The sequence below is a fragment of the Serratia sp. OS31 genome (genome assembly GCF_014164835.1).
In the GTDB taxonomy this organism is placed as follows: domain Bacteria; phylum Pseudomonadota; class Gammaproteobacteria; order Enterobacterales; family Enterobacteriaceae; genus Serratia; species Serratia liquefaciens_A.
This window is the reverse complement of sequence record NZ_JACJFQ010000034.1, coordinates 1-53241: the sequence shown is the minus strand read 5'-3', so window position 1 is coordinate 53241 and position 53241 is coordinate 1. Positions and strand designations below refer to the sequence as shown.

Genomic DNA, 53241 nt, shown 5'->3' with positions numbered 1-53241 from the left:
TGAAACGCCGTAGCGCCGATGGTAGTGTGGGGTCTCCCCATGCGAGAGTAGGACACTGCCAGGCATCAATTAAGCCAAGAGGCCATCCGCAAGGATGGCCTTTTTGCTATGTCCGCTATAAATATTTGCTGTTATTTCGCCCGATTTTTACGCCAGTCTTCAATGCGCATCACAAAAATCACGCTATATTCTTCGCCCGCTATTTGTTTTAATTGTTAACTCAATATTAACAATTTAATTACATTTAAGCGGCAGGACGCCGACTTCACGGTTTATCTGGCTTGGAGAATACAAAATGACAGAAACAACCTCGGCCATTGAGGGTGGAAATGCCGTCGATCCGGCAGTGCAGGACAAAAAGAAACGTATTTTCGCTATTGTTGGCGCTTCATCGGGGAACCTGGTGGAGTGGTTTGATTTTTACGTCTATTCCTTCTGTTCTATCTACTTTGCCGCTTCATTTTTCCCCGCTGGCAACAGCACCACCCAATTGCTGCAAACTGCCGGCGTGTTCGCCGCCGGTTTCTTCATGCGCCCGATCGGCGGCTGGTTGTTCGGTTATATTGCCGATAAGCATGGTCGCAAAAACTCGATGCTGATCTCTGTTTGCATGATGTGTGCAGGATCGCTGGTGATCGCCTGTTTACCGACCTATGAATCGATCGGCAGTTGGGCTCCGGTGCTGCTGCTGGTTGCGCGTCTGTTCCAGGGCCTGTCGGTCGGAGGCGAGTACGGCACCAGCGCCACCTATATGAGCGAGGTGGCAATAAAAGGGCGGCGTGGTTTCTATGCTTCTTTCCAGTATGTCACGCTGATTGGCGGCCAACTTTTGGCATTGCTGGTTCTGGTGGCTCTGCAACAAATCCTCTCCGCAGAGGAACTAAAGGCCTGGGGCTGGCGTATTCCCTTTGCGATTGGCGCGGTATTGGCGGTAGTGGCGTTATATCTGCGTCGGTCGCTGAATGAAACCTCCGATGCCAAAACCCGTAATCATAAAGATGCGGGTTCACTGAAGGGGTTGTGGAAGAATCGTAAAGCCTTCCTGATGGTGCTGGGCTTTACCGCCGGAGGGTCGTTGAGCTTTTATACTTTTACCACCTATATGCAAAAGTATCTGGTCAATACCTCCGGGATGGACGCCAAGCTGGCCAGCGGTATTATGACTGCCGCGCTCTTTATCTACATGCTGCTGCAGCCCTTGGTCGGGGCATTGTCAGACAAGATCGGTCGCCGCAGTTCAATGCTGATCTTTGCCTCACTGGCGACCTTGCTGACCGTGCCTATCTTGCTGACGCTGAAAAATGTCAGCAACCCTTATGCGGCCTTCGGTTTGATTGTGCTGGCGTTATTTATCGTCAGTTTCTATACCTCGATCAGCGGGCTGCTGAAGGCTGAAATGTTCCCGCCGGAAGTGCGCGCGTTAGGCGTTGGTCTGTCTTATGCGGTGGCTAATGCGATGTTTGGCGGGTCGGCGGAATATGTTGCACTGTCGCTGAAGTCGTTTGGCTTCGAGAATGCCTTCTTCTGGTATGTTTCCGGCATGTGTCTGCTGGCGCTGATAGTTTCTCTCCGCTTGCATCGCAAAGGGAAAGAGATCCAACTGTGAATCAGCGGGTTGCGTGGTAAAGGCTATAACCGGTCGCCGCCCCCGCAACATCCCAGGCAAAATCTTTCCAACTCCAGCCGGTGCCGCCTTCGCGACTGTCATACAGTTCTTTGGCGGCGCCGAGCCCGATTGAAAACATCAGGCCAAAGCTGCGGCTGCGTGCCTCATTCCAGTTTTGATGATCGCCATAAGCCGCACCGGCGGCAGCGAAGGCCGCAGACGCGACAAAGTGCTGTGCCTTGTCTTTCCCGGTCCAGCTGTCATTTGCCAGGTGGGTACAACCGCTGGTGATCAATAAAAAGGGGAGCGCGGCCAGGCAGCGGAGTGGGCGCATAATGAAAACATCCTGTTGTCATGACACATAAAAACCCCGGCATTGGCCGGGGTCGGGTTATTGACAAAGGGGGATAAAAGCGTGGTTTTTCCCCCTTTGTGTTATCAGCCGAAATCAATAAATTGATTTTCCTGGTTTATTTTCAAAACCTTTAGCGCCTGCCACCAAACATTATATGTTTGTCAGCAGTCTCACCCCGGCATTGGCCGGGGTCTGCGATAGCTAAATTATAGCGGGATTACAGTATACGGCTAATCAACCGGTCAATACGGATACGGCGCAGACGGCGGATCAGCTTGCGCACTTTGATCGGGTACTGCTGGATGCTTTGCAGTTCCAGGTAGTTCCCCACCACGGTGGTATGAGTGCGGATGCACTCCAGCTCTTTATGCCGTTGCTCACGCATCTCCTGCTTGGGATCGTGGATCAGAATGGCATTCTCCAGATCCAGTCGCCAGGCGCGCGGATTGAGGTTATTGCCGGTAATCAATTGCCATTCGTCATCCACCCACATGCCTTTCAGGTGGTAGCTGTTGTCGCCGTCTTTCCACAGGCGAACAATCAACTGGCCGGTATCGACGTAGCGCTGCAAGCGGCTGAGAAAGCGCCGCAGGTTGATTTCGTACAGGTAAGGCAGGGCGCCGATAATTTTGAACGGCTGATCTTCCGGAATATAGAAATCATTGGCGGTTTTGTCGCCGACAATAATTTCCACCTGTTTGCCCTGGCGCAGCAGATAGATGATATTGCGCACCAGCAGGGCCGGCAGGTTGAAGTAAGGGGTGCACAGCGTCAGTTTCTGATCGGCGCAGGACATCAGATGGTGAATGGTTTTATTCAGCACGCTTTGCTTGCCCAGCCCAACCAGCGGCGTTACCGCCAGCTCATCGTTGCCCGCCTGGTTGCGAAACTGATAACCGGCCCGGCGCAGACCGAAACGGAATAAGCGAGTTTCGTTTTTGATCTCTGGGCTCTTGGGACGATCGTCACGATCCAAACGTTGCACAGCACCGGCGGTCAACAGGTGCTGCTTGATGTAGTCGATCATGGTATTGGCCAATTCGCCGTTGGTGATCAACTGGTAACGATCGTAGCGGTATTTCTCATGCTGGTGCAGGTAAACGTCATTGATGCTGGCACCGCTGTAAACCACGGTATCGTCGATCACAAAACCTTTCAGGTGCAACACACCCAGGGCTTCGCGGGTATTCACCGGCACGCCGTAGATTGGCACGGAAAGCTCTGGGTGCCGCTCTGCCATTGAGCAATACCAATCGGCGTTGGTATTGGCGGCCGCGGCGCCGATGCGCCCACGCTGGGCGCGATGCCAGTCGACCAGAATGCAAATCTCCAGCGCCGGACACCGCTGCTTGGCTTGATAAAGCGCGTTGAGAATATCGCGTCCGGCGTCGTCATGCTCCAGATACAGAGCGACCAGATAAATGCGTTGGGTGGCGTTAGCGATCAATTCCAGCAGCGTGGCACGGTAATCAGACGGTGTGTACAAAGTACGTACATCAGCTACCGTCTGGGGGAGTTTGGGCAGTTGTGCAAGGTGTTGTTGATGTTTGCTACGTTTAAATTTTGACAACATCACAGTGCGCTTCTTCTCTCATGATTAGATGGCCGGAACGCCAAATACGGGAAAACAGTAAATCGAATAATCGGGCGATAATACCACTAGTTGTCCCGATTGTGCGTATGTTTTGGCGTTAAGTGGTGGATTCGTAGCGCATTGCGACACAGGTCACTGCACTTCTTCCGCCTGCAGCGGCAGGGTCAAATTGACGATGCCGTCCTCAAGCTGCACATCGATGCCAAAACCCAGACGTTGCGCCAGCGCTATCATTCCGCGGTTATTTGGCATGGTGATGCCGGTCAGGCGGGTCAAGCCGTGGGCACGGGCATAGGTAATCATTTTTTCCAACAGTTGGCGGCCCAGGCCGAGCCCTTTCAGATCTGAACGTACCAGCACGGCAAATTCCGCGTCGGTGTTGTCCGGATCGGAGAGGGCACGCGTTACGCCAATGATTTGGTCATCCCGCACCGCGACAAAAGCCATCTCCCGATCGTAGTCGATCTGCGTCATGTTAGCCAAATCGTCATGGGTAAACTCGTTGATCTCACTGAAGTAGCGATAGTAGAGATCTTCCTTGGTCACGCGATCGATAAAGTGTTTCAGCGCGGGTTCATCTTCCGGCAGGATCGGTCGGAACAGGCATTGCGAGCCGTCTTTCAATCCGATGGTTTCTTCCAGCTCATGAGGGTAAGGGCGGATCGCCAGCCGTGCCTGTGGATCGCCTTCGAAGGGGGCGATCTGCATGGAAACGTCGAGCAGGGTGAATTCGCTGCCTGAGGCCAGTACCGGGTGGATATCCAGACGGGTAATTTCCGGACAGTCGAGGATCAGATTGGACACCTGCACCAGCAAGCGGCTCAGCCCAGGGATATCCAGCGGCCGTAACGCGCTGCGGCCGCGAATTTTTCCGCCTTTCACCGCCTGCAATACCAGATAACGCGCCAGCGCCATATTCAGCGGCGGCAGCGCTACGGCGACCTGATTTTCCTGGCGCCATTCGATACCGCCTTCACCCAGCATGATCAGCGGGCCGAAAATGGCATCTTGCTCCACCGCGATACGCAACTCCTGCGCTCCGGCGCGGTTGGCCATGCTTTGTACCAGCAGGCCGTGAATGCGTGCCTGAGGATAGGTGCGCTTAACCCGATCAAGAATCGCCTCCGCGGCTCGTTGTACCTCGGTAGCGGTGCGCAAATAGAGCATTACGCCCTGAACTTCTGACTTGTGCGGGATATCGGGAGAACGCAGCTTCAGGGCCACCGGGTAGCCGATCTGCTCTGCAATATGTACCGCTTCGGCGCTGTCTTCGGCAATCCAGGTGGGCAGCGTCGTCAGGTCATAGGCCTTCAGAATGGACTGCACTTCATGGGTATCGAGCTGCGCTGCGCCCTCAGCCAGCGCCTGCTGAATCAATCGGTGAGCGTCGGCGGTGTTGGCGGTCAGACCGACCGGAAGCGCCGGAGTTTCTTTGAGCTGTTTCTGATTACGGCGATATTCCACCATATGCATAAACGCGGTCACTGCGCCTTCCGGCGTTCGATAGGTCGGAATGCCGGCTTCGGTAAATAACCGGCGGGCTTCTTGCGAGGAGTACTCGCCACACCAGTTGGTCAGCAAAGTCACGCGTTTACCACGCGGGTGCTGACGCACGGCCTCGATAATACGTTCGGCGGTCAGGGTGCCCGGGGCTGCTGCGCTTGGGGCGTGGATCAGCAATAAAGCGTCGTAGTCGTGGCTGTCGAGCAAGGTCTTAACCGCCGCCAGATAGCGCTGCGGAGTTGCATCGTCTCGCAGGTCAATCGGGTTGCCGGCGCGTATAAAGTCGGGCAAGGCGTCACCCAACTGCGCCAGGATCTCGTCCCCCAGCGGCGCCAGCTTGCCGTTGCGCCCCAGTAGTTCGTCCAGCGCCATTGCCGCCGGCGCCGCACCGTTGCTGACGATCATCAGCCGCTCTCCGCGCAACGGATGCATATGGCTCAGGGTTTCCACCGCCGAGAACAGCTCGTGAGTATCCTGTACGCGCAGCAAACCGGCACGTTGGATCGCGGCATCGTAAGCGGCATCCAGCCCTTGCTGACTGTTGAGCAACAGTTGGGCCTGCTGACTGCGTCCGCTTTTGACCACCAGAATGGGCTTGTTGCGCGAAGCACTGCGCGAGGCGGATAAAAAGCGGCGCGCGTCGCTGATGTTTTCCAGATATAGCAGGATGGCGCTGGTCTTGCTGTCGCGCGCCAGAAAATCCAGCAGGTCGTCGACGTCAATATCCAGGCTGTCGCCCAGCGCGATAAAATAGGAAAAACCGACTTCTCGTTGCTGCGCCCAGTCGAGGATGGTATTGGCCACCGCGGCAGACTGCGAAATGAACGCCAGCTTGCCCTTGAGGATCGGTACCGGCGAGAAACTGGCGTTTATGCCTTGCCAGGGGGCCAGCAGACCCAGGCTGTTCGGCCCCAGCAGGCGCATCGAATAACGCTGCGCGCAGGCTTTCAGCTCGGCGAACTGCTCTGGCGGCGAAGAGAGCACAATGGCCGTTTTGCAGCCGCGTTTGCCCAAATCCTCAATCAAGGCCAGGTTGCGTTGTGCATGGGTACAAAGTATGGCCAGATCGGGGCTGAGCGGCAGGCTGGCAACGTCCGGATAGGCCATGACTCCGCAGACCGCCTTATAACGCGGCGTGACCGGCATCACCGGCCCGTTGAAGCCGCCGGCCAGCAGGTTGCTCATCATCAGGTTGCCGGCGCGGCCAGGCTGCTGTGAAGCGCCGAGAACGGCAATAGATTTGGGACGTAAAAGCGCTTCTAACCCTCGCTGGCTCATGCTCGGCTCCTTTAGGCAACGTTACCGCCTTGATTCTAGGCGTTTTACAACGGCTTTGCTGTGACCGGTGCCTCCGGGCGAGTAGGTTTCCCTGCCAGATACTGCTGACGGAAGTAGCGAAAATGCTCCGCCAGGCCGTCGGCCGCAGCGGCATCACCGGCCTGTTGCAACAGCGCTGTCGCCACTTCCGCGGTGCAGTGCTGTTCGGTGCGGCTGGCCTCACGCAGTTGGTAATTTGAGGCGGCGGTGACATTGAGCGAAAACACCGGAAACTGATTGAGGTACGGGCTTTTGCGGAACATCTTGCTCGCTTCGGTCCAGGTGCCGTCGAGCATAATAAACAGCGGCGGTTTGCCTCCGGCGGGCAGTTCGCTGAATACCGGTCGTTCAGGGGCGGCATAGGACGCGGGAAAAACCACGTAAGGCTGGCGTGCAGGATCGTTAATCGCCGCCAGCAGGTCAGGGTCAACTTCGGTACGCGACCATAGAAACGCCTGGGTGTCCGGCAGAATATCGGCGATCAATCTGCCGGTATTGCTTGGTTTGAGCGGTTCTGCGCCAAACATGATCAGGCAAAAACGGCTGGCGGCCGGCTGCGGCTGGATGGTGTCACACAGGCAGTTTTTTTGTGGCAGCAGACACCCCTGACAACGCGTAATGCGGTTGCCACGCGCCAGAAAAGGGCGGGTTGATCGTTCCAGGCGAAACTGGCGCAGGCGAAGTACGGCGTTGTCGGTCATAAAGATCCCGGGGAAAACCGGTATTGTAACGCAGAAAAAAGCCCGACGGGAGCGTTCGGGCCGGTTTGAAGTGCGGCGATGTCATCCACAATGGTCAACACCGCTTATAGGCTAAGACTTTCGGTGCCCAGTTGGCTCATCCCCCAGCTACCTGCTTTAGTCAGTTACTGGGGTGAGTGCAGGTAACAACGCCGCAGCTTGAAAGGCGACGGGTATCTGCTTTCTGCGTTAAACTAGTTCATTGAGCCAGTTATCGAACGGCGTTTTCGGCATGGCGCCATTGAGCATGTCGACCATTTTCCCGTCGCGGAAGAGCATAATGGTCGGGATGCTGCGGATGCGGAAACGGGCGCTCAGTTCCGGTTCAGCCTCGGTATTCACTTTTACGAAGCGGACTTTACCGGCGCGCTCTTCGGCAACGTCTTCGAAGATCGGCGCAAAGCTGACGCAAGGGCCACACCAGGGTGCCCAAAAGTCGACCACGACCGGCAGGCCATCCTGCAGCAGCGCGTCCAGTGTCGCGGCGGTGGCATTGATCACTTCACCGTCAAAAAGCGCGTGGCCGCAACGGCCGCATTTTGCGCCGTCAGCCACACGATCTTCAGGTACGCGGTTGGTGGCATTACAAGCGGGACAAACTGTATTCATGATGACCTCGGATACTGGGAAAGCACGACATACCGCATTCGGGTTGCGGAGATGTATCTTTAATGCTGCTTATTATCGTTAAAAGCGTGCCAATGAACAAAGAGGTTTGTTCAATGAATACGATAGTTGTTAGCTTTTAGCGCAAGTAGGTGGCTTAGCACCCCAACATCAGGTAATCTTCGCGCCCTGCGCGTTGGTGGAGAAGAAAATGAACGATTCATTTAGTGGCAAGAACGGTAAAGTTAAAGTGATGTACGTCCGCAGTGACGACGACAGCAACGGCGACGACCGTAACAAGAATAAGCGTCCGGCCGGCAAAGGCCGTCCGGCAGACGGTGCTCGCTCTTCGGGCCGTACCGGTCAGGACAAGCCGCGCGGTAATAACGATCGCCGTGGCTCTGGCTCTGATTCCCGCCGCAGTGAAAGCGATCGTCCTCGCCGTCCAGCGCGTACTGAAGACCGTGGCGGTTATGATTCGCCATGGAAAACCGTGTCTCGTGGTCCGGAAGAAGAGCCGGCGTTCGATCACGGTGGTATCAGTGGTAAAAGCTTTATCGATCCTGAGCAGCTGCGTCGCCAGCGTGCGGAAGAAACCCGCGTGTACGGTGAAAACGCCTGTCAGGCGCTGTTTGCCAGCCGTCCGGACGCGATCGTCCGCGCCTGGTTCGTGCAGTCGGTCACGCCGCGTTTTCGTGAAGCGCTGCGCTGGATGGCGGCCAACCGCAAAGCCTACCACGTGGTAGATGAAGAAGAGCTGGCCAAAGCGTCCGGCACCGAGCACCACGGTGGCGTATGCTTCCTGATCAAAAAACGTCAGGGCCTGGATGCGCAAACCTATCTGAAAGAAGCACCGGCGAAAGACTGCGTGCTGGCATTGGAAGAGGTGGGCAACCCGCACAACCTGGGCGCTATCGTCCGTTCTTGCGCACACTTTGGCGTGAATGGCGTTCTGTTGCAGGATCCGGCATTGCTGGAGTCCGGTGCGGCGGTACGTACCGCCGAAGGCGGCGCGGAACACATCAAGGCGATCAGCGCAGATGACTTCCTGTCGGTGCTGGATACTTTCCGCAAGGCCGGTTACGCCATCGTGACCACCTCGAGCCATAAAGGCACCCCGTTGGCGCAGGCTAAGCTGCCGGCCAAAATGGTGTTGGTGTTGGGGCAGGAGCGTGATGGACTGAGCGACAGCGCCTGGCAGCAGGGTGATATGAACGTATCTATCGGCGGTACAGGCAAGGTAGAAAGCCTGAACGTATCAGTCGCGACCGGCATTTTGCTGGCCGATTGGTGGCGTCAAAACCAGGCTTAATATCCGTCGCCTGGCTGCAACGGTACAAATAAAAAACGGGCGCCTCTGGGCGCCCGTTTTGCTTTCTCTGCTTTAGTGAGCGCCGCCGCCCCCACCGCCGGAGCTGAACGGCGGTTTTGCCACCCAGACCAGCGCCAGCAGGACCAGAAACACCCCGGCCGACAGCCAGAAGATCTCGTTGGCGGAGATAATCAGCCCCTGCGCGGTGATCTCGTTGGCGATGTAAGCCGAAGCCTGCTGCTTGCTCATGCCAATTTGTTCCAACTGCCGGTACATTTCTTGTGACTGCGGGCTGTAAGGGTTCACAAACTCCGCCAGCTGCGAGTGGTGCTGCGATTCGCGCTGGGTCCACAAGGTCGTGGTGATCGACGTCCCGATCGACCCCGCCAGCGTACGGGTAAAGTTCGACAGGCTTGATGCCGCCGCCATGCGATCCGGCGGCAGGCCGGACAGCGTAATGGTGGTCAATGGCATAAAGAAGCAGGCGATGGCGAAGCCCTGGACAAACTGCGGCCAGGCCGAGGCGCCAAAGTCCATTCCCGGTTCAAAGGTATAGGCGCGCCAGTAGAAGCACACGGCATACATTATGAAACTGAAGGTCACCAGCCGCCGCATGTCGAGCCGGTTGCCGAACTTGCCGATGATCGGCGACAGCAATACCGGTATCAAGCCGATGGGCGCCGAAGCCAATCCGGCCCAAGTGGCGGTATAGCCATAAACCTCCTGCAGCAACTGCGGCAATAGCACAATAGCGCCGAAGTACAGCATATAGGCCAGGCTGATACACAGACAGCCGACGGTAAAGTTGCGCGATTTGAACAACGACAAATCCACCACCGGGTGGTCGTCCGTCAGTTCCCAGACTATCAGGAACAGCAGCGCCACCACCGCCACCACCGTCAGAACGATGATCTCGGTCGAGTTGAACCAGTCCAGTTCCTTACCCTGATCGAGCATCACCTGCAGTGACCCTATACCGACGATCAGCAGCACCAGACCGACGGTGTCGATCGGTTTGATTTCGGTTTTGGTTTCCCTGCCTTTCAGCGTCGACATCGCCACCAGGATCACCACGGCACCGATCGGGATGTTGATGAAGAAGATCCAGCCCCAGTGATAGTTGTCACTGATATAACCGCCGAGGATAGGCCCGAAAATCGGCGCGACGATCACCGTCATCGACCATAGCGCCAGGGCCATCGCTCGCTTGGCGGGCGGATAGTTGTTCAGCAACAGACTCTGCGACAGCGGGATCAACGGCCCCGCTACCACACCCTGGATCACGCGGAAGAAGATCAGCATGCCCAGGCTGTTGGAAATGCCGCACAGCCAGGAAGCGAGCACGAACAGTGCGGTGGACCAAAGGAACAACCGCACTTCACCGACGCGCTTCGCCAGCCAACCGGTGATCGGGATGGAAATGGCGTTCGCCACGCCAAACGAGGTGATCACCCAGGTCCCCTGCGAGTTGGAGGACCCGAGGTTACCCGCAATCGTTGGGATCGCCACGTTGGCAATGGTGGAGTCCAGCACCTGCATAAAGGTCGCCATGGCGAGCGCGACCGTCATCCAGGCGAGCTGAGCGCCTTCAAGCGGTTTCTGTGCCAAGGTAGCCTCCCGCGCGCTTAACCGGCATTCGCATGGATCACGTCGGCGATCATTTGGTTAACCGGCGCCAGGTTCAACGCCAGGGCGTCGCTCTGGTACAGCGGTTTGTCGCGCACCACGTCAGACAGCACGCGGCCGTCCAGATTCGTGGTGTCAACTTTAACCAGGGTCGACAGACCGATACGCAGCGGATGATCGGCGATTTGCTTGGCGTCCAGTTCTATACGTACCGGCAGACGCTGAACCACTTTGATCCAGTTACCGGTGGCGTTCTGCGCAGGCAGCAGTGAGAAGGCGCTGCCGGTACCCATATCGATACCGACCACTTTACCGTTGTACACCACGTCATCACCGTAAATGTCACTGACTACGGTAGCCGACTGGCCGATACGCATATTGGCGATTTGGGTTTCTTTGAAGTTGGCATCAACCCAGATGTGATCGGCTGGCACCACTGCCATCAGCGGGGAACCGGCGGCGATTTGCGCGCCAACCTGTACGCTGCGGCGTGAGACATAACCGGTGATCGGGCTGATGATTTTGGTCCGTTGCAATGCCAGCCAGGCGTCACGCATTTGCGCTGCGGCCTGTTGAATGGCCGGCTGCTGCTCCAGCGGGGTATTCAATACCATCGCCTGGTTTGCGTTGTATTGCTGCACCGCCACTTCCAACGCCGCCTTGGCGCTGTCGACTGCATCGCGAGCATGTTGCAGTTCTTCACGGCCGATAGCGTCAACGCTGCCGAGCACTACGCGGCGTTTCAGATCGTTCTCGGCCTTGCTCAGGTCAGACTTGCGCAGGGCAATGTTGGCCTGATACTGCTTGCTGTTGATGATCAACTGGTGGGTCTGACGCACGCTATTGGCCAGGCCGGTTTTGGCGCGTTCAAGCGCCTGTTCGGCATCGGTCGGATCCAGGGTTACCAACACGTCACCCTGTTTCACATAGTCGGTATTGTCGAAGTTGACGCGGTTAACGCTGCCGTTCACCTGGGCCATGATCTGGACCTGGTTACCGGAAACATAGGCGTCGTCGGTTTCCTGATGATGACGTAACACCAGGAACCAATAGACTAAATATGCCACCCCAATAACGATGAAAATAACCGTCAGCAGCAGCAGCCAAAATTTACGCTGCTTCTTTTTGCCTGACGGTTGCTGCGGGTTTTGAGTCTCCGCGCTTGCGCTCATGGTGTTCTCCAAGCTCTCTATTTTATTATGCTTTTGAACCCGCAGCGGCCGGGGCCTGATAGCCACCGCCCAGCGCACGGATCAGTCCTATCTTCGCCTGCAGCAAGTTGCTGCTGGCATTCAGTTCCGCCTGCTGCTGCTGCAAAAGCTGCGTTTGGCTGGTCAACAACTGGTCGCGCCCGATAATCCCTGCCTGGTATCGAGCGTTAGCGACGCGGTACACCTGTTGCATCGATTCGGACGCAGATGCCGCCTGCAGCTGCTGTTGCGCAGTGCTTTGTTGGACGGTGATGGCATCGGCGGTTTCCTGCACGGCATTCAGGATGGTTTGGTTATAGGACTCCACGGCCTGATCATACAGCGCAGACTCCTCACCCAGCTTGCTGCGCAGCGCACCGGCGTGGAAGATCGGCAATGAAATTGCCGGCATCACGTTCCAGGCCTGGCTGGCCGCTTCAAACAGATTCGGGCTGGTCCCACTGGTGTTGGTGGTGGTCAGGCCGGCAAAGGCTGAAATGGTCAGGCTGGGATAAAATTCTTTACGGGCGGCGCTGACGCGCTGGTTATAGGACTCCACCAACTGGCGCTGTGCGGCGATATCCGGACGTTTGCCCAGCAGATCGGCGGTCAGTTCACCTTTTGGCGCCATCAAACTGCTGGCGGGAAGGGCCACCGGGCGCAGGTGCTGCATGGCGCTCGGGCCCTGGCCTGCCAGCGCAGCCAGTTGGTGTCTGAGTTGTTCAATCTGCGATTGCAGCTGAAGGATCTGCTGCTTGGCGCCGTCGGCTTGCGCCTGGGTTTGTTGCGGGACGTCAACGCCGGTAATGCCGGCCTTATATTGCTGTTGGCGCAAGTCCGCCAGGCGTTGGTTGTTGTCCACTTCCTGCTGCAACAGCTTTTCCAGCGCGAAATTGCTCTGTAGCTGGTAATAGGCAGAGGCTACCGAACTGGTCAGCGTCAATGCGGCCTGTTCCTGCTCGGCGCGGGCTGCATCGACCTGTGCCTTGGCAGCGTTGACCTGGTTGCGGTATTTGCCCCACCAGTCGAATTCATAGGCCAGGTTCAGCCCCAGCGAGTTGGAGGTTTCGTAGATCGGTTGATGAGGATACCCCAGCCCCAGGTTCACGTTTTGCGGCACTTTCTGGCGGTTGCTGCTGGCGTTGAGATCCAGATTCGGCCCGTTGGCGGCGCTGGCTTCCCCCATTACGCTTTGTGCTTCGCGTACGCGTGCCGCTGCCTGTCGCAGCGAAGGGGAGCTTTGCAGCGTCTGGGTCATCAGCGCGTCAAGTTGCTGGTCGTTAAGTGCGCGCCACCACTGCGGGCTGACGTTCAACGAGCTGACCTTCGGCTGCGCAAGCTGCAGAGCCTGCGGATCCATCAGGGTGGATTGCGGGGCAATATTATCGGTAGACGCACACCCGGCCAGCAGCAATACGGCGAACAGCGGGGTGAATCTCCAGTTAAATGGGGATCGCATAGTATGTAGGTACCTGAACAGAAATTATTGGGATAACTTTTCTGTAACTTCCATCTGGTCCAGGCGCGTCAACAGCTTACGCGTCAGCTTTTCAAGCTGTTGCTGTTCATCATCGTTCAGCGTGGACCACAGGAAATGCAGACACTTGTGCTGCGGTGGCAGCAATTGATTGAGAAACTCTTCTCCCTGCGGTGTCATGTGCAGATGCAGGCAACGACGATCGTTGTCGCTTTCACGGCGTTCAATCCAACCGCGTTTCTCAAGTTCGTCGGCAATGCGCGTGGCATTGGTCCGTGACGAGCCCAGGGCAGAGCTTAGCTCAGAAGGTTGAATGCTGTGGCTTTCCTGCGCATCCAGAGTAATCAGCGCCATAAACAATGTTTCGTTAATCCCTTGTGCTTTCAGCATTTTATTGCGGTTTTCCAGCAGCTTGCTTTGCATGTGCATGCACAGGCGGGTCAGCAGGATTTCCTGATAAGGGAAGTCTTTCTGACGCTTGGCGCGGAAATTAAGCATCTGTTCAATGGGAGCAAACGAGCTTTCCATAATTTTGGGCCTCATTAGTTTCGTCCGAGATAGTAACGATAGTGATTAATAATGTAAATGTTCAGCAGGGTGATTAATTTAGCAATTCGTGTCATTTGTCAGCGGATTGTCAATAAACCCACTTTAAGCAAAAGGGTTAATGCGACGTGCTGCCTAAGATTAAAGGTTACCCTGACTGAAAATCATAAATAACTTTAATGTAATGCCAAAGGATGCCGCGCCAATCAGCGTGGACAAAATGATGCTTTTACTTCGGTAAAAACACAGGCCCAGCGCGGCGAAACCGACCAGGGTGGGCCACAGCTTGTCCGGCTCGCGCATCACTACCGGGGTGCTGGAAACCACCAGCAACGCGCAGATAGAGGCGATGCCGATGCTGTCGAGCAACAGCGCGGTTTTGCCGCGTTTGATTCCCGGTTGTGCCCGCGCAGGGGCCAAACGCAAGGGTAAGTAGCGGAAAAGGTAGTTAGCACAGCCGACCACCAGGCCGATCACCAGCACATCAGTGTTCATCAATGGCCTCCGTTGCCGTGGGTTGGAACAGGGCTGCGATACAACCGGCGCTGATGCCGGCCAAAATGGCCACCGGGATGGAAAACAGCACTACGCCAAGCAGCGCACCGGCCAGCGCGGCGGCGATGGTCAGGCTTTGCGGGCGTTTGAATGCCGCCAGCAGGAAGCTGAGGAACAGCGCCGGCAACATAAAGGATAATGAGGCTTCAATCACCGGGAACTGCTCTAGTGGCCCATTGCCGAACACGGCGCCAAGCGCGGTGCCTGCGACCCAAGACAGCCAGGAGCAAAGCGAGATGCCAATCATCCAGTTCTCGCTCCAACTGCGGTTATTGCGCATCAATTTAGCGGTGGCCGCGGCGAACACTTCATCAGTCAGGCCAAAGGCCCAAAGTGCAGTTTTGCCGCCCGACATGCGCGAGACGATGCGGTGGCGCAGAGCAGGACCATACAACAGGTGCCGTATATCCATCGCCATCACGGTCAGCGCGGAAACCCACAGTGACATCCCGGCGCTCAGCAAGGCGGTGATCACGAACTGGCTGGCGCCCGCATAGATGATGCAGGAGAAGAAAATGCTCTCTAGCGGTGAGAACCCCAGCTTAACGGCGCTAAGGCCAAACGCAAAAGCCACCGGCACATAGCCGATGACGATCGGTAAACTGTCGACGATGCCGTGGGTGAAGGTGGAACTGACGGCAGGGGGATTGATACTTTCTGCAGCTTGGCTTTGCATAATGTATTTGAATCGCAGGGTATATAGGGAACCAATAGTTTATCCCCAGAACATTACCAGAGAGTAAGTAATGTTTATACCCTGCGCCGCTAATAAATTTCCGCTATGACTATTCGCTTGCTAATCAGATGGCCGCCGGTCCCTGGGGATCATGGCGCTTGCCCAACCACCAGGTGAGCAGGTTAAACAGGCACAAAATGCCCCCTGCGGCAGCAACCCCTGTCCACCCTGCGTGCTGGTAGGCTGAGGCAGACAGCAGCGAACCCAGAGCGCCGCCGATAAAATAGCTGGTCATGTAGCCGGCCGTCAGGCGATTGCGTGCTTCCGGCATAATGCGGTAAATCACGCTCTGGTTGGTAACGTGTACGGCTTGTACGGCCAGATCGAGGATCAGAATGCCGACGATCAGTGCCCACAGCGATTGTTTAGCGAAAGCGATGGGGATCCACGACAACAGCAGCAGCACCAGGCCTACCGTGGTGGTTAACCCCGCCTTGCCCTGATCCGCCAAATGCCCAGCCCGGGAAGCGGCCAACGCCCCGGCGGCCCCCACCAGCCCGAACAGGCCGATGACCCCCTCGGAATAACCAAAAGGCGGTGCCGCCAACAGGAAGGCCATCGAGGTCCATAGCACGCTGAAGTTGGCAAAAGACAGCGCACCGAGCACTGCACGGGTTCGCAGCAGCGGTGAACCGCAAAACAGGGTGAAAATAGACTTCAGCAACTGAGGGTAATTCAGTCCGGAGTGCTGTTTGTAACGTGGCAGCGCGCGCCACAAGATCAACGCCATCAGGATCATCAGTACGCTGGCCACCCAGTAAATGGTGCGCCAACCGCCGATCGATGCCAGTGCGCCCGCAACGGTACGCGCCAGCAGAATGCCGAGCAGCAGGCCGCTCATTATGATGCCAACGGTTTTTCCGCGTTTTTCCGGGTGTGCCAGCGTAGCGGCCAATGGCACCAAAATTTGCGCCACGACCGAGAACAATCCGGTGAGGGCAGTCCCCAGGATCATCATCGGCAGCGTGGTGGAACTGGCGGTGATCAGCATGCCTCCAGCGGCCAGCAGCGTCATAAAGACGATCAGCCCACGACGTTCAAACATATCGCCGAGCGGCACCAGCAGCAGCAGGCCCACGGCGTAGCCCATTTGGGCGGCGGTAACGATAAAACCGGCCTGATTGACCGATAGCCCAAAGTTTTGGGCGATGGTTTCCAGCAGCGGCTGCGCGTAGTAGTTACTGGCGACGGCCAAACCGGTGGCGATGGCGATCAGCACAATCAGTGCCGGGCTGAGGCCAGGAGATGAATTTTGTTGGCTCATAAGTTTCAATCACAAGAAAAAGTGGTGCAAGTATCGGGCAGGACAGCGGGTTAAACCAATGTATAATTTTCATCTGATTAATCTCATTTAGAGATAAATGAATGAACCTGAAACAGATCCGTTTCGCGCTGGCGGTTGCCGAAGAGCAGAATTTTACCCGGGCGGCGCAGCGCTGTCATACGGTGCAATCGGCGCTCAGCCACCAGATCGCCAAATTGGAAGAGGAACTCGGCTGCGCATTGTTTGAGCGCACGTCCCGCCGGGTCAGGCTGACCGCTGCCGGGCAGGCATTTATTCAACCGGCGCAGCGACTGCTGGCAGCAAAACAGATGCTGGTGGAAGAGGTCGTCGCCGCCAGCGGCACGGTTTCCGGTACCCTGACCATCGGCACCATTTCAACCATAAACGCGATTGATCTGACCGAAAAACTGGGTAACTTTCACCGCCATTATCCCGCGGTGAATATCCGGCTGTACGTGGGCATGAGTGAAGAGTTGTTGGAAGACGTTCGTCAGCAAAAAACCGATGTGGCCTTTGTCGGCCTTTGGCCGGGGGATATCGACATGTTGCCGGTGTCCCATCGGCAACTGACCGACGAGCCGCTGGTGGCGTTGGTGTCGCCACAACACCCGTTAGCCAGTCGGGAGCGCGTGAATTTGCAAACCTTGTCGGAAGTACCGCTGGTGGACTTCTACAGTGGAACCGGCGCTAGACGCCAGACCGATCGAGCGTTTCAGGCGGCGGGCATCAAACGTCACGTCAGTTTTGAGATCGATCACATCGAATGGCTGGAGAACCTGGTGCGGCGTGGGTTGGCGACGGGCATTGTGCCGATTTCGACGGCGCAACGCCTGAGTGCGCTGGTGTCGATTCCGATAGAAGATGGCCCACGACGCCAGGTGTATTGCGTTTGGCCGCAGCCACTGCCACGGACCGCCGAGCGGTTTTTACAATTTAGCGGCATTGAAATCGGCAAATAGGGCGCGACAGACTCAACTGCCGCGCCCAGGGAGATTACTTCTTCGCGGCTTCCGCGGCGGTTTTCACCCAGCCGTCGAAGGTAGCCTGATGCGCCTTGATCCAGCCATTCACGTGGTTTTGGATATCGGCTTCGGAGGCCTGGCCTTCATGCATCCGCAGGTTCTGCGCATTCACGTCTGCAATCGGCAGCTTCATGATGGCAAACAGCTTGGCGGCCGCCGGGTTGGCTTCGGCCCACTGCTTGTTGGCGGCGATGCGCATGGTGTTGACCGGGAAGCCATAGTTGGCGCCGTTAGGCAGCTTGGTATCGAGATTTTTCTGCTCGCCCGGCATGGCGGAGAACGGCACCTGCAACCACACAACGTCGCGGCCCGGCACCAGCACGTCACTCACCCAGTACGGCGTCCAGGTGTAGTACAGCACCGGCTTGCCTTCTTTGTAGCGAGTAATGGTATCGGCAATCATCGCCGCGTAGTTGCCCTGATTGTGCTCGACGGTTTTCTCCAGGCCGTAGGCTTTGATGTGATGGTTAATGGCCGCCTCGCAGCCCCAGCCTGGCGTACAGCCGGTCAGGTCGGCCTTGCCGTCGCCATTGGTATCAAACAGCTTGGCGATATTGGGATCTTTCAACTGTTCAACGTTGGTGATGTGGTATTTATCGGCGGTTTTCTTGTCGATCAGATACCCCTGGGCCGCCCCGTTGACGTAAACCCCTTCACGGTAAAACTTGGCGTCACCGCCTGCGGCCTTGTATTGATCGGCGTGCAACGGATCCCAGTTTACCGCCAGAAAGGTCGCGTCGCCGGAGGCGATGGAGGTGTAGGCGACGTTATAGTCCACTTCACGGGTGTCTTTAACGTCATAGCCCAGCTTTTCCAGCGCTTTGCTGACCAGCAGCGTCTGGAAGGTCTCTTCTGAAATGGTGCTTTGCACCGGCTGAACGGTGACGCCTTTGCCGGGCAAGTCGGCGGCGGAAACCGCCTGTGAGCTAATCAGTGTGGTAAGGGCAACCGCCCAGATTCCTGTAGTGCGCATAGTGAAATACCTTTTTATGTTATGAAGCCGGGATTTCCGGCACCCTGGGATTATTTCGCTGCTGCCGCAGCCGTAGTGATCCAACCGTCAAAAGTGGCCTGATGGGCTTTGATCCAGCCGTCTACGTGACGTTGTATGTCGGCGGCGCTGTTCTCGCCTTTGTGCATACGCAGGTTCTGCGCGTTCACGTCCGCCAGCGGCAGTTTCATGATGGCGAACAGTTTGGCCGCGGCTGGGTTGGCTTGCGCCCATTGCTTGTTGGCGACGATATGTTCGTTGTTGACGGAAAAACCGTAATTCTTGCCGTTCGGCAAGGCGGTATCGTTGTCTTTCAACGAGCCAGGGCTGGCGGAGAAGGGCACGGTCAACCAAACCACATCGCGGCCCGGTGCCAATTCATCGCTGACCCAGTACGGCGTCCAGGTGAAATACAGCACCGGTTTACCCTGTTTGAAACGGGTCAGGGTGTCGGCGATGATGGCGGAGTAATTGCCCTGGTTTTGAGTCACGGTGTCGCTCAGACCATAGGCTTTGATATGGGTGTTAATGACGTTGCCGCACACCCAGCCCGGTTCACAGCCGGCCAGATCGGCCTTGCCGTCGCCGTCGGCATCGAACAACTTCGCCAGCTTGGGATCTTTTAACTGGGAGATATCGCTGATGTGGTATTGATCGGCGGTTTTCTTGTCGATCAAATAACCCTGGGCCGCATTGGTGATATAGGCACCCTGACGATAGAACTTCTTGTCGCCGCCGGCGCTTTGGTACATGTCGGTTTGCAGCGGATCCCAGTTCACCGCCATGTAGGTGGCATCGCCGGAAGCGATAGAGGTATAGGCAATATTGTATTCCACCTCGTCGGTAGGCTGGACGTCATAGCCCAGCTTGGCCAGGGCGCGGTTGACCAATTCGGTCTGGAAACTTTCTTCGGCGAGGGTGCTCTGCAACGGTTTCACCGTGACGCCTTTGCCGGGTAATTCGACGGCGAACGCCTGTGTGCTTAGCAATGAAGTCAGGGCCAGAGCCCAAATTCCTGTCGAGCGCATAGTGGTTCCTTCGATTTTAGAGGTGCTGTCGGTGCCCCCGACGTTTGGCCGGGGGCAGGGCAATTAAGGCTTTTTGATGAAGGGCCGGGTGACTAATCCGATCGGGCCGTGCGCATACCAACGGCCCATGCCTTTGCTGCGGCGATCGCGCCCCAGCGACTGGGTGAGGCGGTCGAGAATTATCGCCAGGATCACGATACCGACCCCGCCAACGGCGGCCAGTCCCATATCCAGACGACCGATACCGCGCAATACCATCTGGCCCAGGCCGCCAACGGCGATCATCGAAGCGATAACTACCATCGACAGCGCCAGCATCAGCGTTTGGTTTACGCCGGCCATAATGGTCGGCATTGCCAGTGGCAATTGCACTTTAAACAGCAGTTGGCGCGGGCTGGCACCAAAGGATTCGGCGGCTTCGATCAGATCTTCCGGCACTTGCTTAATGCCCAGAATGGTCAGTCGCACGATCGGCGGCAGCGCAAAGATAATGGTCACCACCACCCCCGGCACGTTACCGATACCGAACAGCATGACGATCGGCACCAGATAGACGAAGGCCGGCGTGGTCTGCATGGCGTCGAGCAGTGGCCGGATCACCTTGCCGGCGTGCTTGCTGCGCGCCAGCCAAATACCGAGCGGCAGGCCGATGACAATGCAGAAGAACAGGGCGGTCAGGACCAGCGCCAGGGTCACCATGGCTTGCGACCAGGCGCCAATCGCACCAATGGCAATCAGCGACACCAGCGTCGCAGCACCCATACCAAGGCTGGAGAGCTGCCAGGCAATCAACGAGAACAGCAAAATGGCGATCGGGGCAGGCATGCCGAGCAGCAGTTGCTGAAAGCCGCTGAGAATAAAATCGACCGGCACGCGAATGCCCTGAAACAGCGGGCGAAAGTGCAGTACCAGCCAGTCGATGCCGTGGGTGACCCAGGAGTCAAACGGCACCCAGGTTTTGTGGAACGGATCCAGCAGGCTGAAATGTTCCTGTTGGACCGGTGCGCTGTTAAGCCAGTCGGCACCCTGCGCAGCCTGATTGGCGGCGTCATGGGTTTCCGGTGGCGGTGCGCTGGACCAGGCATCACCGGCGGGCGCTGTCGATGTTGCGGCGTCAGTCGCCGGTGCGGCGCTGGGGTCGGCAGGCGCAGTCGCCCATGGATCCTGTGTAGTATCACTCATTCGCTGGGCCCTCTTTATCTAAGGCCTGCAGCAGCATGGCCTTGGAAATAATTCCGATATAGTTATTTTCTTCGCAGACCACGGGGACCGCACAAGGCGCCAGGGCAACCAATGAAATCAGTTCGCTCAGCGGCATGTCGGCCGGGACCGGGGCAGGGGCTTCCAGCAGGGCGTCATCCAACGTCTGGTTGGCCGCCAGCGCCTGCTTGAGTGAATCTACCGACACCACGCCGATAAATTTCTTCCCACGTTCAATAACATAACCATAATCGCGGTCTTCATCGCGCAGCAGCTGTAGCGCTGAACGCGGACCAAAGCCGGGGGTTTTACGAATAAGGGCGACAGGACGACGCTGGGCGATATCCTTGGCGCTGAAAACGTGGCTGATATCGACGCCACGGAAGAAGGTGCGGACATAATCGTTGGCCGGATTATTTAATATTTCCTCCGGCGTACCGACCTGAATAACCTCTCCGCCTTGCATAATGGCAATACGATCGCCAATACGCATCGCCTCATCCAAATCATGGGAAATAAAGACGATGGTGCGCTGATGCTGGGCCTGTAATTTGACCAGCTCATCTTGCATCTCGGTACGGATTAATGGATCCAGCGCCGAGAAGGCTTCATCCATCAATAATATGTCCGGATTATTCGCCATGGCACGGGCTAATCCCACGCGCTGACGCATCCCGCCGGAAAGTTCATCGGGATAAGAATAGGCATAATTCTCCAGCCCGACCTGACGCAATGCTTCCAGGGCTTTTTCCTGGCGTTCCTGCGGTGGAATTCCGGCCAATTCCATACCGAATGCGGTGTTATTCAATACATTCATATGTGGCATTAAAGCGAATGATTGAAACACCATGCTGATCTTATTACGGCGTACGGCGCGCAGTGCGCTGTCGGATATTTTAGATATATCCTCGCCATCAATCAGCACCTGACCGCGGGTGGGTTCTATCAGACGATTGAGAAGGCGTACCAGGGTGGATTTTCCAGATCCGGAAAGCCCCATGATGACAAATATCTCGCCTTCTTCAATGGCCAGAGAGGCGTCTTTTACGCCCAATGATAATCCGGTTTTTTCAAGCAATTGGTCTTTTGTCAGGCCTTTTTCAATCAGTTTGAAAGCGCGATCCGGATGTTCGCCAAATATCTTATACAGGTTCTTTACTTCGAGTTTAATTGCCATGCAATTTGCTGTTTCCTCTGATGAATTATCAAACGATAAAAATTTCCCAATAGAAAATAATAGTCCCCTATACCCTAACACAGTGAATATCTGAGACAACCCTCAATGTCCGATGAATGGGATATTAACGATTTACATCAAGTTTTCGATTAGTTATGGTAATGAGGTGAGTGCTCAATTATCAGTGGCTGATATTTCCGATAAACGGTTGGTTTTTAGTAAGAATAATCCGTTCTGATTATTGCTATTATTTGCCTGTCAAAGCCTGTTTTCAGACAATAAAAAACCCGACCAGAGGCCGGGTAAAAGTCATCAGTATTTCATCAATTTTTAACGACAGGTGCCGATATCGAGGGGATATCGCCGAAGTTATATTACCCCTTCAATATGACAGCCAGATGGCAGCCTATGCCTTGCGATACAGGCGCCGCGGGTGACCGATATTGCCGTACATCATTTCAACGCGCACAAACTGGGTAGCGACGCAATATTCCAGATAACGTCGGGCGGTGGTTTTGCTGATCCCAACCTGTTCTACCACGTCTTCTACCGCATGCGCGGCCTCTGGTTGCTTGATAAACAGCGCCTGTACCAGTTCCAGCGTGTTGGCCTCTATGCCTTTGGCACTGGGTTCGCTGGAGAACTGTTTGGATTGCAGGTTATACAGCGCGTCGACGTTGCTCTGGTCGATCACCTTGAAGGTGCGCTGAGTTTGCACAAACTGCATAAAGCGCTCCAGTGAGTTGCGCAGCCGCTTGTAGGAGACCGGTTTAATGATGTAATCGAAGGCACCGTTGCGGATCGCCTGGCTGCAGGTATTCATATCGCTGGCGGCGGTAATGAAGATCACCGAACAACCGGGGTTTTTCACCGCCGCTTCTTCCATCAGCTCAATCCCCTGGCCGTCGGGCAAAAAGTTGTCCAGCAGGATCAGCCGTGGCTGGTGGGCGTTGACTTTGGCTCTGGCCTCGGCCAGCGTGGCGGCATAGGCCACCACCCGCAGAGCAAAATTCTGCTCGATAAATTCCGCGTGCAGCGTCGCCAGCTGTGGCTCATCTTCCACGATCAAAACGTCCAGTGCTTCTGGTTGCATCATTCGGGTGCTCAAGATTGTTTAGGGATAAACAAAGAAAAAATAGCGCCGTGCGGATCGTTGTCCGACACTTCTATGCTGCCGTGCGCCTGCGCCACGTGGCTGGCAACCAGATGCAGGCCGATGCCGTGGTCACCCTTGTCATCTTTGGTGGTGACGCCCTGTTCGAACAGCGTATCGCGCACCTCAGGGGCAATGCCGGTTCCGCGATCGGCCACTTCAATCACCAGTTCATTGCTGCTGTCGCTGATATAAAGTTCTACCGCCTCATAGGGAGCACCGTAATGCAGCGTAGCGTCTACCGCATTATCCAGCAAATTGCCGATGATCGACATCAATTCGGTTTCATTCAATGCCGCCGGGATCTGCCGCAGCTGGCAGGCCGGATCGAAACGCAATTCCACCCCTTTTTCCTTCGCGCTGGAGTATTTACCCAGCAGCAGGCCGCACAACGCCGCCGAACTGAAACGCTGTGAGATAAAGTCGAGGATCTCCTGCGCACCTTCCGATTGTGCCTCCACATAGCGGATGGCCTCGTCGTAGCGTTGCATATGCAGCAGGCCGGCGAGGGTGGCGGTCCAGTTCAGCTGTTCGTGGCGCATGATGCGCAGGTTGTCGGCATAGCGCTTCACCTGGCTAAGCTGGCTGCTCAGGGTATTGATATCGTTCTTGTCGCGGAAGCTGATCACCCAGCCCTGCAGCTCTTCTTCCTGCATGATGCGTACCCGGCTGGCGATAACCCGCACATGGTTGAAGCGGCAGACCTCGTCATGGGTATCATGCCCTAACTGTGAGGCGCCGAAGAAATCCGGCTGGGATTGGATCACCTCACCGATTTCGCGGCCCATCAGGGCGCCGGCGGGCTGACGCAGATCCAGCAGTTCGCGGGCCGCGTGGTTGATGGTGATGATCCGTAACTGAGGATCGACGGCAATCACCCCTTCATAGATTGCTTCCAGCAAGGCTTTCTGTTGACGCACCAGCAGGGCAATTTCTTTCGGTTCCAGCCAGAACATTTGGCGTTTTAAATTCTTCGATAACAGCCACGAAAATACGAACAGCGCGATCAATAAAAGCACTATCGACCCAAGAATTTGCGTCAGAGTTCTGGAATTTAAATTGTCGATATGTGATTTTAGATACCCCACCGAAACAATGCCGATGACGTTATTATTTTCGTCCAAAATGGGCGCTTTACTGCGCAATGAAATGCCGATGCCGCCTTTGCGAATGGAAATAATGCTTTTGCCTTCGAGAACCTCTTTATTATCGCCGCCGACCATTGGCGTGCCGATACGGTTGGCATATTCAGAGTGATAAAGATGCCGGGTTTGCTTATCGCCGATAACGATATAGCTGGCATCGCTGCTGGCGCGTATTTTTTTCATTAGCGCTGCAATTTTAACCGGGTCTTTTTTTTCCACAGCGGTGATCAAGGAGGGGATCAGGGCAATCTCGCGCGCCTGCACCTGCGCTCGCGCACCAAGGTCGCGGTGCAGTTGAGCATCGAGCTGGTAGTAGGTGTAAGCACCAATAAACGTCAACAGCAGGCAGGAGAAGGCAACCAGGCACAGGAATAGCTTGATTTGAAATGAGAGTTTTATGCGCATGACCGGGGTTCGCCCTGATAAATCCTGAGTGCTTACCCTATCATGAGTGGCCGTTAATGTAATATTGCGCCGGATCAACTTGTGATCGCAGCCACGGGATTATTCTTGTCGGGGTGGCTAATGCAGCGGCTGCAATAAAACTGATAACTCTTAAAGTAAAAATAACGTTAACACCATTAAAACCACGCCAAATTTTACATAATCCCAATTAACACCATAGAAACCATAACCACCATTAAAAACCCTTTTTAACTTTGAACAAAATCACAGCAGATAATCCGTGCGTTTCTCTATGATGGCTGAACAAACTAATAAGAGGCCAGATTATGAGCACAACAGATGATTCTTTCCTCGCCGCCAAAGACAAAACCGCTGAAATACCGCTGCGGGAGAAATGGTGGCATATACTGGACAATTACAAAGTAGGAATTATTCCGTTGCCGTTCTTTGTTCTGGCCGGCGTACTTATTTTATTGGATTGCCTGGAAGGGAAATTACCGAGCGATATCGTGGTCATGGTGGCCACATTGGCGTTCTTTGGTTTTGCCTGCGGCGAGTTTGGCAAACGCCTGCCGCTGATCGGCAAAATGGGGGCCGCGGCGATCTGCGCCACCTTTATTCCTTCTGCGTTGGTGCATTACGGCTTGCTGCCGGACGTGGTGGTGGAATCGACCACCAAATTCTATAAATCGACCAATATTCTGTATCTCTACATCTGCTGCATTATCGTTGGCAGCATTATGAGCATGAACCGTCAGGTGCTGATCCAGGGCTTTCTGCGCATTTTCGCGCCGATGCTGTGCGGTGAGATTGTCGGCATGCTGGTAGGAATGGCGGTGGGCATGGCGTTGGGGCTGGAGCCGTTCCAAATCTTCTTCTTCCTGATTTTACCGATCATGGCCGGTGGCGTCGGTGAAGGCGCGATCCCGCTGTCGATGGGGTATGCGGCGATTCTGCATATGGAGCAGGGGGTAGCCTTGGGGCGTATTTTGCCTATCGTGATGCTCGGCAGCCTGACTGCCATCGTTCTGGCCGGCTTGCTCAACCAACTGGGTAAACGTTACCCGCACCTGACCGGCGAAGGCAGCCTGATGCCGAGCAAGCAGGGCGAAAGCGAGATGAGCGCGGTGGAAAAAATCAGCGGTAAGGTGGATGTCAGCACCATTGCCTGCGGTGCGCTGCTGGCTATCCTGCTATACATGGTAGGGATGTTGCTGCACCGCATGATTGGCCTGCCGGCACCGGTTGGCATGCTGTTCGCCGCAGTGGCGGTGAAGCTGGCACATGGCGTGTCCCCACGAATTCAGGAAGGTTCGCAGGTGGTCTATAAATTCTTCCGTACTGCGGTCACCTACCCGATTCTGTTCGCCGTCGGCGTAGCGATTACTCCGTGGCAGGAACTGGTTAACGCCTTCACCTTCCAAAATCTGGTGGTGATCGTCAGCACCGTGTCTGCACTGGTGGCGACCGGCTTCTTCGTCGGCAAGAAAATTGGCATGCACCCGATCGATGTGGCGATTGTCTCCTGCTGCCAGAGTGGGCAGGGTGGCACTGGCGATGTTGCCATCCTCACCGCCGGCAACCGTATGTCGCTGATGCCCTTTGCCCAGATTGCTACCCGTATCGGCGGCGCGATTAACGTCTCGCTTTCTCTGCTGGTACTGGCCAAATTTTTCGTATAACTCTAAAAAATCCTTAGTGTTTCTTTGCCTTTCCCCGCCCCCGCGGGGATTTTTTTATTCATTTTCTCCTCCGGCAGGCGTCATTTGCGCTTTGGGTTAATACTTAGCGTTCAAATGACAACAAGGAGTCACCATGTTCTGGAAACGTTACCTGCTGGGGGCGGCGCTGGCCGTTATGTCGCTGCAAACCCTGGCCGCCGCGCCGCAGGTAAAAAACCCCGCGCCGGGTTTTTATCGCATCATGCTGGGCAGCTATGAAGTCACCGCTTTGTCCGATGGCGTGCTTCGTTTGCCGGTGGATAAACTGCTGCTGAACAGTTCGCCAAAGCAGATCGAAACGGCGTTGGCCGAACATCATCAAGATCTGCCGGTCGTCACCTCTGTTAATGCCTATCTGATCAATACCGGCAGCAAGCTGATCCTGGTTGATACCGGTGCGGGTTCGCTGCTGGGAGAGGGGTTGGGCAAACTGGTCGTAAACCTCAAGGCTGCCGGCTATCAGCCACAGCAGGTGGATGAAATTTACCTGACACATATGCACCCGGATCATCTCGGCGGTTTGACGCAAAACGGTAAAGCTGCTTTTCCAAATGCAGTGGTGCGTGCCGGGCAGCAGGATGCGGATTTTTGGCTTAGCGAGAGTCGGTTGAAACAGGCATCGCCGAAGGAGAAAGCCTCGTTCGAGAATGTTATCGCCGCGCTCAAGCCTTATCAGGCCGCCGGACATTTTAAAACGTTCAATAATGATGGTGAGCTGTCGCCGGGGATCAGCGCGTTCGCCGCCCATGGGCATACGCCAGGCCACAGCATCTATCTGGTGGAAAGCCAGGGTAAAAAATTGTTGCTGCTGGGGGATTTGATCCACGTGGCGGCGGTGCAGTTCGCCCATCCGCGTGTCGCGATAAGTTTTGATAAAGATGCCAAAGCGGCAGTAGCCCAGCGGCTGCGGGTGTTTAGCGATAGCGCCCAACGCAGCGTGCTGGTGGGCGGACCGCATCTGTCATTCCCCGGCTTGGGTTACCTGAATAAACAGGGGGAAGGTTACGACTGGGTGCCGCTGGAATATGGCGCCATGTAAGGCATTTATCGGTTACGGGCGGCGAACACTTTGCTGAACCAGTCGATGAAGACCCGAACCCGCGGTGAAAGTTGGCGGTTGCGCGGGTAGAGCAATGAGACCGGCATCGGAGTGGAGGGGAATTGCGGCAGCAGGGGCAGCAAGCTGCCGTTGTCCAGGCTGTCGCGCAGGTGATAACGCGGCACCTGAATGATCCCCAACCCCATGCGCGCCGCAGCAACCAGGCTTTCCGCCGCGCTGACCGACACCGTGCAAGGCAATGTCACCTGCTGCGTCTGGCCTGCGACAGTAAATTCCAGCGGCATCAGGGTGCCGCTGGCCGAGGAACGGAAGCCCACCATTCGGTGGCCTGCAAGTTCGCTGATGGAGTGCGGCGTGCCAAAACGTTGCAGGTAGTCCGGGGCGGCGCAGGTAACCTCTTCAAGCTCGCCTAACCGACGCGCCACCATATCGCTGTCTTTCAGTTTGCCGACGCGCACCACGCAGTCGATACCTTCCCGCACCGGATCTACCAGCCGATCGCCCTCGCTCATAAAAAGTTCGATATCCGGATATTGCGTCAAAAAGTCGGGCAGTTCCGGCAGCAAAAAGTGCCGTGCCAACGTGCCGTGTACGTCGATGCGCAGCAGCCCACGCGGTTTGGCACCGGCAAACGCCATCTCGGCATCTTCGATATCCGCCAGAATGGTCAGGCAGCGTTGATAGTAAGCTTCGCCATCCAGCGTTGGGCTGACGTGGCGGGTGGTGCGTTGCAACAACCGCACCTGCAGCCGGGTCTCCAGTTGCTTGATGGCATCGGTCACCGTCGATCGCGGCAGGTTCAGATCCTGTGCGGCCTGGGTAAAGCTGCGTTGTTCCACCACGCGGGTGAACAAGCGCATGGCATCGATTCTGTCCATGGTTATTGTTCGCTAAATTCGGATAGTGATAACGAAGAGTAGGGGATTATTCGCCTGGGCGAAAGGTGCATGATGTTGTCACGCCGGCAAGTCGCCGGCGCATAGCCGACGAGGATAGAGAGCATGAACACCAAGACTCAGCAAGTTGCCATTGTCACCGGCGCATCGCGCGGTATAGGCGCGGCCATTGCCGAACGGCTGGCCGCCGACGGTTTTACCGTGATCGTCAACTATTCAGGCAATCAGGCATTGGCCGATGAGCTGGTGCGCAAAATTGAACAAAACGGGGGGCGGGCGCTGAGCGCCAGGGCGGACGTCAGCGACGCCGCTGCCGTTACCCAGTTGTTTGACCGTGCCGAGCAGGCTTTCGGCGGCGTGGATATTTTGGTGAATAACGCTGGGGTGATTGCGCTGGCTCCGGTCGCAGAAATGAGCGACGCCGATGTCGATCGGCTGATCGACATTAACCTGAAAGGCACCTTCAACACTCTGCGAGAAGCGGCGAAACGCCTGCGCGACAACGGCCGCATCATCAACTTTTCGTCCAGCGTGGTCGGGCTGCTGCAACCGAGCTACGGCATGTATGCCGCCAGCAAGGCCGCCGTAGAAGCGCTGACCAGCGTGCTGGCGAAAGAACTGCGGGGTCGCAATATTACCGTCAACGCCATCGCGCCGGGCCCGACCGCCACCGGACTGTTTCTCGACGGCAAAACGCCGGAACTGATCGACCGGCTGGCGAAAATGGCCCCGCTGGAGCGTCTGGGGCAGCCGCAGGATATCGCCGCGGCGGTGTCATTCCTGGCCGGTGCAGACGGTGCCTGGATCAACGGCCAAATCCTGCGCGCCAACGGCGGCATTATCTGATCCTGCCGCAACGGTTTCTCTCGCGGCAGGATCGGGTATCCTGTCGCGAGAAATCCACCGGAGGAAGCGCCTTATGGTAGGCCGCAGCAGAAGAAGAAAAACCGGCAGTCAGATTGACGATGGCGTGCGTTCACCCTGCAATAATGTTTGCCAGATCGACAATGAAAAGGCGTGGTGCCTGGGTTGTTGGCGCACGCTGGAGGAAATCGCGGCCTGGTCGAGTGCCGATGACGAGGAAAAACGGGCCATCTGGCAGCGCATCCGACAGCGGTCCTTGCTGAATAAATGAGCAAGACTATTGAGTAACTGATGTTGATGTAGCACAATTGAGCTACACCTGTTTTGTTTGCGTCGAGGTTTATTGACTATGCCGACCACAACCATCCGTATACCCGAAGAACTCAAAGCCCGAGTCGCGGCTGTGGCAGAACAGGCCGGCGTGACTTCGCACAGCTTTATTCTGCAGGCGATTGCTGAAAAGACTCAACAAGAAGAGCTACGTCGCGATTTCGAAGAGGAAGCGGAAAAGCGTTACGCCAACATTATTGCTACGGGGGAAACCATTCCCTGGAACGATATGCGTGGCTATCTGGAGAGTTATCTGGCGGGGGATACCGCGGCAAGCAAACCTTCCGCTAAAAAGCTGGGGGGCTAATGGCAAAAATCGAGTTGGCGCCAGAGGTCAGGGATGATATCGAGCGTATTCTCGTCCACTTGGCGGACTACCGGGTTGCGGATGCCGGACGGCGAATTGAGGAGATTATTCAGGCGATTGCAGTGCTGGAACATAATCCGCTCATTGGCAGGTCGCAGAGTCTGGGCCAGCGTGAGTTAGTTATTGGTCAGCAAACGCGTGGGTATTTGGCCCTCTATAAATATATTCCCGATATAGATACGGTCTTTGTTTTGGCTATTCGAAGTCAGAAAGAGCTGGATTATTAGGAATGCGATATCGTCCTTGCCAGGCCGATATCGCGAGAGCTTCAATCAGAAATCCCAGTCGTCGTCTTCGGTGTTGACCGCTTTACCAATCACGTAAGACGAGCCTGAGCCGGAGAAGAAGTCGTGGTTCTCGTCGGCGTTTGGCGACAGTGCCGACAGAATGGCCGGATTGACCTGCGCCATCGACGGTGGGAACAACGCTTCGTACCCCAGATTCATCAACGCCTTGTTGGCGTTATAGTGCAGGAAAGTTTTCACGTCCTCGGTCCAGCCAACACCGTCGTACAGCTCTTCGGTGTAACGCACCTCGTTATCGTACAAATCCTGCATCAGATCGAAGGCGAAGTTTTTCACCTGTTGGCGGCGCGCCGCCTCGACCTTCTCCAATCCTTTTTGGAATTTATAACCGATGTAATACCCGTGCACCGCCTCGTCGCGGATGATCAGGCGGATCAAATCGGCGGTGTTGGTCAACTTGGCGCGGCTCGACCAGTACATCGGCAGATAAAAGCCCGAATAGAACAGGAACGACTCCAGGAATACGCTGGCGACTTTCTTCATCAGCGGATCATCGCTGCGGTAGTGGGCCAGAATGATGCTGGCTTTTTTCTGCAGCGCGCGGTTTTCCTCGCTCCAGCGGTAGGCATCGTCGACGTCCGGCGTCTGGCACAGCGTAGAGAAAATGGAGCTGTACGAACGGGCATGCACCGCTTCCATAAAGCTGATGTTGGAGTACACCGCCTCCTCATGCGGCGTAATCGCATCTTCGATCAGCGCCGGCGCACCCACGGTATTTTGAATGGTGTCCAGCAGCGTCAGGCCGGTGAACACCCGAATGGTCAACTGCTGTTCCTTTGGCGTCAACGTTGCCCACGACGGAATGTCATTCGACAGCGGCACCTTCTCCGGCAGCCAGAAGTTGGAGGTCAGGCGGTTCCAGACTTCCAGATCCTTGTCGTCTTCGATGATGTTCCAGTTGATCGCGCGCACCAACTGCGCCGGTTTAGTGGTATTCATAGATTGCCTCACAGTGCACAGGACACGCAGCCCTGCACCTCGGTGCCTTCCAACGCCATCTGGCGCAGGCGGATGTAATAGATGGTTTTGATGCCTTTACGCCAGGCATAAATCTGCGCGCGGTTGATGTCGCGGGTGCTGGCGGTATCGCGGAAAAACAGCGTCAGCGACAGCCCCTGATCGACGTGCTGAGTGGCAGCGGCATAGGTATCGATAATTTTTTCCGGCCCGATGTCGTAGGCATCCTGGTAGTACTCCAGATTGTCGTTGGTCATATAGGGCGCCGGGTAATAGACGCGACCAATTTTTCCCTCTTTGCGGATCTCGATGCGTGACACGATCGGATGGATACTGGAGGTCGAGTTATTGATGTAGGAGATGGAACCGGTGGGCGGTACCGCCTGCAGATTCTGGTTGTACAAGCCGTGCATCATCACCGACTGGCGCAGCGCCAGCCACTCTTCGCGGCCTGGGATGGCGATATTGGCGTCGGCGAACAGCGCGCGAACCCGTTCGGTTTGTGGTTGCCATTCCCGTTCGGTGTATTTGCTGAAGTATTCACCGGAAGCATAGGTCGACTCTTCGAAGCCCCCGAACGCACTGCCGCGCTCGATGGCCAACCGGTTAGAGGCGCGAATGGCGTGGTAAGCGACGGTATAGAAATAAATGTTGGTGAAATCAATCCCTTCTTCTGAACCATAGAAGATGCGTTCGCGAGCCAGGTAGCCGTGCAGGTTCATCTGGCCGAGGCCAATGGCATGCGAACTGCGGTTGCCTTCGGCGATCGACGGGACCGAGCGAATGTCGCTCATGTCAGCCACCGCCGTCAGCGCACGGATTGCGGTGTCGACCGCTTTGCCGAAGTCGGGGGCATCCATGGTTTTGGCGATGTTCAGCGAGCCGAGGTTGCAGGAAATATCCTTGCCTACCTGGTCGTAGCTCAGGTCATCGTGATAAGTGCTGGCGCGATTAACCTGCAAAATTTCCGAGCACAGGTTGCTCATGTTGATGCGCCCGGCGATCGGGTTTTCACGATTGACGGTATCTTCAAACATCATGTACGGATAACCAGATTCAAACTGGATCTCCGCCAGTACCTGAAAGAATTCACGCGCATTGATACGTGATTTGCGGATGCGCTTGTCATCCACCATTTCGCGGTACTTCTCGCTGACGCTGATTTCCGAGAACGGCACGCCGTACACCTGCTCGACGTCATAGGGCGAGAACAGATACATCTCTTCGTTATTCTTCGCCAGTTCGAAAGTGATATCCGGGATCACCACCCCCAGCGACAGCGTCTTGATGCGGATTTTCTCATCGGCGTTTTCACGCTTGGTGTCGAGGAAACGCAGGATATCCGGGTGATGAGCGTTGAGATAGACCGCTCCGGCGCCCTGACGCGCGCCCAGTTGGTTGGCGTAAGAGAAGGCATCCTCAAGCATTTTCATGATGGGAATAACGCCCGAAGACTGATTCTCTATGCGTTTGATCGGGGCACCGACCTCGCGAATATTGGTCAGTAAAAACGCCACGCCGCCGCCGCGTTTTGACAGCTGCAGCGCGGAATTCACCGCCCGGCCGATCGACTCCATATTGTCTTCGATACGCAGCAGAAAGCAGGACACCAGTTCGCCGCGCTGCTGCTTGCCGCAGTTGAGAAAGGTCGGCGTCGCCGGCTGGAAGCGGCCGGAAATCATCTCCTCCACCAGATCCTGCGCCAGGGCGTTATCGCCCGCCGCCAGCGTCAGGGCTACCATGCACACCCGGTCTTCGTAGCGTTCCAGGTAGCGCTTACCGTCGAAGGTTTTCAGCGTGTAGCTGGTGTAATACTTAAAGGCGCCGAGGAAGGTCTCAAAGCGGAATTTTTTCGCATAGGCCTGTTGGAACAGCTGTTTGATAAAGGCGAACTCGTACTGCGCCAACACGCTCTGTTCGTAATAGCCTTCCTCCACCAGATAGCGCAGCTTCTCTTCCAGATTATGGAAGAACACGGTGTTTTGATTCACGTGCTGCAGGAAGTAGTGCCGCGCCGCTAACCGATCCTTGTCGAACTGGATACGGCCTTCGGCATCATAAAGATTGAGCATCGCGTTGAGCGAATGGTAATCCAGCGCGCTTGCGGCGGGCCGGGTCAGTTCTGTCGTTGCCAAAATGCGGTTACTCCCTGTCGAACGTTTGCAACGTCTTGTGTGGTGCCGAGTAGCTCAAAGCGGTAAAGAAAAGGCACCTGACATTTTTTGGCGATGATGTCGCCGGCAATGCCGTACGCTGCGCCGAAATTGGTATTCCCGGCGGCGATAACGCCGCGCAGGAAAGCGCGATTCTGTGGATCGTTGAGAAAGCGGATCACCTGGATCGGCACGGCTCCTACGGCGCTGCCGCCGCCATAGCTGGGCACGATCAAAATATAGGGTTTATCCATCAGCAGTTTGCTGCGGGCGCCGGCGATAGGGATACGTATCGCCGGCAATCCCAGTTTTTCAACGAACCTGTGGGTGTTCTCCGAACTGCTGGAGAAATAGACCAGCGGGTTCATGGGCAACCTCAGGACGCCAGGGCGTGAGCCAGCGCGCCGATTTTGTCCGGCCGGAAGCCAGACCAGTGATCTTCACCGGCGATAATCACCGGAACCTGCTGGTAACCAAGGGATTTTACATGGCTCAGCGCCTGCTGATCCTGGGTGAGGTCGATCACCTGATAACCAATCCCTTGTTTATCGAATGCGCGATAGGTGGCGTTGCACTGGACACAGTCCGGTTTACTGTAAATAATAATGCTCATGATTCGCATTTACCTTTTAGGCTGAAGGAAAGGCGGACAGGTCAGATAACGGAGCATTGAACGGCGTTTCTGACGGCGTTACCAACCGCTACATGTTCCCTGCGGTTGATGGGTTAAATACTATATGTGGATATTTAATTTATCAACCACGCTATATATGGTGTTTTGGCGGAATTCACGTTGAGGCCGCATCAGGGCTGGAAAAGCAGCGGGAAAAATTTTTTTGGCGGTTGTTGGCGGGAAACCCCTCTCGGGCGAGAGGGGGAAAAGTGCGGTTTCGTCATTGACGCATGCTGATGGCCAGACGGTTAAAGGCGTTCATGATGCTGATGGCGAAGGTCAAATCGGCAATTTCCGCATCGCTAAAGTGCGCCTGCAGCGCTTCAAACGCGCTGTCCGGTGCGCCGGTTGCGGCGATCAGGGTTACGGAGTCCGCCCACTCCAGCGCAGCGCGCTCGCGGTCGCTGAACGCATGGCTCACGCGCCAGCCCGCAAGCTGGTCCAGCTTGGCGTTGTCGACGCCGCTTTCGCGCAGGGCTTTTCCGTGCATATCCAGGCAGTAGGCACAGCCGTTAATCTGCGATACGCGCATAAACATCAGCTCAATCGTCGCCTTGTCCAGCGCGCCTTTCTCCAGTGCCATCAGGGCGGTCACCATCCCTTTGTAAGGGGCGGGAGAGAGTTCGGAATATTTCAAACGTTGCTTAATCATGGTCAACCTCAGTGAGCGGGTAGCAGAATCATGACGCTACTTTAACGGCGATATGGACTATGCTATAGAGCCATAAAATGATTATTTAACCGGGCCATAATGCGTCAGTTTCTCTCCTCTTTGCGGCTGGATACTCAGCTAGCGGATCCTTTGTACCGGCAGATTTATCTGCGGATTAAAGACGCCATTGCACAAGGAAGCCTGCAGGCGGGCAGTCGGCTGCCTTCTGTGCGTGGGCTGGCGAGCGATCTGGGGGTGGCGCGGGCCACGGTGGAAAGCGCTTACGGCCAACTTATCGCTGAAGGTTTTCTGCAAAGCCGGGGACAGGCTGGCACTTACGTATCACCGCAGCTGCAGAATCTGCCGGTACGCGCGGCATTGACGACGGAGGCGTTGCCGGCGGTGGCGGCCAACCCATTGCACCCGAGTGGGGCAACGCAGCCTTTTCAATTGGGGCTGCCGGCGCTGGATGCGTTCCCGCGTGCGCTATGGCAGCGGATTGTCGGTCGCCAATTGCGTACGGCTCCGTTGGCGGCGCTGGCCCAACCGTCAACCCAAGGGTTACCCGAACTGCGCACGGCGATCGTGAATTATTTGCAGCTTTCGCGTGGTATCAATTGTCGACCGGAACAGGTTTTTATTTGTGCCGGCTATCAGGCGCTGCTGGATTTGGCGATCGGCACTTTACTCAAGACCGGTGACGAGGTGTGGCTGGAAGACCCCGGCTACCCGGTGACCCTGCCGCTGTTTCGCGCCGCCGGCATGCAGCCGGTAGCCGTGCCGGTGGATGAACAGGGGATGAATATCGCCGTCGGTGTTGCCTCTGCGCTTAAGGCTCGCATGGCGGTGCTGACGCCGACCCACCAGAGCCCTCTGGGCGTCTCGCTTAGCCTGGCGCGGCGCATGGCCTTGCTGGAGTGGGCTCAGCAGCAGGGGGCATGGATCCTTGAAGACGATTACGACAGCGAGGTTCGCTATCATGGCCGGCCGCTGCCGCCGTTGAAAAGCCTCGATCGTCAGGGGCGAGTGCTGTATGCCGGGACTTTCAGTAAAACCTTGTTTCCGGCACTGCGTATGGCTTATTTGGTGGTGCCGCTTGAACAGGTGGACGCTTTTGGTCGCAGCAGCCGGTTACGCGGTTGCGGCTGCCCGCCGCTGATGCAAGCCAGCGTGGCGGACTTTATCCATCAGGGGCATTTCTATCGCCATCTTAAACGTATGCGGCCTCTCTATCGCCAGCGCCGTGAATGGCTGGCGCAGGCGCTTGCACGACAGCTGGCAGGGTATTTGACGGTATCGTCGCAGGCTGGCGGCATCCAATTGCTGGCGCGGTTGACGGCTACAGGCCAGGATCGGCACCTGGCTCAAGAGGCCTGGCAACGCGGGTTGTCGATACAGGCACTTTCGGATTGGCACATAGCCAGCCCTGCGGGGGATGGGCTGTTGATGGGGTTTGCCAACTTTACCCAGCAGAGCGAGGCCGAGCGGGCAGTGGCCAGGTTAGCCCAGTTGTTCGAAGCCACAAATTAAACGGCCCGCGGTTTCCCACGGGCCAGACGCACATCTGTTTTATCTTTATGACTGCAAGGGGTGTTAACGCCGGGCCAGCAGAACGCCGAGGACGATGCCAACCGCGGCCCCGATCCCTACGCCCTGCCAAGGTTTGTCGCGCACGTAGCTGTCGGCTTGTTCGACGGCATCACGGGCGTGCTGTGTCAGATTGTTAGAACCATTGAAGCGTGCACGGGCGTCACGTAACACGCCTTTGGCTTTACTGTGCAGCTCTTTCAGTTCCTCTTTGGTCTTGTCACCGGATGCACGTAGCACCTCATCCAATGTATCAGCCAAAAGAGTGACGTCCTGATCAATGTCGCGTTCTACTTTTTCTGATTTCTTAAACATTCGACTCTCCGTTTTGACACATGTCTATCAAGTGTAGACCATTTCTGAAAATGTGCCGGCGATCACGGTAAAATTCATACCCGAGAACTGTCGCCGCAGTGTCAGACAGCGTTGTACATTTGGTTACTCGGCGAAACCAATCACTCACGGAAGCCGTCCATCGATTCCTCTAGTATCTGCTTCAACGGCCCAACGGGGCTTACTGAAAAAACACTCTGAGGAATTAAAGATGAAAAAAGTATTAGCCCTGATCGTTGCTGCCACCATGGGTCTGTCTTCTGTTGCTTTCGCTGCTGATACTGCTGCAGCTCCGGCAGCGGCTGCTCCGGCTGCAACCACCACTACCGCTGCGCCAGCTGCTGCTGAGAAGGCTCCTGCTAAAGCCACTCATCATAAGAAAGCGCACCACAAAGCGACCAAGAAAGCTCCAGCTCAGAAAGCCCAGGCGGCTAAAAAGCACCACAAAGCCACCAAAAAAGCCCCAGCTCAAAAAGCTCAGGCCGCTAAAAAGCACCAAAAAGTGAGCAAAAAAGCCCCAGCACAGAAAGCTCAGGCTGCTAAAACTCACCACAAAGTAAGCAAAAAAGCGCCAGCTCAAAAAGCCCAGGCTGCGAAAAAACACCACAAAAAAGCGCCAGTGCAGAAAGCTCAGGCCGCTAAAAAACACCACAAAGCCACCAAAAAAGCAGCAACGCCAGCCGCTTAATTGAGTGAGGAATGCGGTGCCTGAGGGGGCCGCATCATCCCGAAGTTATTGAGACACCCGGCTTGGCCGGGTGTCTTCTTTTGAGGGCTAGCTCATGATGATCAATCGCTATCTGTTCGAAGTGATTTTCAGCGCCGTCACCCTGTGTGGGCTGATCGTGGCCTGGGAACTGTTTCTGGCCGACGGTTTTCTCTGATTACTGCGCGATGGGCGTTTCATGCAGGTGCCGCCAGCCCAGCCCGGTTTCGGTTTGTTCAAACACCACGGTGGAATTGCGCAGCGTCGCCGCCTGTCCAGGCAGCCTCTGCTGCTCGCGATAGCTGACCACCGCCCCCGTCGGCCATTCGGCCACCAACGTCATCTCTTCTATGCTGATTGCCAGCCCCGGTTTGGCAGCCCGATGAGCACGGAAAAACGCGCTCAGTGCGGCAAAATCCAGTCGGCTGCCGTTCAGCGCGATCATGCTGAAGGCAGGATCAAAACGCGCCAACAACCCCAGTTCATCTCCGGCCCCTTTTTCCAGCCAGTTTTCAATGGCGACGTGTGCGTCGATCACTTCGGTAAAATATCGGTTCATTGGTGTTCCTGTTGAGTATTGAGACGGCGCACTATGGCGCGGTTTGCGATGCGCAGGCACAGCAGCATGGGGATCAGCGTGCTGGCGGCGGCCAGGTAAAAACAACTTTTGTAGGCGACGGCGGGGGTAAAATGCGCCAGCAGCAGGTTTAACAACAGGCTGAGCAGGGCGACACCCAGACAGAAGCTGAGCTGTCGGTTGATATTCCACAGCGCACTGGCGTCGGCCAATTGCTCATCGGCAATATGCAAAAAGGCGCTGCTCTGCGCGGTGCTGCTGCACAGGCTGCCGCCAAAGCCCATCAGGGCGAAGGCCGCAACCTGCAACCCATAATCCCCGGCGTGCGCAATCTGTGACAGCGCCAAAATGCCCAGCCCTTGCAGCAGACAGCCGAAGATAAACAGCGGTTTCGGGCCAAAATGGTTAAATTTCCTGCCGGTCAAGGTGATGGCCAGGAACGAGGCCAGCGACCAGGGCAGCATCAGGCTGCCGACCTGCGCGGCGCGCATGCCCAACTGATTTTGCAAATACAGCATGGCGATCAGGCTGACGCCGATAAACAGGCCGGGAATGCACTGATAAATCATCATGGACGTGCGCAACAGCGGATCCTGAACCAGGCGCAGGTTCAGCAGAGGATGGGCAATGCGCAGGCTGCGGCGCAGGAAATAGGCCAGGATCACCGCCCCGGCGGCCAGTAACAAAGCGCCTTGAGAAAGTCCTTCGGTTTCCCCCAGCCGAGTGAGGCCCAGTAAGATCAGCGTCAGGGCGGCGCAGGCGCTGAGCAGCCCCTTGACTTCCAGCGGTCGCCGCTGCGGATCGGGGGCCTGAGGGCGCAGCCAGAGTACGGCCAACAGCAGCGCCAGCGCGGCGAGCGGCAGGTTGGCAAAGAACACCCAGCGCCAGTCGAGCCGGTCAACGATAAGGCCGCCCAATGCCGGTGACAACGCCGGGGCCAGCAGGCCTACCAGCATAATGGCGGCGGAAAGCCCGGCGCGCTCATGGCTGCGGTACAGTTGATAGGTCAGCGTTTGGCCAATCGGGATCAGCAGTCCGCCTCCCATACCCTGCAGCACTCTCCAGCCAACCAGTTCGCCGATGGAATCGGCATAGCCTGCCGCCGCCGTTGCCAGCATAAACAAGCTTAACGACAGCAAAAATACCCGCCGTCCGCCAATGCGCTGCGCTAACCAGGCGCTGAGCGGGATCACCAGCGTCAGGCCGAGAATATAGCCGTTGCTGACCCAGGCCAGTTCACCGACCGAAGCCTGCAGCGCATGGCCGATAGAGGGGTAAGCGACGTTGGCGATAAACATGTTGATCAGATCGACAAAAAATCCGAGCAGGTAGACGATTGCGACTTTGATGCGATAGGGCATGGTGCCTCCGGTTGAAGGCCAGCAGTGTAACGGGCGGGAAAGTGCGGATAAATCGGCTGCGAGCGATTACACTGTCAAAATTATTTTGACAATAAGGGGCGACAACATGCTTAACCTGCAGCGTTTGGCTATCTTCGTGGCGGTGGTGGACGCCGGCAGTTTCACCGCCGCCGCGCTGGCGTTGGGGCAAACCAAGGCGGTGGTCAGCTTCAATGTCAAACAGCTGGAGAGCGAACTGGGAGTGTCGCTGCTGGTGCGCAGCACCCGGCGGCTGGCGCTGACCGACGCCGGCGAACGTTTTTATCAACGTTGTCTGCGGTTGTTGCAGGATGCGGAAAACCTCTTGGATGACGTACGTCGGGATCACCATGGGTTGAGCGGCGTGTTGCGCATCACAACTACCCCGGAATACGGCGCTCAGGTGGTGGTACCGGCGCTGGCGGCGTTTTCCCAACTGCATCCGCGTCTGCGCATTCAGCACGTTTCCTCTTCCTATCATGCCGATTTGATTTCAGAGCGTTTCGACGTGGCCATCCGGCTGGGACAACTGGCGGATTCCAGCCTGCGGGCGGCATTGCTCGACAGCTTCGCTATTGTGCCGGTCGCCTCGCCGGCCTACCTGGCCCGCCATCCCGTTGCGTCTCTGGCCCAGTTGGCACAGGCACAGTGGATTGCCCACAGTCGCCTCAGCTCGCCGCTGAGTTGGCAGGTCATTACCCCAGAGCGGCGGGCGGTGCTGTTCAAGGTGGAAGATGCCGCCACGCTGATGGGCGACAGCGCCGCGGCGCTGTTGGCGTTTGCTTTGCACGGTGCCGGGGTGGCGCTGTTGCCTGAATGGCTGGTGCGGCCTGCCCTCGTCGAGGGCAGGCTGTGTCCGCTACTGACGGACCATCAGTTTCCTGCGCAGAGTATTTATGCGCTATACCCCAACACCCGCCACGTGCCGGAAAAGGTGAGGGCGTTTATCGATTTTCTGCGGGCGCGGGTAGCCACGGATAAATAAATGACATGATGGCGGCCAGCGTTTGCCGGTGTACGGCTTCGCGTTGTTCGCTGGAAGAGGCGCAAAGCACCGCCCCATCATCTTCTTCACTCGCCAGGATTTGCCGGCCTTTGGGCTGACAAACTGGCAGAAAATCGAAATGATTGCCGCTGGATAGCTTCAGTGCATGAATAGGGTGCTTTCCGTTGTCCGTCGCCAGCGTGGCGCCGCCAAGCCCGGGCTCCTGGCCGTCGGGCAAAAAGTGCTGTGGCTCGACGATCAGTAACGGTGCGCTGAGCCGACGCAGGCTGGTCGGCATCAGGTAGGGCACCATGCCAGGATCAAGAGCCACCGCGAAGCGAATGCGCGGGTCGGTGTAGTCGGCGTCAAATGCCCTGGCGGAAAGCTTCGTCAGCGCGACGTTGGCTTGTGTATAAAACTGACAGTTGGGCGATCGCGGTGCTTGTCGGCAGTCGTCGATGAAATCGCTCAGCCGGACTTTACCGCCGATAGCTGCAATGGTGCTGTAGCCGCCCTTGGAGTGGCCGATAACGCCAATCGCCTGAGGATTAATCACCTGCTTCCAGCGAGGCTCGGCGGTGACGGCGCTAATCAAGGCGGAAATATCGCCGGTTTGTAACCACAGTTCGGCAGACAAAGCCGGAACCGAGTTACCGGTGGTGCTGCCTGGATGGTTGGCCGCCACCACAATCGCGCCTTGTTGGGCCAGCGCTGCCGCCAGCCAGGCCTGGCTGGCGTTATTGCCGCCGCTGCCGTGGCTGATCACGATCAGCGGAAAATGCCCGCTTGCTGTCGGCGCGTCCGGCTGACTTTCAATGCCGGTAAAGACCGCATTGGCACCGATGAGCTGCGGTTTAGCCGTTGCGGTGGTGGGGTAGTAAATACGGCTGGCTAACGAACGCGAGCCGGCCTGAAAGGTTTCATCGCGGGTGGCGACCTGATAGGGGGACGCGCTGGCAGCACCGCACCACAGCATTAACAACAACAAGGTTCTTTTCATTTTCACTCCTCAAGGTATCAACGCTGAAAGGGTGACATTGGCGGCGCTATTCGGCGACCTCGATCGCGATCCGGGTCGTTAAAGGGTTGTTTTAACAGTACACTGTCGGTTCTGTGTGCTAGCAACAAGACCTCGATGATGCCGCTTATTCCTCTCACATTTCTGTTCGGCCTGCTATGCCTGGGGCTGCTGTATCGCCTGGGTCGGCCAGGATCGCGGCGCTGGGTTTTTCAACTGTTGCTGTTATTGTGCGCCTGGCAAAGCCTGCTGATGGGGCTTCGTTATGGTTATGGCATAACGCAATTCAATGGGCTGCAACCGTTCGGCGCGATGGCGATCCCTTCACTGGCTTATCTGGCGTTTCTGGTGAGTACCCAGGGCCATTTGCGGTGGCGCGAACTGTGGCACCTGATGCCGCTGTGCCTGACGCTGCTGGCCAGCCTGACGGCCCCCTTTTTGCTGGATGCCATAATTGTCGGGGGATATCTGGGGTATGGCGTCGCATTGCTGTATGCGTTGCGGCGCGGCGAAAACGCTTTGCCGCAGGTGGCGCTGGCGGAAAGTTGGCTGAGCTACCGACTGTGGCGCGGTTTGGGGGGCTTGCTGATCATGGTGGCGGCAGCCGAACTAGTGATTGCGCTCGACTTTTCTCTGTTTGGCGGACGGCACGCCGGTTGGCTGGCAACGATCGATAACCTGTTGGTGGCGTTGAGCCTGTGCTTGGTGCTGTCGCGCAGCCGACCTGCGGACAGCCCGGTTGAGGCCCTATCGGCAGCGGCTGAAAGCGTGGTGGAAGACGAGTCTCAACTGGCCGAGTGGTTTGATCGGGTGCAACAACGGCTGCGGCAAGATGACTTCTTTCTGGAGCCTGAGCTGAACCTGGCCCGGTTGGCGCGCAAGGTGGGGTTGCCGGCGCGACGGGTTTCGCAGGCGATTAACCGCCATACGGGCATGAATGTGTCGCAATATGTGAATCAGCTGCGCATTCGTCAGGCGGCGCAGTGGTTGCTCGCCGGTGATGAGCCGGTGACTGATATTATGCAAAAGGCCGGATTCACTACCAAATCGAATTTTAACCGCGAATTCTTGCGCATTCAGGGTGTGAGCCCAAGTGAATGGCGCAGGCAACAACAGCGGCTTTAAATAATAATTCGTTATCCCTCGTCGGGTTAGGATCGGAGCTATGCTAAATGCTGTTGATGAACCGTACGTGCGTGCCGTCGACCTCTTAATTTTGCGGCACTGAGGGGATTTCCGGGCGTGATGTTGATGCTGCGCCTGCTGTTGCAAAAACGGCAAAATACCTAGTTAAGGATTATTCCTAAACCCACATCCATACCGAAAAATTTATTGTTTCATCTCATGATTACGGTAAGGTCGCTCAGCGGTCCAGAACGAGAGGAGAAATCGATGTATTTACGGCCGGATGAAGTGGCTAGAGTGTTGGAGAATACCGGGTTTGAGCGTGATTATGTCACCGACCAAGCCTATGGTTACCGCAAGGGTGAACACTATGTGTATGTGAATCGTGAAGCGCGGATGGGCAGAACCGCGTTGGTGATCCACCCGGCGCTGAAAGAGAAAAGCGTGCATTTCGCCACGCCGACCTCGCCGATACGCACCAGCGATCAGTACCTTGAGTTTCCCCTGGATTTAAGCAGCGATACCCCGAGTGCGCGTTATGGCATTCCCCACGGTTTCAGCTCGCGTGACGCGCTTTCGCGCTATATCTACAGCATGTTTCTGTAATGCTTCCCCCGCCTGCGGGGGACATCCTCACCAATTGGCAATGGCTTCCTGGTTAAAACGCTCGTTATAGGCGCGGCGGAACTGCGCCAGCTCGAAAGCATCGATATCCAGATCGGCAAAATAAAACAGCGCGGCCTCGGTGTGCTCGGCATGTAGCTCTGGCGACAGACCGGCACGCAGCAGGGTTTCCCGCCACAGGGCGATCTGGTGGTCGTCTGCCTGTTTGATAAAGGTCAGATAGATAAACAGCAAATAGGCCGCCTGGTGCATCTCTTCGGTGTAACCGTTGTTCAGCATGCGGATAAAGGTCTGGCTGTTGCGGCTGCCCATCTCCTGAATCATCGATTCAATCAGCATAGGTTTCACTTTCAGCAGGTGGGCCAGAGAGTCAATGGCTTTGCGGGTATCGGAAGTCAGAATGCGGTAACCAATAATAAATACAACGATCAGGGCAGCGATGATGATCCAGGTCATTTATGATTTATTACACTCTCGGAACGCCAGTATTTGGCAGGAGGCGCTGCAGGACAGCGCCCGGTGTCAACGCTGTTCGCCGCTGAAATTGTCGGCTGCCCGCTGCTGATTGCGCAGGTGGTGGTTGAAGCTGGCGGCATCTTTGGCCAGTGCGTCCAGATGGGCGCCCAGCATTTTAATTTGCTTCACCAATGCGTGCTGCTCCGGCACTGAACTGGCGGTGCTCAGCTTGCGTACCAACTGTTCGTTCTGCATACGCAATGCGACTTCGCGCTGTTTAGCCTCTTCCAGCAGCTGCTGCAGGGCCTGATAGCTGTGCTGCCATTCACGGTGCTGCTTTTCGAAGCTGGCCTGCAACTCACTCATGGCATTTTGAAACTGGGTTTCCAGCTCGCGCATTTTCATGGGATCGATCCTTTGCGGCACTCAATAATGGTTTTGCAGTATAACGAAAACTGCACAGAACCTCACCCGTTGACGACGATTGCGGAAAATTCCCGGCTTGCAACCGCAGCTGTGGGTCTTACAATCAGGCTTATTCCGGCATGAAAGGCTTAGTGTCCAAGAGTGGCTGTGAGATGAGCAACCAAGACAAAGATTTTTTTGAACAGGCGATGGCGGATGTCATTCCGTTATCCAGCGGCCCCGAGACGTTGTACCTGAAGCCGCAGGAGACCATGGATAAGCGCGCACGCCGTGAAGCGCAGGCGCTGGAGCAGGAAAACTTTCTCAGTACCGGTTTTCTCGAACTGATCCCCTGCGAACAGCCGTTGGAATACAAAGGCGAGGGCATTCAACAGGGTGTGCTCGACAAGCTGAGTCATGGCCGCTATCCGCCACAGGCCAGCCTGAACCTGCTGAAACAACCGGTGGAAGCCTGTCGGCAAGCGTTGTTCCGCTTTATTGTGCAGGCGGAAAAGCAAAGCCTGCGTTCACTGTTGATCGTTCACGGTCGCGGGCGAGATGAGGAGAGCCACGCCAACGTGATCCGCAGCTATGTCGCCAAGTGGCTGGCCCAGTTTGAGCAGGTGCAGGCTTTTTGTCGGGCGCTGCCGCGCGATGGCGGTGAGGGTGCCTGTTACGTGACGCTGCGCAAATCGGCACAGGCCAAAGCCGATAACTTCGAACGTCACGCCAAACGCAGTCGATAAACGGGGAAACAGAAGGCCAGCCGGCAGCAGAACCACCGGCTGGTGGGGGTTATTTATTGAAGAATTTATAATCCAGCGAATAGCGCCCGGCGCCGGTGACCGCCAGCAGCAACAGCCCGCCAATAATGCTGATGTTTTTGAAGAAGTTTATTTCATTACCCATCATTTCCATGCCGGTCATTTTCCAGAATGGGTGGCCGATAAACGCGGTGCCGAGTACGTAAAGGGCAAAAATAACCGCGATAGGACGGGTAAATAACCCAAGAATAAGCGCAATGCCGAAAAAGAACTCCACCACCACGGCGATAATCGCCGCTAAATAAGGCATGGGCGTACCATACCCTTCCATTGCCGTAACGGTTGCACCAAAGCCAACCAGCTTCATCCAGCCAAAAATGATAAACAGGATCATCAACAATATTCGGGATAGCAGAATAACGCCGTCTTTTGAGCTTTCACCCATTTTGAACTCCTCAGCCACTGTCACAATTATGTTGTGTTACTGATTAAAGAATAGACTAATATTGGCTTTGTTGTAGCGACAACCGAGAGTGACGCCCTTTTTTATAGGAATAAATTCTATGGATCTTAAATTTTTGGAAGATGAAAAGCGTTTCTATATAAACGATCGGCAGGGGAAAATGATTGCTGAGATATCTTTTGTGCCCAGCGGTGATAAATTAACCATCATTGATCACACCTGGGTAGATGAGGTGCTGAAAGGCCAGGGGGTAGGCAAAAAGCTGGTGGCGCTGGTGGTCGCCAAAATGCGCGCAGAAAACCGCAAAATCATTCCGTTATGCCCGTTCGCCAAACACGAATTCGACACCACGCCAGAATATCAGGATATACGCGCTTGAAACCTGGCGGGGCGTAACCACGTCCCGCTGCTCAGCATATGCCAAAGTCACCGTCTTGGTGATCAATCGGTACTGATGCCTGCAACCGCGGCCTAAGCCATTGGGGGGAGGCAGCCTCCCCAATATTGGATGTGTTCAGGATTTATTGCGGAAAAGAAGCATTAAGCGGGTTTATGAGCGGCGAGAATAAATATCATTGGGCGCTCTTTTTCTTCGTCCAGCGCCGGGTTTTCTGCGATTTGTTGAGCCGAAGGCCCCCATTCATTCAGATAGCTAATGACGAAGCCTTGCTGGATCAGCAAGTTTACGTAGCTGCCCAGCATACGGTGCTGCTTGATGACCCCCTCTGCCAACCAATTTGAAATCCGCTGACCTTCCTGCTGATAGCCGTTAACCGGCCACGACTTCTGCCCGTTTTGATCGACCAACCATCCCTGATGCTGCGGTGCGGTATAAACAGGGTGCTCGGCGGTGAAGATAAATTGCCCGCCAGCCGTCAGCGCCTGATAAACCGTGGCGAACAACCGCGCCAGATCTTCGATGTAGTGCAGCGTCAGTGAGCTGTAGGCGATATCAAAAGACGCCTGCGGCAGCTGAAGCTGTTCCAGATCCTGCTGGCGGTATTCAATGCCGGCATCCTGGGTCATCGTCTGAGCTTTACCGAGCATTTTTTCTGAGACGTCCAACCCCAGTACGCTTACGGCACCTTGTTCACGAGCGCTGCGGCAGAACCACCCGTAGCCGCACCCGAGATCGACTACCCGCTTGCCGTGCAAATCCGGCAGTATGCTGCGGATAGTCGGCCATTCCGGTGCGCCGTCCAGCCCGTTCACCGAGCGGCTAAGTTGGGCATAGCCGTCGAAGAAGGCCTGATTGTCATAAATATTTTGCGTCATAATGACTCCTGTTTTGGTGAAATCGCTGCCGGTTAAGGGGCTGCGTCGCCATATTATCTGCACATCCCGCTGATTTCCATGATAAAGGCCGTGCTAACCTCCACGGGTTACCGCATAATTTTACGCCAGAAAAAGAATGAAAAATCACCTCAGGAAAAGATATGAAGATTATTTCGGTGCGTCAGTCCCCCGAGTTTAAACAGCAGGCGATCGGTTATTTCCAACGACAATGGGCTTCGGAAGAAACGCTGATAATGTATGAGGATGCCATCACTCGTTGCATCGGTGCGGTTAACCCGTTGCCGCAGTGGTATTTGCTGATGGATAACAGCCAGATCCTGGGGTGTGCAGGGTTAATCACCAATGATTTCATTAGCCGCGGTGAACTCTACCCATGGCTGTGCGCGCTGTATGTGGAGGAGGCCTATCGTAACCGTGGCTACGGCACGTTGCTGATTAACCATGTGGCGCAGGAGGCTCGCCAGCAGGGCTTCCCACAGTTGCATTTGTGTACCGATCTGGAAGGTTACTACGAGAAACAGGGGTTTGCCTTTAATGGGTTGGGTTACCACCCCTGGGGTGAGGCTTCGCGGGTGTATACACGGGATCTGTAAGAAGATTGACTGGCACCGATAGCCAGTCAATAACGCTTTGGCAGCCGGTTAACCGCCAGCAAAATACCTTTTTCGACGGTAATGTAATCCCCCTTGCGCAGGTCAGATAATATTTTCATGATGCCGCTACGCGAGAGCTGCGTTCGTTGCTGAATATAGCGCGGGACCGTGGTGGATAAGCGAAAGGCTTCTTTTTCATTCATTAGCATCAGCAAGTGATTGCAGACAACCTCGTAGGCATCGTTGCCTGACAATAACCTGTCGCGGATGCTCAGAACTTGAATGACGTAGGCTTGAATATGCACCAAGTCTTGCCAAAGGTTTTGCCGTGCCAGCGTTTCCAGCACGTCACTTTCCTGGTACATCACCAGTTCAACCGGTGATTCGGCCAGGAAAAAGATCAACTCTTTAGGGAAGAAGGTTTCCGCGATACCGGCGAGCGAGGGTTCTCTAAAGTTGGCTATTTTCAAACCATCGCTGTCGCGGCATGCGGACATTTCGCCTGACTGGAGCAAGAACCAATGGCGAATGCCATTGTGAAATAAGCGAATTTTTTTTCCCGCTGGAAAAGAACATTTCTTACCATAGGGCATTAAAGCGTGCTTAATCGCTAAGATATGTTCTATCGGCTTATCATCTTTATTAAATAAAGTGGCTGAGTTTCTTTTCCCAAGAGTGAAGGGAACGTCTGTTTCCATAATGTATGTTCCAGGGGCGTAAGTTTATTACGGTGAAGCCAGGATCGAATTTTTCCGCATACTATATTATGCCTTGTAGCTATGCAATTAAGCGGCTCTGTCTGTCCGGGGGCAGTGAAGAGTTAATGGTAAGATAGAGTGAATGTGATTAAAAATCAATTTGTTGCCTGGTGTGCATTTTTGGACACTTAAGCCGCTATCAGACAATTACCCTGGTGGAGTAGTATGCACGGCGTTTGATGCTCCCACTATGGATGATAATAATGAAACCGTGCTCAGATTTTCTAACTCCTCGCATTAGGGGGAGTAAGTTTAGTATTTCTCTTTCGCTAATTTTCGCTTACCTTATTTATTCGCATTTTTCAGCTGCAGCGAGCTGGTCCTTAGGGGCCGCTGCGATGGTGAATGATTATGGTTATGTTGATACCGATGCTAAAACCCAGGGATTGCCCACGTTAAACTATGAGAAAGGGAACTTTTATATTCACTCTTTGGCGGCGGGATATTATCTGCTGAATATGCCAAAGGATCAGATTTCGATCATCACCTATTATTCCCCCCTTGGTTTTGATCCGGATGATAGCAATAACAGCCAAATGAAAAAGCTGGATAAGCGCGATGGCACAGTAATGGCCGGGATGGCCTTCACCCATAAAGAAAAATGGGGGGTTATTCGCGCCTCGCTGGCTGGTGATACCCTTGATAACAGCAACGGCGTAGTGGGGGACGTGGCCTTCCTGTATCCAATCAAGGTGGGCAAGCTACGCCTTGTTCCCGGTATTGGCGCGGTCTACAACAACGGTAACCAGAACGATTACTACTATGGCATTGGCCATGCGGAGGCAAAAAACAGCGGTTTCTCGACGTACTCGGCTGGGGAGAGCTGGAGTCCTTATGTGGAGCTGAGCGCCAATTACCAGTTTAACGAACACTGGTATGCCATGGCGTCCGTTCGCGCCGTTCAACTGAGCAGTGAAATCACCGATAGTCCAATGGTGGATAAAGACATCGCCAGCCAAGCTTTGCTGGGCGGTGGATACCGGTTTTAAGCTGAGCGTTCGACAGCCTATTCAGACTTCAGGGCATGCGTGCCAGTCTGCCCTGATGACGAGACAGATGGCGAACGCAGTGACGATCGGGAAAGACCGGTAATCGAGTAACTGTCGACGGTTCGGAAAGACGAACAGCATCACCTCGCTTCGGCGGGGTTTTGCTTTTAGTGTTTGTGGCCGTCATCGCTAAATCAGGCGTTGCTCATGCAATTTCATGTTATGCATGATGCTGTCCATCATCACCTGAACCCTGTGGGGTAACACCCCACGCTGGCGATAAATAAGAAAGGCTTGCATATCGATACAGCGCTCACGTTCAATGCAAGGCATCAGTGACCCCGATTCCAGCGCAGAAGCGACGGAGTAATAAGGGGCATAGACGATGCCAAGCCCCTGTTTTGCCAGCTCGATGGCCGGCAGAATATTGTCGCATATGCTGCTGCCGGTGACTGCTACCTGCATCAATTGGCCCTGAGAACTATAACAGCTCCAGGTATTGTGGCTCCCTCCCAGCACACGCAAGGTAATGCAGCGATGCGCATTCAGCTCCTCTGGCTCGACAAGAGGGGCGTTCGCGATATAGTCCGGTGAGGCAAATAACCCGACGCGAAAACGGGTCAGGGGCCTGGCGATCAGGCTTTCATTTTGCGGCTGGAAGAAACTGATCAACAGATCGCAGTCACTGTCGAATACCGCACCGTACTTCTTCTCGCGTTCATCCGGATTGCGGGTAACCAAATCGACGATCAGCTCCGGCGATTCGCGTAACAGCGGCGGCAGCAGATAACGGGTCAGGAATGAATGGATACCAATAGGTGCGCCCAGCGTCACCATGCCATTCAGACTGCGTTTATAGGTACCTGATATATTGAGCAGATCGTTATGCTCATCTAACAGTTGAGTGGCTCGGCGTAAAAATTGTTCGCCAAATTCGGTTAGCGACAAGCTGCGCGGGGTGCGTAAGAAGATCTCCAGGCCAAGCCGGCGCTCCAGCGCCGTCAGGGTGCGCGACACATTTGACTGTGGCATGTCTAGCCGCTGAGCGGCCTTGCTGACGCTGGCCGTTTCGGCAATGCAGCGAACGATCCTGAGTTCGTCGATCTTGAAGTCTTTTGATTTCACTCTACGCGCCAGTCTGATTTTGTATATCAAAAATGATATACATTTTTGCCTGTATTGTCATATGACTTATCAGTCACTAGCGGGTACTATTTCGATTAATTATTTATTGCTTATTAAATTAATATTGGAAGTTATGATGAGAAAAAAACGTGCGGCCATTTTGCCCTTGGTATTCATTCTGGCCGCTTGTTCATCCAAGGTCACCGAAAAAGAAAAGTATTCTACGTTCCTGAATAATTACAATGATATTACCCAGGGGAAATCGGCCTCCGGTAAGGACGTTTTATATTGGAAGCAAACTAACGTTGACTATTCTAAATATAAATATTTGGTTTATCAGCCGATGATCTATTTCCCGCGTCCGAAACCCACTGAGATGGTAAGCCAGCGCGCACTTGATAATATCCTGAACTACACCAACCAGCAGTTTAAGCAGTCCATGGCATCCCATTTTATCTTAGAAGATGTGCCACGTGAAAATACGCTTATTTTCCGAGGGGCTATAACGGCTATCGATACCCATAAGAAAGGGCTTCAGGTGTATGAGGTACTGCCAATCACGCTGCTGGTGGCGGCAACACAGAGCGTAACCGGTCACCGCACCATGGAGAGCTCTGTGTATATGGAAGGCGAGTTTATCGATGCTTCGACTAATCAGCCGGTTATCAAAGTGGTGCGCAAAGCGTCCGGAAATAATTTGAATAATGAAAAGGCAAAACTCACCGTAGACGATGTTAAAAATGCCATTGATATCATTGCCAAAGATATCAAAGAGTATAAGACAACATAAGCCTCGATGCGTTATTTAGCGTTACCAGCCAGGGTGTAGCATGTTTCTAGATTATTTTGCTTTAGGCGTATTGATCGCCGTGTTTTTTATTTTATTTTACGGCGTGATAATTATTCACGATATTCCTTATTTGCTGGCCAAAAAACGGCAACATCCCCATCAGGATGCCATTCACGTTGCAGGCTGGGTCAGCCTGTTTACCCTGCATGCTATTTGGCCACTGCTGTGGATTTGGGCGACGTTATATCGGCCAGAGCGGGGATGGGGCATGAGCGAGAAAGCCGAACACCCTGAAGTGCTGCAAGCGCGAATTCATCAGTTACAAAGCGAGTTACAGCGAATGCAGATGCCCGCTGCGGATGAAAGCTCGTTGTCCAATAAAGGGTGTTGAAAGGGTATGGATCTCTTAATTATTCTCAGCTACGTAGCGCTGAGCTACGGCGTTTTCAAATTGTTCCGTATCCCCATCAATAAATGGACCGTGCCGACCGCGGTATTGGGCGGCATTTTTATCGTAGGAGCTTTGATTCTGGGGATGAATTACAACCATCCTTATACCTACCGGGCGCAGAAAATCGCTGTTTCGGTGCCCATTGTTCCCCAGGTATCGGGAGTGATTGTCGAGGTTACGGATAAGACCAATGTGCTACTGCATAAGGGCGATGTGCTGTTTCGCCTGGATGATACCCGCTACCGTGCCCGGCTGAACAAGCTGCAGGCAGATCTTGCCAGCGCGCAGGCGGATGTCAGAACACGACAGGCTACGCTAAATGAGTCCTCGGCCAATGTGCAGCGGGTTTATGCCGAGTATGAACGCACGCGCCAGGATTATCAGCGTTACGCCAAAGGCGCGGCAATGGCAGTTAACCCTTTCTCGGAACAAGACATCAGTCATGCCCGGCAGCAGTATCAAGCGCAATCTGCAGCGCTGCAGGCTGCCAAAGCTCAGCATCAGCAGGCGCAGGAGCGGCTTTCGGGCCACTACAATGGTGAGGACGCCCGCATTGCCAGCCTGAAATCACAGATTGCGGAAGCGACCTACAATTTGGAACAAACAACCATTCGAGCACCCAGCGAGGGTTATGTTACCCAGGTGCTGGCTCGGCCTGGCACCACCGCAGTGCGCTTGCCGTTCAAGCCGGTGATGATTTTTATTCCGCAGCAAAAACGGCAGGTGGTGGCGGTATTCCGTCAAAACTCGATCCTGCGTTTAACCCAGGGCGATAAAGCCGAGGTGGTATTTAACGGCTTGCCGGGGAAAATCTATGGCGGCTCGGTCGCGCGGGTGCTGCCGGTAGTCCCCGACGGCAGCTATCAGGCCAGTGGTGTTATGCAAGGGCTAAACGTTGGCGCTCAGCAGGAGGGTGTTTACGTGATGATCGATTTAGACCCTGTTCCCGCGCTGGACAAATTGCCCGATGGCGTTACCGCACAGGCTGCGGTCTACACCGAGCACTTTGAGCATCTTTCCATCATGCGCAAAGTCCTGCTGCGCATGACCAGCTGGCTGCATTATCTCTATCTGGATCACTAACGACCAGTCTGCGCTACAGACACAAAAAAGCCCGCAACGTGAATTGCGGGCTTTTTCGTTATTGCCACCGGATCTATCTGGGGTCACCGGTGACCTATTTGGCTGGGGGAAGTTAAGATAATTCTATAACTGTATGTTTTTAATTGGTAATTTAGTAATTAAACTTATAGCGTATACCTAAACGTATACCAATGCTAACTACTCTCCTTAAGTATAAATCCAAATTACACCTTCTTTAGACTGTATGTTCTAAAACGGTTACGCCAGAGTAGTCACTATGCATCAATTCTCTTACAAGAATATCTATCCCCTCAGAATGTATGGTTAAGATTGAATATGAGTTTCTTTCTGCTGGGCTCATCCGCGTACTGCTTACGCTTGTGCTTCCGTTAGCAATAACAGTAATGTCTTTTCCTTCCCAATGATGAGAGCGATTGAATAAATTGTACTTAGCCATACTAAATTTATGTTGATGTCCGTGAACAGCTAATTTGATGTTTTTTAAAAGAGAATTTTTCAAAATTTTCACAGCGTCTACAGACAAAGAAGGCTTACTCTCCAGAGACTCTATATCATAGACTGGTAGTAAATGGTGATGTAGGAAAGCTATTCTTTGAACGCTTTCACTTTCGTCATCCTTTAAATCCTTGATAGTGTCAATGCCTTCTATCCCAACACATCCATATTCAGACATTCCTTTAAATGGAACTATCTTACAAGAATTTAGAACGGTAATATCAAGGTTAATATTATGTCCTTCTATGTGATAAAAATCATTATACGAGAGGTTTTTATTCCATTCTCGGCCATTTAGTTGATTGACAAATGTTCTGAAATCCATTTCAAAATTATTATCCGATAATTTACTAACGTTATTTAATACTAAGGAGTCATTGTTATCTTTATCTGTGGAGGTATTTCTAATTATATCATGATTTCCTGGGACTGCTATTATATCTTTATTATCTATCTTTAATATAGAACAAAGCTCATGAAGTTCAGTTAATATATTTGATCTTTGTAATGGGCTCCAATCTCCTTTCGTGGTGAAATCACCTGTTATTACTAATAATCCAATTTCATTTTCAATTTTTAATTTTTTTAAGTCTTGATGCAATGCCCTCGGTAAAGTATCCTTTGTTTGACCGGCCTTATGTAATTCGGAACTAAGGCAAAAAGCATAATCT

General features: G+C 55.0%; 57 protein-coding genes. 22 read left to right on the top strand and 35 right to left on the bottom strand.

Translation table 11 applies throughout. The annotated features are described in order from the left end of the window. The coding region (locus tag H5P17_RS26570; RefSeq protein WP_220496939.1) for a hypothetical protein at positions 1–212 on the top strand (212 nt) is incomplete at its 5' end. A gap of 83 nt (positions 213–295) precedes the next feature. Beyond that, a complete protein-coding gene (locus tag H5P17_RS22245; RefSeq protein ID WP_220496938.1) occupies positions 296–1606 on the top strand; it encodes an MFS family transporter in 1311 nt (436 codons plus the stop codon). Between the two features lies 1 nt (position 1607). Here H5P17_RS22245 and H5P17_RS22240 read toward each other — a convergent pair whose 3' ends face one another. From H5P17_RS22240 to trxC, 5 genes are all read right to left on the bottom strand, one after another. Continuing rightward, positions 1608–1940: a YfiM family lipoprotein gene (locus H5P17_RS22240; protein ID WP_182825249.1), complete on the bottom strand. Its 333-nt coding sequence runs from the start codon at positions 1938–1940 to the stop codon at positions 1608–1610. Between the two features lie 238 nt (positions 1941–2178). Then, complete coding sequence (pssA, locus tag H5P17_RS22235) at positions 2179–3534, bottom strand: CDP-diacylglycerol--serine O-phosphatidyltransferase (protein ID WP_182825247.1); 1356 nt, start codon at positions 3532–3534, stop codon at positions 2179–2181. 153 nt (positions 3535–3687) lie between these two features. Next, positions 3688–6336, bottom strand: a complete 2649-nt coding sequence (locus H5P17_RS22230) for a bifunctional acetate--CoA ligase family protein/GNAT family N-acetyltransferase (RefSeq protein WP_044554488.1) — start codon at positions 6334–6336, stop codon at positions 3688–3690. 44 nt (positions 6337–6380) lie between these two features. After that, entirely contained in the window at positions 6381–7076 is a 696-nt protein-coding gene (locus H5P17_RS22225; RefSeq protein ID WP_182825245.1) for a tRNA-uridine aminocarboxypropyltransferase, read from the bottom strand. Positions 7077–7304: 228 nt separating this feature from the next. Then, entirely contained in the window at positions 7305–7724 is a 420-nt protein-coding gene (gene trxC, locus H5P17_RS22220; protein ID WP_041414882.1) for a thioredoxin TrxC, read from the bottom strand. Positions 7725–7932: 208 nt separating this feature from the next. Between trxC and H5P17_RS22215 the strand changes: the two genes are divergently transcribed. Further along, a complete protein-coding gene (locus H5P17_RS22215; protein ID WP_020828322.1) occupies positions 7933–9033 on the top strand; it encodes a tRNA/rRNA methyltransferase in 1101 nt (366 codons plus the stop codon). Between the two features lie 72 nt (positions 9034–9105). Here H5P17_RS22215 and emrB read toward each other — a convergent pair whose 3' ends face one another. The 7 genes from emrB to H5P17_RS22180 all read right to left on the bottom strand — a co-directional run bounded on the left by emrB (position 9106) and on the right by H5P17_RS22180 (position 16427). Continuing rightward, the gene (gene emrB / locus H5P17_RS22210) at positions 9106–10641 is read right to left on the bottom strand and encodes a multidrug efflux MFS transporter permease subunit EmrB (protein WP_044554490.1); all 1536 of its coding nucleotides are present in this window, start codon (positions 10639–10641) and stop codon (positions 9106–9108) included. A gap of 17 nt (positions 10642–10658) precedes the next feature. Then, positions 10659–11831 carry a multidrug efflux MFS transporter periplasmic adaptor subunit EmrA gene (gene emrA / locus H5P17_RS22205; protein ID WP_044554491.1) on the bottom strand — a complete coding sequence of 391 codons (1173 nt, stop codon included), beginning with the start codon at positions 11829–11831 and terminating at the stop codon, positions 10659–10661. A gap of 25 nt (positions 11832–11856) precedes the next feature. Continuing rightward, positions 11857–13308, bottom strand: a complete 1452-nt coding sequence (locus H5P17_RS22200; protein ID WP_182825243.1) for an efflux transporter outer membrane subunit — start codon at positions 13306–13308, stop codon at positions 11857–11859. 24 nt (positions 13309–13332) lie between these two features. Further along, positions 13333–13854 (bottom strand): transcriptional repressor MprA, encoded by a 522-nt coding sequence (mprA, locus tag H5P17_RS22195; protein ID WP_182825241.1) that lies wholly within the window; start codon positions 13852–13854, stop codon positions 13333–13335. 159 nt (positions 13855–14013) lie between these two features. Next, positions 14014–14367, bottom strand: a complete 354-nt coding sequence (gene ygaH / locus H5P17_RS22190) for an L-valine transporter subunit YgaH (protein ID WP_044554493.1) — start codon at positions 14365–14367, stop codon at positions 14014–14016. After that, on the bottom strand, positions 14357–15103 hold the full coding sequence (locus H5P17_RS22185) for an AzlC family ABC transporter permease (protein ID WP_044554494.1): 747 nt from the start codon (positions 15101–15103) through the stop codon (positions 14357–14359). Before H5P17_RS22185 ends, ygaH begins: the two co-directional genes overlap by 11 nt. Before the next feature lie 124 nt (positions 15104–15227). After that, entirely contained in the window at positions 15228–16427 is a 1200-nt protein-coding gene (locus H5P17_RS22180; RefSeq protein ID WP_182825239.1) for an MFS transporter, read from the bottom strand. Positions 16428–16528: 101 nt separating this feature from the next. On the opposite strand from H5P17_RS22180, the gene H5P17_RS22175 reads away from it, so the two are divergent. After that, positions 16529–17407, top strand: a complete 879-nt coding sequence (locus tag H5P17_RS22175) for a LysR family transcriptional regulator (protein ID WP_182825237.1) — start codon at positions 16529–16531, stop codon at positions 17405–17407. 34 nt (positions 17408–17441) lie between these two features. On the opposite strand, the gene proX (H5P17_RS22170) is transcribed toward H5P17_RS22175, so the two are convergent. The 6 genes from proX (H5P17_RS22170) to H5P17_RS22145 all read right to left on the bottom strand — a co-directional run bounded on the left by proX (H5P17_RS22170) (position 17442) and on the right by H5P17_RS22145 (position 24569). Continuing rightward, positions 17442–18443, bottom strand: coding sequence for a glycine betaine/L-proline ABC transporter substrate-binding protein ProX (gene proX / locus H5P17_RS22170; protein WP_020828313.1), 1002 nt, complete (start codon positions 18441–18443; stop codon positions 17442–17444). Between the two features lie 50 nt (positions 18444–18493). Then, a complete protein-coding gene (gene proX, locus H5P17_RS22165; RefSeq protein WP_182825235.1) occupies positions 18494–19489 on the bottom strand; it encodes a glycine betaine/L-proline ABC transporter substrate-binding protein ProX in 996 nt (331 codons plus the stop codon). 63 nt (positions 19490–19552) lie between these two features. After that, positions 19553–20671 (bottom strand): glycine betaine/L-proline ABC transporter permease ProW, encoded by a 1119-nt coding sequence (gene proW / locus H5P17_RS22160; RefSeq protein ID WP_044554499.1) that lies wholly within the window; start codon positions 20669–20671, stop codon positions 19553–19555. Next, positions 20664–21866: a glycine betaine/L-proline ABC transporter ATP-binding protein ProV gene (proV, locus tag H5P17_RS22155; RefSeq protein ID WP_020828310.1), complete on the bottom strand. Its 1203-nt coding sequence runs from the start codon at positions 21864–21866 to the stop codon at positions 20664–20666. The genes proW and proV overlap by 8 nt, the downstream gene beginning before the upstream one ends. A gap of 406 nt (positions 21867–22272) precedes the next feature. Next, positions 22273–22959, bottom strand: coding sequence for a response regulator (locus H5P17_RS22150; RefSeq protein WP_044554686.1), 687 nt, complete (start codon positions 22957–22959; stop codon positions 22273–22275). An 11-nt stretch (positions 22960–22970) separates the two neighbouring features. Then, positions 22971–24569 (bottom strand): sensor histidine kinase, encoded by a 1599-nt coding sequence (locus H5P17_RS22145; RefSeq protein WP_182825233.1) that lies wholly within the window; start codon positions 24567–24569, stop codon positions 22971–22973. Positions 24570–24895: 326 nt separating this feature from the next. Here H5P17_RS22145 and H5P17_RS22140 point away from each other — a divergent pair, with 326 nt between their 5' ends. Beyond that, positions 24896–26251, top strand: a complete 1356-nt coding sequence (locus H5P17_RS22140; protein WP_020828307.1) for a 2-hydroxycarboxylate transporter family protein — start codon at positions 24896–24898, stop codon at positions 26249–26251. A gap of 133 nt (positions 26252–26384) precedes the next feature. Next, on the top strand, positions 26385–27329 hold the full coding sequence (locus H5P17_RS22135) for an MBL fold metallo-hydrolase (protein WP_182825231.1): 945 nt from the start codon (positions 26385–26387) through the stop codon (positions 27327–27329). Positions 27330–27334: 5 nt separating this feature from the next. Here H5P17_RS22135 and H5P17_RS22130 read toward each other — a convergent pair whose 3' ends face one another. Then, the gene (locus H5P17_RS22130; protein WP_044554502.1) at positions 27335–28228 is read right to left on the bottom strand and encodes a LysR family transcriptional regulator; all 894 of its coding nucleotides are present in this window, start codon (positions 28226–28228) and stop codon (positions 27335–27337) included. Positions 28229–28351: 123 nt separating this feature from the next. Here H5P17_RS22130 and H5P17_RS22125 point away from each other — a divergent pair, with 123 nt between their 5' ends. From H5P17_RS22125 to H5P17_RS22110, 4 genes are all read left to right on the top strand, one after another. Then, entirely contained in the window at positions 28352–29092 is a 741-nt protein-coding gene (locus tag H5P17_RS22125; RefSeq protein WP_182825229.1) for an SDR family oxidoreductase, read from the top strand. A 73-nt stretch (positions 29093–29165) separates the two neighbouring features. Further along, complete coding sequence (locus tag H5P17_RS22120) at positions 29166–29381, top strand: DUF1289 domain-containing protein (RefSeq protein ID WP_182825227.1); 216 nt, start codon at positions 29166–29168, stop codon at positions 29379–29381. A gap of 78 nt (positions 29382–29459) precedes the next feature. Next, positions 29460–29747, top strand: coding sequence for a CopG family ribbon-helix-helix protein (locus H5P17_RS22115; RefSeq protein ID WP_044554505.1), 288 nt, complete (start codon positions 29460–29462; stop codon positions 29745–29747). Then, complete coding sequence (locus H5P17_RS22110; protein WP_182825224.1) at positions 29747–30034, top strand: type II toxin-antitoxin system RelE/ParE family toxin; 288 nt, start codon at positions 29747–29749, stop codon at positions 30032–30034. The genes H5P17_RS22115 and H5P17_RS22110 overlap by 1 nt, the downstream gene beginning before the upstream one ends. 45 nt (positions 30035–30079) lie before the next feature. On the opposite strand, the gene nrdF is transcribed toward H5P17_RS22110, so the two are convergent. The 5 genes from nrdF to H5P17_RS22085 form a co-directional block, all read right to left on the bottom strand. Beyond that, positions 30080–31051, bottom strand: coding sequence for a class 1b ribonucleoside-diphosphate reductase subunit beta (gene nrdF, locus H5P17_RS22105; protein ID WP_182825222.1), 972 nt, complete (start codon positions 31049–31051; stop codon positions 30080–30082). A gap of 8 nt (positions 31052–31059) precedes the next feature. Further along, complete coding sequence (gene nrdE / locus H5P17_RS22100; RefSeq protein WP_071827081.1) at positions 31060–33204, bottom strand: class 1b ribonucleoside-diphosphate reductase subunit alpha; 2145 nt, start codon at positions 33202–33204, stop codon at positions 31060–31062. After that, positions 33186–33590, bottom strand: a complete 405-nt coding sequence (nrdI, locus tag H5P17_RS22095) for a class Ib ribonucleoside-diphosphate reductase assembly flavoprotein NrdI (RefSeq protein WP_020828300.1) — start codon at positions 33588–33590, stop codon at positions 33186–33188. Before nrdI ends, nrdE begins: the two co-directional genes overlap by 19 nt. Before the next feature lie 8 nt (positions 33591–33598). Next, positions 33599–33835: a glutaredoxin-like protein NrdH gene (gene nrdH / locus H5P17_RS22090; protein WP_044554508.1), complete on the bottom strand. Its 237-nt coding sequence runs from the start codon at positions 33833–33835 to the stop codon at positions 33599–33601. Between the two features lie 280 nt (positions 33836–34115). Continuing rightward, positions 34116–34547, bottom strand: coding sequence for a carboxymuconolactone decarboxylase family protein (locus H5P17_RS22085; RefSeq protein ID WP_182825220.1), 432 nt, complete (start codon positions 34545–34547; stop codon positions 34116–34118). Between the two features lie 96 nt (positions 34548–34643). On the opposite strand from H5P17_RS22085, the gene H5P17_RS22080 reads away from it, so the two are divergent. After that, positions 34644–36077 (top strand): PLP-dependent aminotransferase family protein, encoded by a 1434-nt coding sequence (locus H5P17_RS22080; RefSeq protein WP_182825253.1) that lies wholly within the window; start codon positions 34644–34646, stop codon positions 36075–36077. A gap of 63 nt (positions 36078–36140) precedes the next feature. Here the strand turns inward: H5P17_RS22080 and H5P17_RS22075 are convergent, their stop codons facing one another. Then, positions 36141–36449 carry a YqjD family protein gene (locus H5P17_RS22075; RefSeq protein ID WP_044554512.1) on the bottom strand — a complete coding sequence of 103 codons (309 nt, stop codon included), beginning with the start codon at positions 36447–36449 and terminating at the stop codon, positions 36141–36143. Between the two features lie 229 nt (positions 36450–36678). On the opposite strand from H5P17_RS22075, the gene asr reads away from it, so the two are divergent. Further along, positions 36679–37155, top strand: coding sequence for an acid resistance repetitive basic protein Asr (gene asr, locus H5P17_RS22070; protein WP_044554513.1), 477 nt, complete (start codon positions 36679–36681; stop codon positions 37153–37155). A 196-nt stretch (positions 37156–37351) separates the two neighbouring features. On the opposite strand, the gene H5P17_RS22065 is transcribed toward asr, so the two are convergent. After that, positions 37352–37732 (bottom strand): hypothetical protein, encoded by a 381-nt coding sequence (locus H5P17_RS22065; RefSeq protein WP_044554514.1) that lies wholly within the window; start codon positions 37730–37732, stop codon positions 37352–37354. Further along, the gene (locus H5P17_RS22060) at positions 37729–39111 is read right to left on the bottom strand and encodes an MFS transporter (protein WP_182825219.1); all 1383 of its coding nucleotides are present in this window, start codon (positions 39109–39111) and stop codon (positions 37729–37731) included. The genes H5P17_RS22065 and H5P17_RS22060 overlap by 4 nt, the downstream gene beginning before the upstream one ends. Before the next feature lie 106 nt (positions 39112–39217). Between H5P17_RS22060 and H5P17_RS22055 the strand changes: the two genes are divergently transcribed. After that, positions 39218–40114 carry a LysR family transcriptional regulator gene (locus tag H5P17_RS22055; protein ID WP_044554688.1) on the top strand — a complete coding sequence of 299 codons (897 nt, stop codon included), beginning with the start codon at positions 39218–39220 and terminating at the stop codon, positions 40112–40114. On the opposite strand, the gene H5P17_RS22050 is transcribed toward H5P17_RS22055, so the two are convergent. Beyond that, positions 40074–41114, bottom strand: a complete 1041-nt coding sequence (locus tag H5P17_RS22050) for a dienelactone hydrolase (protein ID WP_182825217.1) — start codon at positions 41112–41114, stop codon at positions 40074–40076. The two genes, H5P17_RS22055 and H5P17_RS22050, sit on opposite strands and share 41 nt — an antisense overlap. A gap of 138 nt (positions 41115–41252) precedes the next feature. On the opposite strand from H5P17_RS22050, the gene H5P17_RS22045 reads away from it, so the two are divergent. Both H5P17_RS22045 and H5P17_RS22040 read left to right on the top strand, forming a co-directional pair. After that, positions 41253–42257, top strand: coding sequence for an AraC family transcriptional regulator (locus H5P17_RS22045; protein ID WP_182825251.1), 1005 nt, complete (start codon positions 41253–41255; stop codon positions 42255–42257). A gap of 267 nt (positions 42258–42524) precedes the next feature. Continuing rightward, positions 42525–42863, top strand: coding sequence for a DUF2002 family protein (locus tag H5P17_RS22040; RefSeq protein ID WP_020828289.1), 339 nt, complete (start codon positions 42525–42527; stop codon positions 42861–42863). A 27-nt stretch (positions 42864–42890) separates the two neighbouring features. Here the strand turns inward: H5P17_RS22040 and H5P17_RS22035 are convergent, their stop codons facing one another. Beyond that, positions 42891–43337: a DUF1198 family protein gene (locus H5P17_RS22035; RefSeq protein ID WP_020828288.1), complete on the bottom strand. Its 447-nt coding sequence runs from the start codon at positions 43335–43337 to the stop codon at positions 42891–42893. A gap of 66 nt (positions 43338–43403) precedes the next feature. Next, complete coding sequence (locus H5P17_RS22030; protein WP_020828287.1) at positions 43404–43742, bottom strand: MbeD/MobD family mobilization/exclusion protein; 339 nt, start codon at positions 43740–43742, stop codon at positions 43404–43406. Positions 43743–43915: 173 nt separating this feature from the next. On the opposite strand from H5P17_RS22030, the gene smrA reads away from it, so the two are divergent. Then, a complete protein-coding gene (gene smrA, locus H5P17_RS22025; RefSeq protein ID WP_182825215.1) occupies positions 43916–44488 on the top strand; it encodes a DNA endonuclease SmrA in 573 nt (190 codons plus the stop codon). A gap of 49 nt (positions 44489–44537) precedes the next feature. Here the strand turns inward: smrA and H5P17_RS22020 are convergent, their stop codons facing one another. After that, positions 44538–44951 (bottom strand): DoxX family protein, encoded by a 414-nt coding sequence (locus H5P17_RS22020; protein ID WP_020828285.1) that lies wholly within the window; start codon positions 44949–44951, stop codon positions 44538–44540. A 118-nt stretch (positions 44952–45069) separates the two neighbouring features. On the opposite strand from H5P17_RS22020, the gene H5P17_RS22015 reads away from it, so the two are divergent. Beyond that, the gene (locus tag H5P17_RS22015; RefSeq protein WP_044554519.1) at positions 45070–45348 is read left to right on the top strand and encodes a GNAT family N-acetyltransferase; all 279 of its coding nucleotides are present in this window, start codon (positions 45070–45072) and stop codon (positions 45346–45348) included. Between the two features lie 161 nt (positions 45349–45509). Here H5P17_RS22015 and H5P17_RS22010 read toward each other — a convergent pair whose 3' ends face one another. Further along, the gene (locus tag H5P17_RS22010) at positions 45510–46244 is read right to left on the bottom strand and encodes a bifunctional 2-polyprenyl-6-hydroxyphenol methylase/3-demethylubiquinol 3-O-methyltransferase UbiG (RefSeq protein ID WP_044554521.1); all 735 of its coding nucleotides are present in this window, start codon (positions 46242–46244) and stop codon (positions 45510–45512) included. 161 nt (positions 46245–46405) lie between these two features. Here H5P17_RS22010 and H5P17_RS22005 point away from each other — a divergent pair, with 161 nt between their 5' ends. After that, positions 46406–46858: a GNAT family N-acetyltransferase gene (locus H5P17_RS22005; RefSeq protein WP_182825213.1), complete on the top strand. Its 453-nt coding sequence runs from the start codon at positions 46406–46408 to the stop codon at positions 46856–46858. Positions 46859–46884: 26 nt separating this feature from the next. On the opposite strand, the gene H5P17_RS22000 is transcribed toward H5P17_RS22005, so the two are convergent. Next, the gene (locus H5P17_RS22000) at positions 46885–47556 is read right to left on the bottom strand and encodes a winged helix-turn-helix transcriptional regulator (protein WP_182825211.1); all 672 of its coding nucleotides are present in this window, start codon (positions 47554–47556) and stop codon (positions 46885–46887) included. A gap of 263 nt (positions 47557–47819) precedes the next feature. On the opposite strand from H5P17_RS22000, the gene H5P17_RS21995 reads away from it, so the two are divergent. After that, entirely contained in the window at positions 47820–48605 is a 786-nt protein-coding gene (locus H5P17_RS21995) for a MipA/OmpV family protein (protein WP_182825209.1), read from the top strand. 189 nt (positions 48606–48794) lie between these two features. Here H5P17_RS21995 and H5P17_RS21990 read toward each other — a convergent pair whose 3' ends face one another. Then, the gene (locus H5P17_RS21990; protein ID WP_182825207.1) at positions 48795–49730 is read right to left on the bottom strand and encodes a LysR family transcriptional regulator; all 936 of its coding nucleotides are present in this window, start codon (positions 49728–49730) and stop codon (positions 48795–48797) included. Between the two features lie 136 nt (positions 49731–49866). On the opposite strand from H5P17_RS21990, the gene H5P17_RS21985 reads away from it, so the two are divergent. The 3 genes from H5P17_RS21985 to H5P17_RS21975 are packed head-to-tail and all read left to right on the top strand — an operon-like array spanning position 49867 to position 52054. Continuing rightward, a complete protein-coding gene (locus tag H5P17_RS21985) occupies positions 49867–50520 on the top strand; it encodes a DUF3313 domain-containing protein (RefSeq protein WP_115058173.1) in 654 nt (217 codons plus the stop codon). Positions 50521–50560: 40 nt separating this feature from the next. Then, positions 50561–50911, top strand: coding sequence for a DUF3302 domain-containing protein (locus tag H5P17_RS21980; RefSeq protein ID WP_182825205.1), 351 nt, complete (start codon positions 50561–50563; stop codon positions 50909–50911). A gap of 6 nt (positions 50912–50917) precedes the next feature. Then, the gene (locus H5P17_RS21975) at positions 50918–52054 is read left to right on the top strand and encodes an HlyD family secretion protein (RefSeq protein WP_182825202.1); all 1137 of its coding nucleotides are present in this window, start codon (positions 50918–50920) and stop codon (positions 52052–52054) included. Between the two features lie 235 nt (positions 52055–52289). Here the strand turns inward: H5P17_RS21975 and H5P17_RS21970 are convergent. After that, positions 52290–53241: metallophosphoesterase (locus H5P17_RS21970; RefSeq protein ID WP_182825200.1), on the bottom strand; the 952-nt coding region annotated here is incomplete at its 5' end.

Bases quoted from the DNA above. Each gene is read 5' to 3' on its own strand.
- H5P17_RS22050 (WP_182825217.1), bottom strand. From the start codon at position 41,114: ATGAAAAGAACCTTGTTGTTGTTAATGCTGTGGTGCGGTGCTGCCAGC.
- H5P17_RS22175 (WP_182825237.1), top strand. From the start codon at position 16,529: ATGAACCTGAAACAGATCCGTTTCGCGCTGGCGGTTGCCGAAGAGCAG.
- proX (WP_182825235.1), bottom strand. From the start codon at position 19,489: ATGCGCTCGACAGGAATTTGGGCTCTGGCCCTGACTTCATTGCTAAGC.
- H5P17_RS22115 (WP_044554505.1), top strand. From the start codon at position 29,460: ATGCCGACCACAACCATCCGTATACCCGAAGAACTCAAAGCCCGAGTC.
- H5P17_RS21995 (WP_182825209.1), top strand. From the start codon at position 47,820: ATGAAACCGTGCTCAGATTTTCTAACTCCTCGCATTAGGGGGAGTAAG.
- H5P17_RS22020 (WP_020828285.1), bottom strand. From the start codon at position 44,951: ATGGGTGAAAGCTCAAAAGACGGCGTTATTCTGCTATCCCGAATATTG.
- ygaH (WP_044554493.1), bottom strand. From the start codon at position 14,367: ATGAACACTGATGTGCTGGTGATCGGCCTGGTGGTCGGCTGTGCTAAC.
- H5P17_RS21975 (WP_182825202.1), top strand. From the start codon at position 50,918: ATGGATCTCTTAATTATTCTCAGCTACGTAGCGCTGAGCTACGGCGTT.
- H5P17_RS22145 (WP_182825233.1), bottom strand. From the start codon at position 24,569: ATGCGCATAAAACTCTCATTTCAAATCAAGCTATTCCTGTGCCTGGTT.
- H5P17_RS22055 (WP_044554688.1), top strand. From the start codon at position 39,218: ATGCTTAACCTGCAGCGTTTGGCTATCTTCGTGGCGGTGGTGGACGCC.
- H5P17_RS22130 (WP_044554502.1), bottom strand. From the start codon at position 28,228: ATGGACAGAATCGATGCCATGCGCTTGTTCACCCGCGTGGTGGAACAA.
- smrA (WP_182825215.1), top strand. From the start codon at position 43,916: ATGAGCAACCAAGACAAAGATTTTTTTGAACAGGCGATGGCGGATGTC.
- H5P17_RS22035 (WP_020828288.1), bottom strand. From the start codon at position 43,337: ATGACCTGGATCATCATCGCTGCCCTGATCGTTGTATTTATTATTGGT.
- H5P17_RS22030 (WP_020828287.1), bottom strand. From the start codon at position 43,742: ATGAAAATGCGCGAGCTGGAAACCCAGTTTCAAAATGCCATGAGTGAG.
- trxC (WP_041414882.1), bottom strand. From the start codon at position 7,724: ATGAATACAGTTTGTCCCGCTTGTAATGCCACCAACCGCGTACCTGAA.
- H5P17_RS22075 (WP_044554512.1), bottom strand. From the start codon at position 36,449: ATGTTTAAGAAATCAGAAAAAGTAGAACGCGACATTGATCAGGACGTC.
- H5P17_RS22010 (WP_044554521.1), bottom strand. From the start codon at position 46,244: ATGACGCAAAATATTTATGACAATCAGGCCTTCTTCGACGGCTATGCC.
- H5P17_RS22060 (WP_182825219.1), bottom strand. From the start codon at position 39,111: ATGCCCTATCGCATCAAAGTCGCAATCGTCTACCTGCTCGGATTTTTT.
- H5P17_RS22185 (WP_044554494.1), bottom strand. From the start codon at position 15,103: ATGCAAAGCCAAGCTGCAGAAAGTATCAATCCCCCTGCCGTCAGTTCC.
- H5P17_RS22005 (WP_182825213.1), top strand. From the start codon at position 46,406: ATGAAGATTATTTCGGTGCGTCAGTCCCCCGAGTTTAAACAGCAGGCG.
- H5P17_RS22135 (WP_182825231.1), top strand. From the start codon at position 26,385: ATGTTCTGGAAACGTTACCTGCTGGGGGCGGCGCTGGCCGTTATGTCG.
- H5P17_RS22140 (WP_020828307.1), top strand. From the start codon at position 24,896: ATGAGCACAACAGATGATTCTTTCCTCGCCGCCAAAGACAAAACCGCT.
- H5P17_RS22000 (WP_182825211.1), bottom strand. From the start codon at position 47,556: ATGGAAACAGACGTTCCCTTCACTCTTGGGAAAAGAAACTCAGCCACT.
- H5P17_RS22230 (WP_044554488.1), bottom strand. From the start codon at position 6,336: ATGAGCCAGCGAGGGTTAGAAGCGCTTTTACGTCCCAAATCTATTGCC.
- H5P17_RS22180 (WP_182825239.1), bottom strand. From the start codon at position 16,427: ATGAGCCAACAAAATTCATCTCCTGGCCTCAGCCCGGCACTGATTGTG.
- H5P17_RS22040 (WP_020828289.1), top strand. From the start codon at position 42,525: ATGTATTTACGGCCGGATGAAGTGGCTAGAGTGTTGGAGAATACCGGG.
- H5P17_RS22120 (WP_182825227.1), top strand. From the start codon at position 29,166: ATGGTAGGCCGCAGCAGAAGAAGAAAAACCGGCAGTCAGATTGACGAT.
- H5P17_RS22085 (WP_182825220.1), bottom strand. From the start codon at position 34,547: ATGATTAAGCAACGTTTGAAATATTCCGAACTCTCTCCCGCCCCTTAC.
- proX (WP_020828313.1), bottom strand. From the start codon at position 18,443: ATGCGCACTACAGGAATCTGGGCGGTTGCCCTTACCACACTGATTAGC.
- pssA (WP_182825247.1), bottom strand. From the start codon at position 3,534: ATGTTGTCAAAATTTAAACGTAGCAAACATCAACAACACCTTGCACAA.
- H5P17_RS22215 (WP_020828322.1), top strand. From the start codon at position 7,933: ATGAACGATTCATTTAGTGGCAAGAACGGTAAAGTTAAAGTGATGTAC.
- nrdI (WP_020828300.1), bottom strand. From the start codon at position 33,590: ATGAACCCGCTGGTCTATTTCTCCAGCAGTTCGGAGAACACCCACAGG.
- proW (WP_044554499.1), bottom strand. From the start codon at position 20,671: ATGAGTGATACTACACAGGATCCATGGGCGACTGCGCCTGCCGACCCC.
- H5P17_RS22240 (WP_182825249.1), bottom strand. From the start codon at position 1,940: ATGCGCCCACTCCGCTGCCTGGCCGCGCTCCCCTTTTTATTGATCACC.
- mprA (WP_182825241.1), bottom strand. From the start codon at position 13,854: ATGGAAAGCTCGTTTGCTCCCATTGAACAGATGCTTAATTTCCGCGCC.
- H5P17_RS22065 (WP_044554514.1), bottom strand. From the start codon at position 37,732: ATGAACCGATATTTTACCGAAGTGATCGACGCACACGTCGCCATTGAA.
- nrdF (WP_182825222.1), bottom strand. From the start codon at position 31,051: ATGAATACCACTAAACCGGCGCAGTTGGTGCGCGCGATCAACTGGAAC.
- H5P17_RS22245 (WP_220496938.1), top strand. From the start codon at position 296: ATGACAGAAACAACCTCGGCCATTGAGGGTGGAAATGCCGTCGATCCG.
- nrdH (WP_044554508.1), bottom strand. From the start codon at position 33,835: ATGAGCATTATTATTTACAGTAAACCGGACTGTGTCCAGTGCAACGCC.
- H5P17_RS22015 (WP_044554519.1), top strand. From the start codon at position 45,070: ATGGATCTTAAATTTTTGGAAGATGAAAAGCGTTTCTATATAAACGAT.
- H5P17_RS22150 (WP_044554686.1), bottom strand. From the start codon at position 22,959: ATGCAACCAGAAGCACTGGACGTTTTGATCGTGGAAGATGAGCCACAG.
- asr (WP_044554513.1), top strand. From the start codon at position 36,679: ATGAAAAAAGTATTAGCCCTGATCGTTGCTGCCACCATGGGTCTGTCT.
- H5P17_RS21985 (WP_115058173.1), top strand. From the start codon at position 49,867: ATGAGAAAAAAACGTGCGGCCATTTTGCCCTTGGTATTCATTCTGGCC.
- emrA (WP_044554491.1), bottom strand. From the start codon at position 11,831: ATGAGCGCAAGCGCGGAGACTCAAAACCCGCAGCAACCGTCAGGCAAA.
- H5P17_RS22200 (WP_182825243.1), bottom strand. From the start codon at position 13,308: ATGCGATCCCCATTTAACTGGAGATTCACCCCGCTGTTCGCCGTATTG.
- H5P17_RS21980 (WP_182825205.1), top strand. From the start codon at position 50,561: ATGTTTCTAGATTATTTTGCTTTAGGCGTATTGATCGCCGTGTTTTTT.
- H5P17_RS22225 (WP_182825245.1), bottom strand. From the start codon at position 7,076: ATGACCGACAACGCCGTACTTCGCCTGCGCCAGTTTCGCCTGGAACGA.
- H5P17_RS22045 (WP_182825251.1), top strand. From the start codon at position 41,253: ATGCCGCTTATTCCTCTCACATTTCTGTTCGGCCTGCTATGCCTGGGG.
- proV (WP_020828310.1), bottom strand. From the start codon at position 21,866: ATGGCAATTAAACTCGAAGTAAAGAACCTGTATAAGATATTTGGCGAA.
- H5P17_RS22110 (WP_182825224.1), top strand. From the start codon at position 29,747: ATGGCAAAAATCGAGTTGGCGCCAGAGGTCAGGGATGATATCGAGCGT.
- H5P17_RS22125 (WP_182825229.1), top strand. From the start codon at position 28,352: ATGAACACCAAGACTCAGCAAGTTGCCATTGTCACCGGCGCATCGCGC.